General features: G+C 69.1%; 53 protein-coding genes (1 of these 53 running past the window's edge). 38 read left to right on the top strand and 15 right to left on the bottom strand.

The window, feature by feature from the left end:
- The 4 genes from ACFWHU_RS18450 to ACFWHU_RS18435 form a co-directional block, all read left to right on the top strand.
- A protein-coding gene (locus tag ACFWHU_RS18450) for a hypothetical protein (RefSeq protein ID WP_387225642.1) crosses the window boundary here: on the top strand, positions 1–1,408 show its 3' portion. The gene continues 239 nt to the left of window position 1, outside the view; 1,408 of the gene's 1,647 nt are visible here — the last part of the coding sequence; its start codon lies off the left edge, out of view; it ends in the stop codon at positions 1,406–1,408.
- Positions 1,409–1,601: 193 nt separating this feature from the next.
- Positions 1,602–2,228, top strand: coding sequence for a hypothetical protein (locus tag ACFWHU_RS18445; RefSeq protein WP_387225640.1), 627 nt, complete (start codon positions 1,602–1,604; stop codon positions 2,226–2,228).
- Positions 2,229–2,402: 174 nt separating this feature from the next.
- Positions 2,403–3,641: a PP2C family protein-serine/threonine phosphatase gene (locus tag ACFWHU_RS18440; RefSeq protein ID WP_385792205.1), complete on the top strand. Its 1,239-nt coding sequence runs from the start codon at positions 2,403–2,405 to the stop codon at positions 3,639–3,641.
- 118 nt (positions 3,642–3,759) lie between these two features.
- Positions 3,760–4,344: a TerD family protein gene (locus tag ACFWHU_RS18435; protein WP_385792206.1), complete on the top strand. Its 585-nt coding sequence runs from the start codon at positions 3,760–3,762 to the stop codon at positions 4,342–4,344.
- 46 nt (positions 4,345–4,390) lie between these two features.
- Here the strand turns inward: ACFWHU_RS18435 and ACFWHU_RS18430 are convergent, their stop codons facing one another.
- Positions 4,391–5,128, bottom strand: coding sequence for an SDR family oxidoreductase (locus ACFWHU_RS18430; protein ID WP_387225637.1), 738 nt, complete (start codon positions 5,126–5,128; stop codon positions 4,391–4,393).
- Between the two features lie 13 nt (positions 5,129–5,141).
- Between ACFWHU_RS18430 and ACFWHU_RS18425 the strand changes: the two genes are divergently transcribed.
- Both ACFWHU_RS18425 and ACFWHU_RS18420 read left to right on the top strand, forming a co-directional pair.
- Entirely contained in the window at positions 5,142–5,267 is a 126-nt protein-coding gene (locus ACFWHU_RS18425; protein ID WP_385792208.1) for a hypothetical protein, read from the top strand.
- A gap of 9 nt (positions 5,268–5,276) precedes the next feature.
- A complete protein-coding gene (locus tag ACFWHU_RS18420) occupies positions 5,277–6,119 on the top strand; it encodes a helix-turn-helix transcriptional regulator (RefSeq protein WP_387225635.1) in 843 nt (280 codons plus the stop codon).
- A 17-nt stretch (positions 6,120–6,136) separates the two neighbouring features.
- Here the strand turns inward: ACFWHU_RS18420 and ACFWHU_RS18415 are convergent, their stop codons facing one another.
- The gene (locus tag ACFWHU_RS18415; protein WP_387225633.1) at positions 6,137–7,426 is read right to left on the bottom strand and encodes an MFS transporter; all 1,290 of its coding nucleotides are present in this window, start codon (positions 7,424–7,426) and stop codon (positions 6,137–6,139) included.
- 232 nt (positions 7,427–7,658) lie between these two features.
- Here ACFWHU_RS18415 and ACFWHU_RS18410 point away from each other — a divergent pair, with 232 nt between their 5' ends.
- From ACFWHU_RS18410 to ACFWHU_RS18345, 14 genes are all read left to right on the top strand, one after another.
- Positions 7,659–8,396 (top strand): methyltransferase, encoded by a 738-nt coding sequence (locus ACFWHU_RS18410; protein ID WP_387225631.1) that lies wholly within the window; start codon positions 7,659–7,661, stop codon positions 8,394–8,396.
- A complete protein-coding gene (locus ACFWHU_RS18405) occupies positions 8,393–9,247 on the top strand; it encodes a Rossmann-like domain-containing protein (RefSeq protein WP_387225629.1) in 855 nt (284 codons plus the stop codon). The genes ACFWHU_RS18410 and ACFWHU_RS18405 overlap by 4 nt, the downstream gene beginning before the upstream one ends.
- Positions 9,244–10,395 (top strand): GHMP kinase, encoded by a 1,152-nt coding sequence (locus tag ACFWHU_RS18400; RefSeq protein ID WP_387225627.1) that lies wholly within the window; start codon positions 9,244–9,246, stop codon positions 10,393–10,395. Before ACFWHU_RS18405 ends, ACFWHU_RS18400 begins: the two co-directional genes overlap by 4 nt.
- The gene (locus ACFWHU_RS18395) at positions 10,316–11,344 is read left to right on the top strand and encodes a pyridoxal-phosphate dependent enzyme (protein WP_387225625.1); all 1,029 of its coding nucleotides are present in this window, start codon (positions 10,316–10,318) and stop codon (positions 11,342–11,344) included. Before ACFWHU_RS18400 ends, ACFWHU_RS18395 begins: the two co-directional genes overlap by 80 nt.
- A gap of 161 nt (positions 11,345–11,505) precedes the next feature.
- Positions 11,506–12,519, top strand: a complete 1,014-nt coding sequence (locus ACFWHU_RS18390) for a FecCD family ABC transporter permease (RefSeq protein WP_387225703.1) — start codon at positions 11,506–11,508, stop codon at positions 12,517–12,519.
- A 1-nt stretch (position 12,520) separates the two neighbouring features.
- Positions 12,521–13,294: an ABC transporter ATP-binding protein gene (locus ACFWHU_RS18385; protein ID WP_385792215.1), complete on the top strand. Its 774-nt coding sequence runs from the start codon at positions 12,521–12,523 to the stop codon at positions 13,292–13,294.
- A 66-nt stretch (positions 13,295–13,360) separates the two neighbouring features.
- Positions 13,361–14,362 (top strand): ABC transporter substrate-binding protein, encoded by a 1,002-nt coding sequence (locus tag ACFWHU_RS18380; RefSeq protein WP_385792216.1) that lies wholly within the window; start codon positions 13,361–13,363, stop codon positions 14,360–14,362.
- 207 nt (positions 14,363–14,569) lie between these two features.
- Positions 14,570–16,129 carry a cryptochrome/photolyase family protein gene (locus ACFWHU_RS18375; protein WP_387225622.1) on the top strand — a complete coding sequence of 520 codons (1,560 nt, stop codon included), beginning with the start codon at positions 14,570–14,572 and terminating at the stop codon, positions 16,127–16,129.
- A 229-nt stretch (positions 16,130–16,358) separates the two neighbouring features.
- Positions 16,359–16,955, top strand: a complete 597-nt coding sequence (locus ACFWHU_RS18370; RefSeq protein ID WP_385792218.1) for a hypothetical protein — start codon at positions 16,359–16,361, stop codon at positions 16,953–16,955.
- A gap of 371 nt (positions 16,956–17,326) precedes the next feature.
- Positions 17,327–18,271 (top strand): DUF5996 family protein, encoded by a 945-nt coding sequence (locus ACFWHU_RS18365; protein ID WP_387225620.1) that lies wholly within the window; start codon positions 17,327–17,329, stop codon positions 18,269–18,271.
- A 112-nt stretch (positions 18,272–18,383) separates the two neighbouring features.
- Positions 18,384–18,848, top strand: a complete 465-nt coding sequence (locus ACFWHU_RS18360; protein WP_385792220.1) for a VOC family protein — start codon at positions 18,384–18,386, stop codon at positions 18,846–18,848.
- 192 nt (positions 18,849–19,040) lie between these two features.
- A complete protein-coding gene (locus tag ACFWHU_RS18355; RefSeq protein WP_385792221.1) occupies positions 19,041–19,289 on the top strand; it encodes an SCO4226 family nickel-binding protein in 249 nt (82 codons plus the stop codon).
- A 187-nt stretch (positions 19,290–19,476) separates the two neighbouring features.
- Positions 19,477–20,259 (top strand): polysaccharide deacetylase family protein, encoded by a 783-nt coding sequence (locus tag ACFWHU_RS18350; protein WP_387225618.1) that lies wholly within the window; start codon positions 19,477–19,479, stop codon positions 20,257–20,259.
- Between the two features lie 142 nt (positions 20,260–20,401).
- Positions 20,402–21,034: a DUF2461 family protein gene (locus ACFWHU_RS18345; protein ID WP_385792224.1), complete on the top strand. Its 633-nt coding sequence runs from the start codon at positions 20,402–20,404 to the stop codon at positions 21,032–21,034.
- A 59-nt stretch (positions 21,035–21,093) separates the two neighbouring features.
- Here the strand turns inward: ACFWHU_RS18345 and ACFWHU_RS18340 are convergent, their stop codons facing one another.
- Positions 21,094–21,660 (bottom strand): dihydrofolate reductase family protein, encoded by a 567-nt coding sequence (locus tag ACFWHU_RS18340; protein WP_385792225.1) that lies wholly within the window; start codon positions 21,658–21,660, stop codon positions 21,094–21,096.
- A 151-nt stretch (positions 21,661–21,811) separates the two neighbouring features.
- On the opposite strand from ACFWHU_RS18340, the gene ACFWHU_RS18335 reads away from it, so the two are divergent.
- Entirely contained in the window at positions 21,812–22,246 is a 435-nt protein-coding gene (locus ACFWHU_RS18335; RefSeq protein ID WP_387225615.1) for an NUDIX domain-containing protein, read from the top strand.
- Here ACFWHU_RS18335 and ACFWHU_RS18330 read toward each other — a convergent pair.
- Complete coding sequence (locus tag ACFWHU_RS18330; protein WP_387225613.1) at positions 22,232–22,903, bottom strand: hypothetical protein; 672 nt, start codon at positions 22,901–22,903, stop codon at positions 22,232–22,234. The genes ACFWHU_RS18335 and ACFWHU_RS18330 overlap by 15 nt on opposite strands.
- Positions 22,904–22,998: 95 nt before the next feature.
- Positions 22,999–23,319 (bottom strand): GYD domain-containing protein, encoded by a 321-nt coding sequence (locus ACFWHU_RS18325; RefSeq protein ID WP_387225611.1) that lies wholly within the window; start codon positions 23,317–23,319, stop codon positions 22,999–23,001.
- Positions 23,320–23,538: 219 nt separating this feature from the next.
- Between ACFWHU_RS18325 and ACFWHU_RS18320 the strand changes: the two genes are divergently transcribed.
- Both ACFWHU_RS18320 and ACFWHU_RS18315 read left to right on the top strand, forming a co-directional pair.
- A complete protein-coding gene (locus ACFWHU_RS18320) occupies positions 23,539–25,161 on the top strand; it encodes a serine/threonine-protein kinase (RefSeq protein ID WP_387225609.1) in 1,623 nt (540 codons plus the stop codon).
- Positions 25,162–25,368: 207 nt separating this feature from the next.
- On the top strand, positions 25,369–26,226 hold the full coding sequence (locus ACFWHU_RS18315; RefSeq protein WP_387225607.1) for a class I SAM-dependent methyltransferase: 858 nt from the start codon (positions 25,369–25,371) through the stop codon (positions 26,224–26,226).
- A gap of 65 nt (positions 26,227–26,291) precedes the next feature.
- Here the strand turns inward: ACFWHU_RS18315 and ACFWHU_RS18310 are convergent, their stop codons facing one another.
- Positions 26,292–27,089 (bottom strand): DUF6193 family natural product biosynthesis protein, encoded by a 798-nt coding sequence (locus ACFWHU_RS18310; protein WP_387225605.1) that lies wholly within the window; start codon positions 27,087–27,089, stop codon positions 26,292–26,294.
- A gap of 356 nt (positions 27,090–27,445) precedes the next feature.
- On the opposite strand from ACFWHU_RS18310, the gene ACFWHU_RS18305 reads away from it, so the two are divergent.
- The 4 genes from ACFWHU_RS18305 (at position 27,446) to aroQ (ending at position 30,659) form a co-directional block, all read left to right on the top strand.
- Complete coding sequence (locus tag ACFWHU_RS18305) at positions 27,446–27,907, top strand: GntR family transcriptional regulator (protein ID WP_385792236.1); 462 nt, start codon at positions 27,446–27,448, stop codon at positions 27,905–27,907.
- Positions 27,904–28,869 (top strand): ABC transporter ATP-binding protein, encoded by a 966-nt coding sequence (locus ACFWHU_RS18300; protein ID WP_387225603.1) that lies wholly within the window; start codon positions 27,904–27,906, stop codon positions 28,867–28,869. The genes ACFWHU_RS18305 and ACFWHU_RS18300 overlap by 4 nt, the downstream gene beginning before the upstream one ends.
- Positions 28,866–29,888, top strand: coding sequence for an ABC transporter permease (locus tag ACFWHU_RS18295; RefSeq protein ID WP_385792238.1), 1,023 nt, complete (start codon positions 28,866–28,868; stop codon positions 29,886–29,888). Before ACFWHU_RS18300 ends, ACFWHU_RS18295 begins: the two co-directional genes overlap by 4 nt.
- A gap of 135 nt (positions 29,889–30,023) precedes the next feature.
- A complete protein-coding gene (aroQ, locus tag ACFWHU_RS18290; RefSeq protein WP_387225601.1) occupies positions 30,024–30,659 on the top strand; it encodes a gamma subclass chorismate mutase AroQ in 636 nt (211 codons plus the stop codon).
- 372 nt (positions 30,660–31,031) lie between these two features.
- Here aroQ and ACFWHU_RS18285 read toward each other — a convergent pair whose 3' ends face one another.
- The 3 genes from ACFWHU_RS18285 to ACFWHU_RS18275 all read right to left on the bottom strand — a co-directional run bounded on the left by ACFWHU_RS18285 (position 31,032) and on the right by ACFWHU_RS18275 (position 34,924).
- Positions 31,032–31,868 carry a PIG-L family deacetylase gene (locus ACFWHU_RS18285; RefSeq protein ID WP_387225599.1) on the bottom strand — a complete coding sequence of 279 codons (837 nt, stop codon included), beginning with the start codon at positions 31,866–31,868 and terminating at the stop codon, positions 31,032–31,034.
- A 386-nt stretch (positions 31,869–32,254) separates the two neighbouring features.
- Positions 32,255–33,193: a CPBP family intramembrane glutamic endopeptidase gene (locus ACFWHU_RS18280; protein ID WP_387225597.1), complete on the bottom strand. Its 939-nt coding sequence runs from the start codon at positions 33,191–33,193 to the stop codon at positions 32,255–32,257.
- A 285-nt stretch (positions 33,194–33,478) separates the two neighbouring features.
- Entirely contained in the window at positions 33,479–34,924 is a 1,446-nt protein-coding gene (locus ACFWHU_RS18275; protein WP_387225595.1) for an FG-GAP-like repeat-containing protein, read from the bottom strand.
- A gap of 501 nt (positions 34,925–35,425) precedes the next feature.
- On the opposite strand from ACFWHU_RS18275, the gene ACFWHU_RS18270 reads away from it, so the two are divergent.
- A complete protein-coding gene (locus tag ACFWHU_RS18270; protein WP_387225593.1) occupies positions 35,426–35,866 on the top strand; it encodes a VOC family protein in 441 nt (146 codons plus the stop codon).
- A 100-nt stretch (positions 35,867–35,966) separates the two neighbouring features.
- Here ACFWHU_RS18270 and ACFWHU_RS18265 read toward each other — a convergent pair whose 3' ends face one another.
- The gene (locus tag ACFWHU_RS18265; RefSeq protein WP_385792244.1) at positions 35,967–36,776 is read right to left on the bottom strand and encodes an SAM-dependent methyltransferase; all 810 of its coding nucleotides are present in this window, start codon (positions 36,774–36,776) and stop codon (positions 35,967–35,969) included.
- Between the two features lie 164 nt (positions 36,777–36,940).
- Entirely contained in the window at positions 36,941–38,593 is a 1,653-nt protein-coding gene (locus tag ACFWHU_RS18260) for a SpoIIE family protein phosphatase (RefSeq protein ID WP_387225591.1), read from the bottom strand.
- Positions 38,594–39,058: 465 nt separating this feature from the next.
- On the opposite strand from ACFWHU_RS18260, the gene ACFWHU_RS18255 reads away from it, so the two are divergent.
- From ACFWHU_RS18255 to ACFWHU_RS18230, 6 genes are all read left to right on the top strand, one after another.
- Entirely contained in the window at positions 39,059–42,253 is a 3,195-nt protein-coding gene (locus tag ACFWHU_RS18255) for a family 78 glycoside hydrolase catalytic domain (RefSeq protein ID WP_387225589.1), read from the top strand.
- A gap of 259 nt (positions 42,254–42,512) precedes the next feature.
- Entirely contained in the window at positions 42,513–43,931 is a 1,419-nt protein-coding gene (locus ACFWHU_RS18250; RefSeq protein WP_385792247.1) for a DEAD/DEAH box helicase, read from the top strand.
- Positions 43,932–43,984: 53 nt separating this feature from the next.
- Positions 43,985–44,323 carry a thioredoxin family protein gene (locus ACFWHU_RS18245; RefSeq protein ID WP_387225587.1) on the top strand — a complete coding sequence of 113 codons (339 nt, stop codon included), beginning with the start codon at positions 43,985–43,987 and terminating at the stop codon, positions 44,321–44,323.
- Positions 44,324–45,501: 1,178 nt separating this feature from the next.
- Positions 45,502–45,978 carry a hypothetical protein gene (locus tag ACFWHU_RS18240; RefSeq protein WP_387225585.1) on the top strand — a complete coding sequence of 159 codons (477 nt, stop codon included), beginning with the start codon at positions 45,502–45,504 and terminating at the stop codon, positions 45,976–45,978.
- A 302-nt stretch (positions 45,979–46,280) separates the two neighbouring features.
- Entirely contained in the window at positions 46,281–46,475 is a 195-nt protein-coding gene (locus ACFWHU_RS18235; RefSeq protein ID WP_387225583.1) for a hypothetical protein, read from the top strand.
- The gene (locus ACFWHU_RS18230) at positions 46,468–47,031 is read left to right on the top strand and encodes an RNA polymerase sigma factor (RefSeq protein ID WP_387225581.1); all 564 of its coding nucleotides are present in this window, start codon (positions 46,468–46,470) and stop codon (positions 47,029–47,031) included. Before ACFWHU_RS18235 ends, ACFWHU_RS18230 begins: the two co-directional genes overlap by 8 nt.
- A gap of 874 nt (positions 47,032–47,905) precedes the next feature.
- Here ACFWHU_RS18230 and ACFWHU_RS18225 read toward each other — a convergent pair.
- A complete protein-coding gene (locus tag ACFWHU_RS18225; protein ID WP_387225579.1) occupies positions 47,906–48,106 on the bottom strand; it encodes a hypothetical protein in 201 nt (66 codons plus the stop codon).
- A gap of 322 nt (positions 48,107–48,428) precedes the next feature.
- Between ACFWHU_RS18225 and ACFWHU_RS18220 the strand changes: the two genes are divergently transcribed.
- Entirely contained in the window at positions 48,429–48,893 is a 465-nt protein-coding gene (locus tag ACFWHU_RS18220) for a hypothetical protein (RefSeq protein ID WP_387225577.1), read from the top strand.
- A 107-nt stretch (positions 48,894–49,000) separates the two neighbouring features.
- Here ACFWHU_RS18220 and ACFWHU_RS18215 read toward each other — a convergent pair whose 3' ends face one another.
- Positions 49,001–50,713, bottom strand: coding sequence for an ISL3 family transposase (locus ACFWHU_RS18215; protein ID WP_387225575.1), 1,713 nt, complete (start codon positions 50,711–50,713; stop codon positions 49,001–49,003).
- Between the two features lie 196 nt (positions 50,714–50,909).
- Positions 50,910–51,953, bottom strand: coding sequence for a saccharopine dehydrogenase family protein (locus ACFWHU_RS18210; RefSeq protein ID WP_387225573.1), 1,044 nt, complete (start codon positions 51,951–51,953; stop codon positions 50,910–50,912).
- Between the two features lie 127 nt (positions 51,954–52,080).
- On the opposite strand from ACFWHU_RS18210, the gene ACFWHU_RS18205 reads away from it, so the two are divergent.
- Together ACFWHU_RS18205 and ACFWHU_RS18200 are read left to right on the top strand one after the other, a co-directional pair.
- Positions 52,081–53,016, top strand: a complete 936-nt coding sequence (locus ACFWHU_RS18205) for a helix-turn-helix domain-containing protein (RefSeq protein WP_385792251.1) — start codon at positions 52,081–52,083, stop codon at positions 53,014–53,016.
- A gap of 194 nt (positions 53,017–53,210) precedes the next feature.
- Positions 53,211–53,777, top strand: a complete 567-nt coding sequence (locus ACFWHU_RS18200; protein WP_387225571.1) for a hypothetical protein — start codon at positions 53,211–53,213, stop codon at positions 53,775–53,777.
- A 916-nt stretch (positions 53,778–54,693) separates the two neighbouring features.
- Here the strand turns inward: ACFWHU_RS18200 and ACFWHU_RS18195 are convergent.
- Complete coding sequence (locus tag ACFWHU_RS18195; protein WP_359806873.1) at positions 54,694–54,885, bottom strand: hypothetical protein; 192 nt, start codon at positions 54,883–54,885, stop codon at positions 54,694–54,696.
- 121 nt (positions 54,886–55,006) lie between these two features.
- Between ACFWHU_RS18195 and ACFWHU_RS18190 the strand changes: the two genes are divergently transcribed.
- A partial coding sequence (locus ACFWHU_RS18190; protein WP_387225569.1) for a helix-turn-helix domain-containing protein occupies positions 55,007–56,816 on the top strand: 1,810 nt, incomplete at its 3' end.

Raw genomic sequence — 56,816 nt, 5'->3', positions numbered from 1 at the left:
CGGAGACGACGGCGGGCCCCTGCCCCCACCGCCACCGGGCGATCCGTTCCAGCCCGCGAAGTGCCTGCTCTCCCAGGATCAGACCAAGGAAACGGTCGTGGTCCAGATCCTCTTCATCAAGATCAGCAGCTCCGAGCAGATCAAGCTCCAGCAGTGGTCGGACGGCACGGTCACCCTGGAGCGCGTGACCGAGTCCGGAGGCGGTGTGACCGCCAGCATCTCGGCCGGTATTCCCGGGCTGAAGGAGTGGGGCGGCAGTGCCTCGCTGAGCGGCAGTTACATGAAGGGCAGCGGCAGCGGCGGTCAGTGGCTGTTCAACGGCAACAAGACCGGCGACTCGCAGAAGGACCTCGAGCTGAACCTGGAGGACGCCAAGCAGTTCACCGAGTACCTGAAGGCCCAGGGCAAGTGCAACTCGCGCCCGGCCGGGCCCCGTTCCTCCGAACTCGGCATGATCTGCGGCTACCACGCCGACAAGAAGAAGCCCGATCTGCCGCCGGAGAAGGCCCCGGACGTCGACATCACCAAGACCAGCACCGAGGCGTCGGGCAGCGTCAGCTTCGGCAAGGGGTTCACGAAGGGCAAGGGCGGCAAGGACAAGGACGGCAAGCCGACCGACCTCGGCAACATCTCGGGCGAGTTCGGTTCCGGCACGATGACCGAGGACGTCGTGGTCATGCGCGCCAACACCGGTCCCGACGCCGGGAAGATCACCTTCGTCTACACCTTCAGCGTCGACGCCAAGGGCGGTGAACTCGCCCAGGGCAAGGCCACCCGCATGCAGCAGGTCTCCGTGACCTACGACGCCGCGACGTACGACCAGGAAGAAGAGGACGGCAAGGAGCACCGGCCGGAGAAGCTGGTGATCACGACCAGTCAGGAGAACGGTGAGGGCGCCGGTGTGCAGGTGGGTGCCGGTGCCAATGTTCCCGGTACGCCGGTGACGATCGACGTCGGTGGTGGTGGCGGCAACATCCAGTCGCAGATCCACACCGAGTCGGCCGAGGTCGTCCTCGACAACGACGGCGACAGCAAGACGGTCGAGGACTGGCTGCGCGGCCGGGGCGACTCCCCTGCCAGTGACGTCCTGCCCAGCCCCTCGGACGCGGCGGAAGTCCCCGGCAGCGACGCCGGACCGCTGCAGCGCCTGCTCCACGACAAGGGCAAGCTCTCCCGGCTCGACTACAACGCCAACACCGACTGGTGGAACGCCTCCCTCGGCATCGGCTTCGGCATCTCCGCCGGCCAGGTCACGGCAGGGTTCAAGCTCTTCGGCATCGACATCACGCACGAGGAGAAGAACCAGACGATCACCGGCAACCCGTCGTACGCCACCGGTCCCAAGAACGGCGGGGCCCGCCCCTGGGTCGAGTGGACGAACTGCACCAAGACCAAGCCGATCGCGTAGCGGGCCCCCGGTACGTACCGACCGTTCCGCCGACCGTTCCACTCCCCGCTTATGACGGCACGTCAGCGGGGGTGGAACGGTTCCGGGCGTTCCGCACCGGTCGTGGTGTCTTGCCTGGTCAGGCCGGGTCCGCCAATGCTGGTGATCGTTCAGCCGACCACGATCACCAGTACTGCCGACGGGGAGCCCGATCATGACGACCAGGACCAGGACCATCAGAACGAACGCGATCCGCACCGCCGTGGTGACCGCCGCGGTGACGGGTCTGACCCTCGCCTCTCTCGCCACCGCCACCGCGGCCGGCCCGGCGCCGAAGTTCCTCTCCGCGGGGCAGATGCCCGCCGCCAGTACCCCGTGGGTCGCCGACGCGGTACAGCAGGGCCTGCCGGAGTACGGCTCCGTATGCACCGAGGGAGTCGCCCCCGCGGCGGGCACCTCCTACCGGGACTTCCGTACCGACCTGGACACCAACGGCCGCCAGACCACCACCGTCGCCGCCACCGAGGCGAAGGCGAAGGCGCTGGCGACCAAGCTGAAGCAGCGGATCGCCGGCTGCCTCGACCGGCTCGCGGTGGAGTACCCGGGCACGATCGGCGAGGCGTTCTACCACGGCGGGATCGCCGTCGAGGAGGGCGCCGACGTCTACAACGTCGACACCTCCCACCCCGAGATCGGCATCGCCGACGCCCACCTGATCTCCGTGGGCCGCGACGGCCGCACCGTCACCGTCCTGGAGGTCGGCCACCTCGGCTGGACCCTCTCGGAGGAGGTCGGCCCGTTCCGTAACAGCACCCGCACCGCCGTCGCCAAGCTCTACTGATCACCCGGCGTGGTCACCTGCTGACCTCCGACCTGCTGACCTGCTGACCTGTCGGCCTGTCGGCCTGTCGGCTCACCGGCCATATCCGCGCCTCGCCCGGCGCGGATGTGGCCGGACGCCGTGGGCCTTAGTTTGGAAAGGGGCAGAGGAGCAGCAGGCAGGTCAGGAGCGATCATGCCGGACATCGATTACACCGTTCTGTTCGCCGCGTCGCCCAGCCCCTACCTGGTGCTCGACCCGCAGCTGGTGATCATCGACGTCAATGACGCCTATCTGCGGGCGACGGCCCTGCGCCGGGAGCAGCTCCTCGGGCGGTACATCTTCGACGCGTTCCCCGACAACCCCCAGGACCCCGACGCGGACGGCGTCAGGAACCTCTCCGCCTCGTTCGCCCGGGTCCTGAAGACCGGCGAGCCCGACACCATGGCGTTGCAGCGCTACGACATCCCGGACCAGCGCCGGGCGGGCCGGTTCACGGAGCACTGGTGGTCCCCGGTGAACACCCCGGTCATCGACTCCGAAGGCAGGGTGACGTGCATCATCCACCGCGCCGAGGACGTCACCGCCTTCGTGCGCTCCCGCCGCTTCCGCAACCAGGGCGGCGGGGAGCTGACCTCGCGCGAGGAGGGCATGGAGGCCGAGCTCTACGCCCGCGCCCGTGAGCTCCAGCGGCTGAACGAGGAGCTGCGGCTCGCCCACGGCCGGGAGCGTCAGGTCGCGGTCACGCTCCAGGAGGCGATGCTGCACTCGCCGGACCTGGCCAGGCACCCGAACATCGCCGTGCGCTACCTTCCGGCCATCGGCTCGCTCAACGTGTGCGGGGACTGGTACGACACGGTCGACCTCTCCGACTCCCGGTTCGCCGTCGCCGTGGGCGACGTGGTCGGCCACGGACTCCAGGCCGCCACCGTCATGGGCATGCTCCGCAGCGCGCTCTCGGCCGTCAGCCGTACCGTTCCCGGCCCGGCCCAGGCCCTGGAGATCCTCGGCCTGTACGCCCGCTCGCTCGACGGCGCCCTGGCGACCACCGCCGTCACGGCCATAGTGGACGCCCGCAGCCACCTCATCATGTACAGCAGCGCGGGCCACCCACCGCCGGTCCTGCTGCACCGGAACGGCAGCGCCGAGCTGCTCGACAAGGCCACCGACCCGCCCCTCGGAGCCCGCATCGAGCACGTACTCCGCCCCCAGGCGAGCGTCACCTACGAGGTCGGCGACACCCTCGTCCTCTACACCGACGGTCTGATCGAGCGCCGGGGCGAGGACATCGACACCGGCCTCACCCGCCTCACCGATGCACTCGGAACCTGCGCGGACTTCAGCCCGGAGACCCTGGCCGACACGCTCCTGGAACGCCTCCACCTCACCGCGGGCTCCAGCGACGACATCGCCCTGGTCGTCATCCGCCTGTAGATCCCGTTCGTGGGGCGCCGCGCTCGCGGAGACGGCCTCGCGCCCTGCTTGACCGGGGGTCGAGGGCACCAGGCACACTTCAGGTATCGCACTATTCCGGCCATCAGAAGGATTAGGCATGATCACGCTGACGAAGGAAGACGGTCCCGCCGACCTGGACGGGGTGACGCATCTGTCCATCGGAGTGTCCTGGGACCCGACCGTGGGAAGCAGCGGGGGTGTCCTGGGCAAGCTCCGGCAGAAGGCCGGCACCGACCTCGACCTGATCGCCATCGCGGTGCAGGGCGCGGACCCGGTACGGCTGGCGGGGCTGGACTCCCTGGACCCGCTGGGGAACGGTTCGCTGCTGCACAGCGGCGACAACCAGACGGGGAAGGGGGACGGTGACGACGAGACCGTCACCGTCGAGTTCTCCCGTGTGCCGACCAACATCACGTCGATCGTGTTCATAGCCGCCGCGTACAAGAAGCGCAGCTCCTTCCAGAGCGCGCGCAACATCAGCTTCAAGGTGTACGACGCGACGGGCGGCAGCATCCAGCAGGTAGCCGACATCTGGCCGAGCCTGCTCAGCAACGACAACGGGTGCGTCGTGGCCAAGGCGGTGCGCGAAGGTGCGAGCTGGAAGCTTCAGGTGATCAACGAGACGGGCAAGATCAAGCAGGGCGACGAGCAGGCCCTGATGCGTTTCGCCGTCAGCAAGTAGCGGGCCCCGGCCGTCGAGGCGGACGTCCTCCGGTTCCTCCGCGGCGTCACTGGGCGCTCGCGGCGGGCCGGACGACGATCTCGTTCACGTCGACATCGGCCGGCTGGGAGACGGCGTACGCGATGGCCTCCGCGATGGCCGACGCGGGCAGCGCCACGGCGCGGTAGCTCTTCATCGCCAGCCTGGCCTCCGGGTCGGAGATGGTCTCGGCGAGTTCGGACTCGGTCACGCCCGGGGAGACGAGGGTGACCCGGATGTCCCCTGCGGACTCCTGGCGCAGCCCTTCGGAGATCGCGCGGACGGCGAACTTGGTCGCGCAGTAGACGGCGGCGGTGGGCGAGACCTCGTAGGCGCCCACGGAGGCGATGTTCACGAAGTGCCCGCCGCCCTGTGCGCGCATCGCGGGCAGCGCCGCGGCGATGCCGTGCAGCACTCCCCGCACATTCACATCGATCATGCGGTCCCACTCGTCGGTCCTGAGCGCCTCCAGCGGGGACAGTGGCATCACGCCCGCGTTGTTGACGAGGGCGTCGAGCCGGCCGTACTCGCTCAGCGCCGTATCGACGAACGCGCGCATGCTCGCCGCGTCGGTGACGTCCAGCTCCCGGAACGCGGTGGTGCCGCCCGCCGCGGTGATCTCCTCGGCCAGTCGCTCCAGCCTGCCGGTGCGGCGCGCGCCGAGCAGGACCCGGTGCCCGTCCGCCGCCAGCCTGCGTGCGGTCGCCTCCCCGATGCCGCTGCTCGCACCGGTGACGGCCACGTTCTTGATGTCGGTCCGCGTCATGACGGTTCTCCTGATGAGTGAGGGGGTGTCTGTGGCGTTCGGCTCACGTTTCGGAGTCTGGGCGGCGGCGCGGCGACCGGCCAGGACAGCCTGTGCCGGGGTACGGCGCACCCTGGTACGCCGTATCGGCGCGATCTAGCCTCGAAGGGTGACCAGCAACGAACTCGGAGACTTCCTCCGCGCCCACCGCGCACGGCTGCGCCCCGCCGACGTAGGACTCGCCTCCTACGGCCGGCGCCGGGTGACAGGGCTGCGGCGGGAGGAGGTCGCCGTTCTCGCGGGCATGAACACCGACTACTACGCCCGTCTGGAACAGGGCCGCGAGCGCAGCCCCTCGCCGCAGATCCTCGACGCGATCAGCGGCGCCCTGCGCATGGATCACGAGGCGTACGAGCATCTGTACCGGCTGGCTGACACCGTGCCGGCCGGTCACCGGACCCAGCCGAGACAGACGGTCGGCCCGACGCTGATCCGGTTGCTGGACGGGTACACGAACACCCCGGCGTTCGTCCTCAACCCGGCGCTGGACCTCCTGGCGGCCAACAGCCTTGCCGACGCGCTCTTCTCCCCGTTCGCGGCGGCGGACAACCTCGCCCGGATGACCTTCCTCGACCCGGCGGGGCGCGGCTTCTACCCGCAGCGGCAGCGGGTGGCCGAGGCGGTCGTCGCGAGCCTGCGCCAGGCCACCGGCCTCGAACCGCACTACCCACGCCTGTACGAGCTGGTGGGCGCCCTGACCGGGGCGAGCGAGGAGTTCGCCGCGCTCTGGTCCTCGCACACCGTCTACGGAAAGACCCGGGACGCCAAGGAACTCGTCCACCCGGACGTCGGACCGCTGTCACTCACCTACGAGTCCTTCGACGTACGCGGAGCACCCGGCCAGCAGGCCGTGATCTACCACGCGGAACCGGGCAGTCCCAGTGCTCAGGCACTCGCCCTGCTCGGCAGCCTCGACGCCACCCGCCGCCGGGGAGCGACACCGGAGCCGTAGCCCACGGCCCGCGGCGTTCACGCCGCCGGGTTCGCGTCCGGCGCCGTTCGACGGGAGAAGTGGCGTGCGCTGGGGACGAGGGCGGCGGCGGCCGGGGCCGCGAAGCAGATCAGCGCGCAGACGGCGAGTACGGCGCGGGGGCCGAAGGTGTCGATCGCCGGGGCGATGAGCGCGAGGCCGACCGGCGCGAGACCGTACGACAGCATGAAGTCGAGGGAGGAGACGCGGGCGAGTTTGTCGGGTGCGACCTCGCGCTGGGTGGCGGTGAACCAGGGGACGTTGAAGAGTTCGATGCCGACTCCGGCGACGGCGTACGCGGCGACGACGACCGCGGGGTGCACCGGGAAGAGCAGGCTCAGCGGTGCGAAGCCGTAGGCGGCAAGACCGGCGAGGGCGGCCCAGCCCTGGGACGGCGGGCGCCAGCGGGCGATGAGCAGTGCGGCGGCGAGGGCGCCGGCGGTGTACGCGGTGGTGGCCGCCGCGAGGACCACGCCGGTGTCGTACCGGTCCCTGCTGACCAGGGGCAGCGCGACACCGGTCGCGGAGTAGCCCGTGGCTATGACGGCGGTCAGCGCGGCGAGCGTGGCGATGAACCAGGGGTGCCTGCGTGCCTCACGTACCCCGTCCGCGAACTCCGCCAGGAACGAGGGACGTTCGGGTGAGGGCACGGCGGCGGGTGCGCGGTCGGGTGCGCGGTCGGATGTGCCGCGACCGGGGGTGAGCGCGGCGACGAGCCAGAGCGCCCCGATGCCCAGCAGCAGTGTCCCGGTGCCGAGGGCGACCGCGAGCAGCGCGGTGAGGGCCGGCCCCGCGAGGGTGCTGACGCGGACGGAGAGCGTCATGGCCGCGTTGGCCTGCTGCCTGCGCCCGGTGTCGACGACTTCCGCCGTGAGCGCCTGGAACGCGGGCCGGCAGGCGCCCTGCCCGGCCCCGGCGAGTGCGGCGGCGAGCGCCATCAGGGAAAGCGAGCGCCCCAGTCCGGCGGCCAGCAGTGGTGCGGAGGCCGCGGCCGCCATTCCTGACCACAGGACGACTCCGCGCCGGGAGTGCCGGTCCGCCAGCACCCCGCCCACGGGGACCGCCGCGAGGAATCCGACGGTGCGGGCGGCCAGGAGCAGGCCGAGCGCGGCGGGGGACAGCGTCCGGTCGAGCACTGCGAGGCCGAGCACGAACGGCAGGGCCCAGGTGGCGAGCCCCGACGCGGTGGCGCCCGACCACAGCCGCAGGAAGGCGGTGTCCCGCAGCACCGAACGCGCGGGCGGCGGGGCGGACTTGGCGATTTCTGTCGTGCGGGGTGCGGTCGGCACGGTGTGACGCTCCTGACATCGGGGGCCGGCTGATACGGCTCCGCCACCGTCAAGTGCCCGTGGGACGGGGCGTCGTGACGTGTGGGACGGCGGCGGAGTACGGAACGGCGTGGCCGCCCGCGGCTGCTCAAGGGTAGCAAGATGAAAATGATTATCGTTATAGTTCGGTCTGGCTCGCTCCTCCCTGCCAGGGGCACGGCCATATCTGTCCCCTCTCGCACCGGAGGACCTGATGGACCCGACAGCGACCGGACCCGCTCTGCTGGAACAGCTCCCACCGCCTCTCCCCGCGGCGCGGATCATCGCGCTCAACCGGCCGAAGGCCGATCCGCACACCACCCGCGCCTACACCTGGGAGGGCTGGGACTTCGAGGCACCACGGGGCGTCTTCCTGCCGGGCGCGACCAGCAGGATGATCCACGAGCGGCTGCTCGACGGCCGGATCGAGGTACGCGGCCGCCGATACGGCGCCATGGGCGCCGGGTTGGGGGTCGAGGCCGTCGCCGCAGGTGTCCGCGGGGCCCGCGAGATCTACGCGATGGACATCCACGCCGAGAGCGTGGAGACCGCCGCCCGCCACTACCGGCGGCTCGTCGGCGCCCGCGAGGGCACCGACTTCGTCCCCGTGGTGGGCGACATGTTCGACGGCCTGGCGCCGGATGTGCGGCTGGACGTCATCACGTTCAACCCGCCCGCGGTCAGCCAGCGGGTCAGCGACGACCCGGCCGTCGTGCGCAACGTCTGTGCGGGCGCACCCCTCGTGGCGCGGTTCTTCACCCGGATCCGCGAACGGGATCTGCTCGCCGACGGCGGTGAGATCTACCTCGTCGCCTCCAACACCGCCGACCTGCGCACGATCGTGCGCGACGCCCTGGAACAGGGGTTCACCGCGGAGATCGACCATCTGCACGACTGGCAGGACGGCGTCCTGACCTTCCTGTTCCGGCTGACCCGGGGAGCCCGGTCATGACCGCGCGTACTTCCGCCGCCGCCCGTCCGGCCCGCCCCCGCACCGTCGACGGTCTGATGTCCGACGTCCTGGCGGGAGCGCATGGCCCGGACCCGGCCGGACTCACGGCCACCAGCGCGTTCTGGGTCCACCACGGCACACGCCTCGCCGGCGGCGACACCACCTACCTCAACCAGTACGTACTCATCAGGCTCGGCGGATCCTTCGGAGCCTGCGCCTTCGAAGCCGGTGAAGTCGACCCCGCCGTCTGCCGGGAGGCGTCCGGGATGCCCCTGGACGTACTGCTGCGGGAGGCTCCCCGGCCGATCCGGATCGCCGCCCTCGACGCGTACCTCACCGAGGCCGAGCCGCACTCCCGGACGGAGCGCGCCGAGCGGGTGGCCCTGCCCGCCGGGACCCCGGAGACCCGGGCGAAGGCCCGTGACGCGGCCGTGGCCGGTCTGCTGGACATCGCGCCCGGTGCGAAGGTCGGGCTCATCGGCGTGGTCAACCCGCTGGTCGCCGCGATCCGCGAGCGCGGCGGAAGCCCGCTGCTCTGCGACTTCAATCTGCGTACGACCCAGTGGGGAGACCCCGTGAGCGACAGCGCGGAGACGGTGCTGGGCGACTCCGACGCCGTCATCGCCACCGGAATGACCCTCAGCAACGGCTCGTTCGACACCGTCCTCGCCCGTTGCCGCGAACGCGCGGTGCCGCTGATCGTCTACGCCCAGACGGGCAGCGCGGTGGCACGGGCCTTTCTGGGATCGGGCGTGAGCGCCCTGTCCGCCGAGCCGTTCCCGTTCTCCCAGTTCAGCGCGGAGCCGACGACGCTGTACCGCTACCGCGCGCCTGCCGGGGGCGGCGCGTGACGGCCGGAGCGGGCGGCACCGGGTCCGGCACGCCGGGCGGGCCCGGTACGCCCGGTGCATCCGGTACGTCTGGCGCGTCCGTCATCTCCGGTACGGGGTACGCCAGTTGCCACCACGGCGAGATCCTGCAAGGCGTCTTCCTCGACGGACGCGGCCGACGGTGCGCCGCTCTGGTCACCCTGCCGCTGACCGGTCTCGGCACCCGCGCCGAGGCCGTACTGCGACCGGGCACCCCGCCCGGAAGCCACTCGGTCGACCCGCCCGACCGGACGAAGGCGCTGCGCGCCGCGACCCTCGCCCTGCGGGAATGCCGCGCCCGTCGCCCCCAAGTCGCCTTCGGTGGGGTGGAGTTGCGGCTCAGCGGCGATGTCCCGCTGGGACTGGGCATGGGGTCGTCCAGCAGCGATGTCATCGCCGCGGTACGCGCGGTCGCCGACGCCTGCGGCCTGCGGCTGCCGTCGCGGACCGTCGCCCGTATCGCGGTACGGGCCGAGCGGGCGTCCGACCCGCTGATGCTCGACGGCCGGCCACTGCTGTTCGCACAGCGCGAGGGCCGGGTCCTCGAAGTCCTCGGCGACGCGCTGCCGCCCGCCGTGGTGGTCGGCTGCGCCCTGGGCGCGGGGCGGCCCGTGGACACCCTGTCCCTCCCGGCCCCCGCCCGCGGCGACGACGACGTGCGCGCCTACGAGCGGCTGCGCTCATTGCTGCGGCGGGCGGTCGCCGAAGGCGACACCCGGCTGCTGGGGCACGTCAGTACCGAGAGCGCCCGGCGCGCCCAACGGGTGCTGCGCCACCCGGAGTTCGACCGCCTGACGCGTGTCGCCGAGCGGACGGGGGCGGTGGGCGTGCAGATCGCGCACAGCGGCAGCGTGGCCGGGCTGCTCTTCGACCCCGCGGCCACGGACCTGGCGGCCCGCCTCCGCCGCTGCGCTGCCGCCCTGGACCGCGACGGCATTCCCGTGACCCGGACTTTCACGACCCGTACGCCGGCCGAGCCGGCCGAGCCGGCCGAACCCCGCACACCCCGCACACCTTTCACGTCGTTCACGACCAGCGAGGAGTCCCGCCATGGACGAGCACATCGCCGACGCGATCGGACGGCCCGACCTGATACGCCTGGACGAAGGGCTCATCTGTCTGCGCTTTGAGTCCATGAAGGCGGTCTCCGCCACGGCGGCGGTACGGCACCTGCTCGACACCGGCGCCGTACGGCCCGGCGACACCCTGCTGGACAGCTCCAGCGGCATCTACGCGTACGCACTCGCCCTGGCCTGCCATCGCTACGGCATGCGCTGCCACATCGTCGGCTCCACGACCGTTGACCACACCCTGCGCACGCAACTCGCCGTGCTCGGCGCGGAGTTCGAGCAGATGGACCCCAGCGACGACCTGAAGCTCGACCAGAAGCGCCGGGTCGCCCGCATTCACGAGATCCTCGCCCGGCACCCCGATTACCACTGGATGCGCCAGTACCACGACGACATCCACTACCTCGGCTACCGGGCCGTCGCCGACCGTGTCCACGAGGAGACCGGCACCGGCCCGCTCACCGTGGTCGGCGGAGTCGGATCCGGCGCCTCGACCGGGGCACTCGCCCGCAGGCTGCGCGAACACTCACCCGGCGTCGGCCTCATCGGCGTGCAGCCGTTCGGCAGCGTCACCTTCGGCAGCGAGCACGTGCCCGACCGCGACATCATCATCGCCGGAATCGGCAGTTCCATCCCCTTCGCCAATGTCGACCACACCCTGTACGACACCCTGCACTGGCTGGGCTTCGGCACCGCCCTCGCCGGCAGCGTCGACCTGCTGCGCCGACACGCCGTCTTCGCCGGACTCTCCACCGGGGCCGCCTACCTCACCGCCCGGTGGGAGCGGGACCGCGATCCGGGCCGGACCTTCCTCTTCATCGCCGCCGACACCGGCCACCGCTACACCGACTCGGTCTTCGCCCGCCACCGCACGGCGCAGCCGGCCGACGCTCTCGCCCCGCGCACCGTGTCCACGCTCGACGATCTCGCCCACCCCTGGTCCCGGATGAACTGGAACCGCGCGCCTGCCCCCGCGCCCGTGGCCACGCGTGAACGGCGGACCCGTTGACACCCCGTCACACCACGCCAACTCCCGTACCCACAGACACGTTCACGCCGGTGGAAGTCCCGGAGGCGGGCACTTCCGCGATCCCGGCCCCCGCGACTCCGACTCCCGAGAAGCCCGCCGCCGTCGCGGGGCGGCTCCACCGTCCGGCGGCCGTCGCGGCCATGTGCGCGGCCCTCGCCGTACTGCTGTCGGGCTCCGTACTCCTCGCCATCAGCCTGGGCCCGGCGCCGGTCCCGCCCGCCGACACCGCTCGCTTCCTGTGGGCGGCGCTCGCCGGAGGCCGCGTGGAGGCGGCCGACATCACGACGTACCAGATCATCTGGGAGATCCGCACCCCGCGCGTACTGCTCGCCGCCCTGGTGGGCGCCGGGCTGAGCGCCGTCGGTGTCGCCGTCCAGGCGATGGTCCGCAACGCGCTCGCCGACCCGTTCGTCCTCGGCGTCTCCTCCGGAGCCTCCGTCGGCGCCGTCGGTGTCACGGTCACCGGGGGGCTCGCCGGGCTGGGTCTCCACGCGGTGTCGACCGGGGCGTTCGCGGGCGCGCTGTTCGCCTCCCTCCTCGTGTACGTCGCCTCCTCGCGCGGCGGCGCCCTGTCACCGCTGCGGCTCGTACTGACCGGCGTCTGCGTCTCGTTCGGACTCCAGGCCGTGATGAGCGTGATCATCTACCTCGCGCCGAACGGCGAGGCGACCAGCACCGTCCTGTACTGGACGATGGGCAGCTTCGGCGCGGCGAGCTGGGCCGCCCTGCCGGTCGTGACCGTGACCGTCCTGCTCGGCATCGCGGTGCTGCACCGGCAGAGCCGTTCCCTGGACGTCCTGGCACTCGGCGACGAGACCGCGGTCAGCCTCGGCATCAGCCCCGACCGGCACCGGCGGTTCCTGCTCGTCCTCGCCTCCCTGCTGACCGGGGTCATGGTCGCCGTCAGCGGCGCGATCAGCTTCGTCGGACTGGTCATGCCCCACCTCGTACGCCTGGTGGCCGGCGCCGGACACGCACGGGTCCTGGCTCTCGCGCCCCTGGCCGGGGCGGTCTTCATGGTGTGGGCCGACCTGATCGCCCGCGCCCTCGCCGCCCCGCGCGAACTGCCGCTCGGCGTCATCACCGCGCTCGTCGGAGTACCGGTCTTCATCACCCTGATGCGCCGCAAGAGCTACCTCTTCGGAGGCCGCTGACATGGAACTCTCCCTCGACGGCGTGACGTTCGCGCTCGACGGCAGGACCCTGGTGCGGGACCTGTCACTGCACGTCGGCACCGGCCAGGTGATCGGTCTCGTCGGCCCCAACGGCAGCGGCAAGTCCACCGCTCTGCGATGCGTCTACCGCGCGCTGAGACCCACCGGCGGAACGGTGCTCGTCGACCGGCGCGACCTCTCCTCGCTGACCTTGCGGGAGAGCGCGCGGGCCCTCGCCGCCATGACCCAGGACAGCTCCGTCGACCTCGACTTCACCGTCGAGGAGGTCGTCGCGCTGGGCCGGGCCCCGCATCTGCGCGGCAACCAGAACCTGAGCGAACGGGAACGGGACCTGGTGACCGGCACCATGGCCCGCCTCGACATCGGCCATCTCGCCCATCGCGGGATCCTGACCCTCTCCGGCGGCGAACGCCAGCGCGTCCTGGTGGCCCGCGCCCTGGTCCAGGAGCCCAGGATCCTGGTCCTGGACGAGCCCACCAACCATCTCGACATCCGCCACCAGATCGAACTGCTCTCCCTGCTGCGCGGATCGGGCCTGACCGTCCTGGTCGTCCTGCACGACCTCAACCTCGCGGCAGCCGCCTGCGACCGGCTCGCCGTCCTCTCCCAAGGGCGCCTCGTCGCCTCGGGCACCCCCGAGGAGGTCCTCACCGCCGAACTCCTGCGGGAGGTGTTCGGCGTCCGGGCCGATGTCGTACGCCACCCGCACACCGGCGATCCCCAACTGCTGTACGTACTCCCAACTCGCCCCTGAACAGTGCCCATGAACAGCGCCCGTCAACAGAACTCATCAACGGCACTCATGAACAGAGAGAGACCCATGTCCCCACGTCCCGCGCTACGCCGCCCCGCCCTGCTGGGCTCGGCCCTGACCTTCGCCGTCCTGCTGAGCGGCTGCGGCGCCGACATCGAGACCGACACCAAGGCCGACGCCGAGGTCAAGGTGCGCCGGTGCGGCGAAGCCGTCCCGTACACCGTCCCGAAGAAGGCCGTCGCCTACGAAGGCGGCAGCGCCGACAAGCTGTTCAGCCTCGGCCTCACCGACCACGTACTCGGTTACGTCATGCCCCCGGCCAACCCGCCGGTGAGCGAATCCCCTTGGGCCGCCGAGTACGACAAGGTCAAGATGCTCAGCGACGACCTGCTCAACAAGGAACTCGTCGTCTCCCACAAGTCGGACTTCGTCGTCGCCGGCTGGAACTCCGGCTTCAGCGACCGGCGCGGCATCACACCCGAGATCCTCGACAGACTCGGCATCCAGAGCTTCATGCACACCGAGAGCTGCTACAACTACCCCGGCTTTCCTGAGAAGACGGCCCCCTTCGACGGCCTCTACACCGACCTCGAACGGCTCGGCAGCATCTTCCGCGTGGAGGACAGGGCGACCGAGGTCGTCGACGCCCTCAAAGAGCGCGTGAACAAGGTCAGTGCTGCCGCGCCGAAGACCGACCCCCTGCCGGTGTTCCTCTACGACTCCGGCACGGACCAGCCGTTCACGGCCGGCAGTCAGGTCCCGCCCAACGACATCATCAAGACCGCCGGGGCCCGGAACATCTTCGACGGCCTCGACGAGCGCTGGACCCAGGTGAACTGGGAAGCCGTCACACGGGCGGCACCCGAGGTGATCATCATCCTCGACTACGGCGACCAGCCGGCGAAGGAGAAGATCGACTTCCTGAGGAAGTCACCTCGCACCAGCGAACTTCCGGCCGTGCGGAAGAACCAGTTCTTCGTCCTCGACTACAACGAGGGGATCAGCGGCCCCCGGAACATCGACGGCCTGGAGAAGTTCGCGTCCTACCTCAGCTCACTGAATCGCTGACTCCGCTCCGAGCCGACGGCCGGGGGCGGGCGGGGACGCCGCGAGGGTCCGACGGAGTGTCGGCGTACGGGTGCGGGTGGAGGCTGACAGCATCGGTCGGGCGGGAGATCCGGTGATCCCCGCGAGCACCGCCCCAGTGCGTGGGCCACCTCTCCGGCACCAAGGTCCTGTCCCCGCGCGGGGCAGCGACTGCGAGAGGCGAAACCCATGGCGCCACGCCCCCACTGGCTGTTCGGGGACCAACTCGGTCCGCATTTCGTCAATCCACGTCACGGCGGCCCCGACGCCCGGGCACCGGTGATCATGATCGAGTCGCGGTCGGTGCTGCGCCGGCGCCGTTTCCACCGGGCCAAAGCCCATCTGGTGCTCTCGGCGATGCGGCACCGTGCCGCCGAACTCGGGGACCGGGTCACGTATGTCCAGGCCGAGACGTACGCCGAGGGCCTGGAGAAGGCCCTCGGCCACCCGTCCTCCCGGTCGTCCCGCCGGCCGGCCGCTCATGACGGGGACGCGGGTGACCGGCTGACTGTCTGTCACCCAACCTCGCGCCGGGCGCTGGACTTCGTCCACGCGCTCAAGGGCGTTGAGGTCCTGCCGGCGAAGGGCTTCATGGTGAGCCATGACGACTTCGCGGGGTGGGCCGGGCGCGGCGGCGGACAAGCTCTGCGGCTGGAAGGCTTCTACCGCTGGATGCGCGGACAGCACGACCTGCTCATGGACGGCGACGAGCCCGCCGGCGGGCGGTGGAATCTCGACCACGACAACCGAGAACCCCCGCCGCGCGGGCAGGAGACGCTCGACGTCAGGGGCCCCTGGCGACCGCGCGAGGACGCCATCGACGAGGAGGTCCGCCACGACCTCGACCGCTGGGAACGCGACGGCGCCGTCTCCTTCGTGGGCCGCGACGGCCCCAGGCGCTTCCCCGCCACCCGGCGCGAAGCGCTGTCCGCGCTGCGGCACTTCGTCACTCACCGGCTGCCGGACTTCGGCAGCCACGAGGACGCCATGCTCGCGGCCGACCCCGTGATGAGCCACAGCCTGCTGTCCGCGCCCCTGAACCTCGGGCTCCTCGATCCGGCCGAATGCGTGGAACGCGCCGAGCGGGCCTACCGCGCCGGCGACGCGCCCCTCAACAGCGTCGAGGGTTTCGTACGGCAGATCGCCGGCTGGCGCGAGTACGTCTGGCATCTCTACTGGCACTTCGGCGAGGACTACCGCCACCGCAACGCGCTGCGCCACAACACCCCGTTGCCGGACTGGTTCCTCGACCTGGACGCCGACGCGGTCACCGCCAACTGCCTGTCCACCGTGCTCGCCCAGGTGCGGGACACCGGCTGGACCCACCACATCCCCCGCCTGATGGTGCTCGGCAGCCGCGCCCTCCAGGACGGCTGGGACCCGGCGGCCGTCACCGACTGGTTCCACCGCTGCTTCGTCGACGGCTACGACTGGGTGATGCTCCCCAACGTCGTCGGCATGTCCCAGTACGCCGACGGCGGCCTCATGACCACCAAGCCCTACACCTCCGGCGGCGCCTACATCCACAGGATGAGCGATCTCTGCGGCCCCTGCGCCTACCGCCCCACCGACCGTACCGGCGACCGCGCCTGCCCCTACACCGCCGGCTACTGGGCCTTCCTGCACCGCCACCGCGACCGGTTGGCCGCCAACCACCGCATGGCCCGCGCGGTCAAGGGCCTCGACCGCCTCAAGGACCTGCCGGAACTCCTCGACACGACCGCACGACGCGGCGACACCCCACCCTGACCGGTCCCCGACCTGTCCGTGGGCATTCGACTAAGTCCGTTCCAATTTCACTTCCCGACTGAATTAGTAACAGAGAACTCCGCCGAATCGGGCTACCGGAATAAATTACCCACCGAGGGCTGACCAGCGCTGTCGCGACCCTCAAGTGCCCGGTAACGGGAACTGGTTGACCGTTCTCGTGATAGAGTCTTATTGAATTCACAGGACGCCACGAAAAAAGGGGAATGGCGTGAATACCGAGAAGGTTACGGCTCGACGTCTTACGGCCGAAGAAGTTTCGGAGTTGGGCCTCCAGGACGGCATCTTCGTCTCGGCAGAGATGGATGGCCTTCCTCTCGACTGCTACGCCCCGGCTTTCCTCACGGAGCCGGGTAAGAATTTCGAGGGAGGGTCCTTCACCGCGAGGACGGCCTTCGGCCAGGAAATCCACGTCCTCCCGGACAATGCCGAAGAGCGCGGCATCTGGATTGCCGACAAGGCGGGGGAGGAAATCGAGGTCCTCCAGGGCGCCGGCGTCCTCCTGAATCTCGCCCTCTTCGTGCCCAACGGAAACCTGGAATCCCTGGATTCGCTCTACGCCGCCGCCCGGGACGCCTTCGGCGCGGGAATCGTCCAGCGCTGGAACGAAGAAGTCGTCGCGGTACCGGACGTCAAGGTCGACCTGTTCGAGGAGCCGGCCCGCGGCCGCAAGAACGCGAGCAGCCAGCGCGACCGCCGCGCCCTGGACATCTACCCGACCCGAGTGCGATTCCTGGAGCCCAGCGAAGGCTGGAAGTTCATCGTCGAACCGCACAAGGAGGTCGTCGATGACACCCCGACGATCTGACCTGACACCAGGCTAGAACCCACGCCGGCAGCGCAAGCTGCCGCCGGCTCGACCAGACGCTCGGCTGGGGAACCCCAGCCGAGCGTTTTCGCGTGAACGGCGCGGGATTCCGGGTGCCTGTACTGCCTCATCGACGCGACGATCCTTTCCTCACACGCGGTCCTCAGCAGGCCCGCGTGCGAGTGCGGCGGTGACGGTGAGGGCGGTGCACAACGACGGCCCGCACGCCCCCCACCCCGCCGGAGTTGCGGGGGAGCGGAAGGCTGCGCAAGGTGGACGAGACGGGGGTGCCGCCGCGGCGAACGGCCCCGGCTTGAGCCGACGGCGTACGCGGGGAGTTGTCCGACGCTGCCGAGCAGAGGACCACGATCATGGGAACCACGGAAACCTCCCGCACCCGTTCGGCGTGGCCGCGGTTGCGCGTCGACGATTGGGCCGAGACCCGCGAAACGCTGCACATGTGGGTCCAGATCGTGGGCAAGGTCCGGCTGGCACACGCCCCGCTGCTCAACCACTGGTGGCAGGTGGCCCTTTACGTGACTCCCCGAGGGCTGACCACCTCCGCCGTTCCCTACGGCGTCGGAGCCTTCGACATCGAGTTCGACTTCGTCGACCACACGCTGCGTCTGCGCACCAGCGACGGCGGTTCCCGCGCCATCCCCCTGAAGTCCATGCCGGTGGCCGACTTCCACGCCCTTGTCGGGCAGGCGCTGGATGAGTTGGGCGTACCCACGACCATCCAGGACCATCCGAACGAGGTCGAGCCGGCGGTCCCGTTCTCCAAGGACTACCAGCACCACACCTACGACCCGCGTGCGGCGCATCTGTTCTGGCGCCAACTCCTCCAGGCCAACCGTGCGTTGGGCGAATTCCGTGGACAGTTCGTTGGCAAGGTGAGCCCGGTGCACTTCTTCTGGGGTGCCATGGACCTGGCGTGCACCCGCTTCTCCGGACGCGGCGCCCCCACCCATCCCGGAGGCGCCCCGAACTGCGGTGACTGGGTCATGGTGGAGGGCTACTCGCACGAGCTGAGCAGTTGCGGGTTCTGGCCCGGCGGCGGGGACGAAGGGGCCTTCTACTCGTACGCCTACCCCGAGCCGGCCGGGTTCGCCGACAGCCCGGTCACCCCGTCGGATGCCTTCTACAGCAGGCAGAACGGGCAGTTCCTGCTCCCGTACGAGGCGGTACGCACCGCCGACGACCCGGACCGCGCACTCGCCGGCTTCCTGCGCAGCACGTACGTGGCAGCCGCGGACGGGGCCGGCTGGGACCGGGCGTCACTGGAGACGGACCCGGAGCGCTGGACGGACCGGTGAGCGTCCGCGGCAGAGCAACGGCCGAGCAACCGGGCCAGAGGAACAGCGTTCGAGCTGGGGCGGAGGAACCGCGGCCGAGCGGACAACGCACCCGAGCGGAAGGACGACTCTCATGACTCCCCGTGACGACTGGCCGACGCCCGCGCAGGGCCTGGTGCTGACCCACTTCCTGACCGTGCGGGACGTCGCGATCTCCCGTCGCTTCTACGCCGACGTGTTCGGCGGGCAGGTGGTGCTGGAGGAGAACCCCTGCATCGTGAAGATCGCCAACGGCTGGATCATCATGAACCCGGGCGGCGGCCCCACACCCGACAAGCCCGACGTCGTCCTCACCGCCCCCGAACCCGGTGACCCCGTGTCCTCCTTCCTCAACGTGCGCGTCGCCGACATCGCGGCCTTCTACGAGCAGGCGGTCGCCAAGGGCGCGCGATTCCTCACGGAGCCGCTCGACCGCAAGGCCGAACTCCGCTGCTACATCAGGGACCCGGACGGCTACCTGATCGAAGTCGGTCAGGCCACCGGCATGCTGGAGGGCACCTTCGCGGATCGCACCGACCCGCCGGGAAGCAGGACGTGACGTCCCTGGAGGCGGCCGGAGCCCGGACACGATCGGGCACCGGGTGAATCCTCTGCGTGGCCGGTCCGGGTACCTGTCGGCCAGAATTCGCCCCCACGGCCGTACAAGCGCACGATGGAAGTGGCGCCTCCGGCAAGGGCACGTCGCAATTCTGGACGCCGGGGCGTGAACGCAGGAAGGAGGTGCGACGGCATGACCCAGTTCATGGACGTCCACCACGGTATGAAGGGCATCACCGCGGACCAGTTGAGGCAGGCCCATTCGGCCGACGTCGCCATCGAGACAGAAGAAGGCGTCCACTTCGAGAGGGTCTGGGCCGACCCGCAGTCCGGCACGGTCTACTGCCTCTCCAACGCCCCCTCGGCCGAAGCGGTCCAACGCATCCACGGCCGAACGGGCCACAAGGCCGACGAGATCCACTCGGTCCCCCTGAGCGTGTAAAAGTATCCCCCCACCCCTCCGCCCCCCCCACAGCGTCTGCCGCCCTCGGGGGGTCCCGGAACTCCCGCGTTTGTCGCCGGCCCCCTGCGGATTCGTCCGTGATCGGTAACAGAGGGATCTTGCAGGGGCGTTCGCATGTCTCCATGGGTGCACGGCATCGGCGGAGACAGCGAAGGGGTGGGCGGACATGGCAAGGCACAAGGGAAGGGGATGGCACGGCCGGCTTCTCGCGGCGGCGCTCGGGGTGACGGCGGTGGCCGCGGCCACCTCGATGTGGAGCGCGCAGGCCAACCCCACGGGAGGGCGGCAGGCGCAGGCACCCGTCTCGGTGCCGGACGACCCGAGCGAGGACCGGAAAGTGGCCAAGGTCGCGGCGGACATCGCGCACGCCTCGGACCGCGGCCCCCAGGGCGTCAACATCACCATCGACGACGGACCGGACCCGGTCTGGACGCCCCAGGTGCTGCAACTGCTCAAGGACAGCGGTACGAAGGCCACGTTCTGCATGGTGGGCACACAGGCCCAGGCGCACCCGGACCTGGTCAAGGACGTCGTGGCGGCCGGGCACCGACTGTGCAACCACACGGTCTCGCACGACACCACCATGGACACCAAGTCCGAGGCGTACCAGTCCAAGCAGATCCTGGACGCCGAACGCATGATCACCAAGGCCTCAGGTGGCGTCCGGCCGGAGTACTACCGTGCTCCTGGTGGTGCTTTCACCCCGTACAGCCGGGAACTCGCCGCGTCCCGGGGGATGCGGCCGCTGGGCTGGAACGTCGACTCCAAGGACTTCGAACGCCCCGGCGCGGACACGATGGTCGCCACCGTCAAGAGGGAGATCCCCAACGGCCCGACAGTCCTCTTCCACGACGCGGGAGGCGACCGCTCCCAGACGGTGGCAGCTCTGCGCGAGGTGCTGCCCTGGCTGCGCGAACAGGGATACTCGTTCGGCTTCCCGGTCCGGTGAGCGGGTCCGCCCGCCGATGACGGGTGCAAGCCTGAACACCCATCCGTCATTTGGGCCGGTAGTCCCAGAAGCAGTGGGCACACGCGCCGCGACGCCCGTCTCACTCTCCGCGCGCGGATCATGAGTGAGCTACCATCCGCGCATGCCAGGACAGTTCACCGGCTGGCCGGAGCAGGCCATGGACGTGTTGTGGCAGCTCCAGGGCGAACCGGCCCACGCGACCCGCGAGCGCTGCCGCGCGGACCGCGAACGCCTGGTCCGGCAGCCGATGATCGCCCTTCTCAACGAGGTCGCGGACACCGACCCCCGGTACGAGGACTTCTCCGTCTGGCACTACCGCACCGACTCCTGGTGGTGGCAGCACCAGGGCGCGGTGATCCGGCTCGGCCGCAAGATCGAGATCGGTCTGCGGTTCTCCCTGGACGGCCTGCGGATCCAGGGCGCCTGGTGGTACCCCGATCCCGGCCAGGTGGACATGTTCCGCAAAGCCGTGGCCTCCGAGGGGAGCGGCCGCGAACTGTCCGCCATCGTCGATGACGTGCGGAGGAAGGGCTACGACATCTCCGGGGACGTGATGAAACGCCCCCCGCGCGGCTATCCGCCGGACCACCCCCGTACGAACCTGCTGCGCCACCGTTCGCTGATCGCCGCCCGTCCCCTCGGCTGCGAGGAGTGGCTGCACACCCCCGAGGCGGTCGACCGGGTCCTCTCGGCCGCCGCCGACCTGGACACCCTGCTGATGTGGCTGGTCCGCCACGTGAAGCGCGCCGCCTGACATCGCGAGGGCGCCGCGCGGCACGGGAGGAACCACACCCATGCCGCCGGCGCCCGCGCTCAGCGCCTCGTCTCGTACCTGCTCAGGACCACGCCGCCGGGAAACGTCCGCGTCTCAACCAGGTTCAGGTTCACCCAGCTGTCCAGCGCGGTGAAGAACGGCGTGCCGCCGCCCACCAGGACCGGCACGGTGGCCAGCATGTACTCGTCGATCAGCCCGGCCCGCATGGCCGCCCCGGCGAGCGTCGCGCCACCGATGTCCATCGGGCCGCCGTCCTCGGCCTTGAGCCGGGTGATCTCGGCGACCGCGTCACCGGTGACCAGGCGGGTGTTCCAGTCGACCTTGTCGATCGTCGAGGAGAACACCACCTTCGACATGTCCCGCCAGCGGCGCGCGAACTCGATCTCCGCCGGGGTGGCGCCCGGCTGCTGGTCGCCGGTCGGCCAGTGAGAGCTCATCGTCTGCCACAGCTTGCGCCCGTACAGCGTCACGTCGGTCGCCGGCAACTGGTCGGACCAGAACTGGAACAGCTCGTCGCTCGGCGGTCCGCCCCAGCCGATGTCGTCGCCGGGCGCGGCGATGTAGCCGTCCAGGGACACGTTCATGCCGTACATCAGTTTCCGCATGGCGCCAGCCTTCCGTGAGTCGGTCTCACGCGTACAGACCGGCGCGCCGCGGGAAACTCATCGGTGCGCTACAGCTCGGCGCCCGAATCCCTCCGGTACCAAGCGGGCAATGAGCGTTCCTCGCGAGATCGAACGAGCTATCTTCGCGAGCATGAAGACCCGGCGCAACGTCCGCGCGGTTCTGCTCGATGGCGATCACCTGGTATTTCTGCGTCGGGGATGGCCAGGTGGCTCTTCATACTTCACGACCGTCGGCGGAGGCGTCGAACCGGACGACGCGGATCTTGAAGCCGCCCTACGCCGCGAGGTGATGGAGGAGATCGGTGCCACGATCGGACCTGTCACCGAGTTCCTGACGCTGACCGAACCAGGCGAGAGAGTCACCGTCGTACAGCACTACTTCCGTGCCGACGTGTTGGACATGGATCCGGACCGCCGCAACGGCCCTGAGATGGTTGATCCCGATGTAGGCGACTTCTCGCCGGTCCGAGTCGCCCTGGACGCATCGGCCTTGGCAGCGCTGGAACTTCAACCGAACGAACTCGCTGCTTACTTGTGCGAGTACGTCAGATCATTGAGCGCCTGAACGACGGTCACGGCCCTGTGGAGTGAAGGTGAGGCTGTCGGCGAAGTCGCCGTCGCCGTCGCCGTCGCCGCATCGCACGGCGAGCAGCAGCGGTTCCTCGTGGCCCGGCCGGTCCTGGAGTCCGGGGTCGGTGCCGTTCCACAGGTGGAAGGCCACCATCGGCTGGGCGAGATCGTCGGTCAGGTAGCCGAGCGTCTTGCCGTAGCGCGGATTGTTGCCCCCGATCTGGATCGACGGTGGGCCGAAGGCCGCGGTCACGTCCGCCCACGACCGGTCGTGCTCGGCCCACGGGCCGACTTCGTCACGCAGTACGGCGTATGTCTGAGCGTCCAGCACACGGTCGGGCTTCAACCAGCCTTCCGCGCGGGCGAACTCGGCGTAGACGGAGGACGCGCCGAGGCTGTGCTCGGACGGAAAGTAGGAAGCGAACGCCCCCTCGACCCCCGTCGAACTCCACAGCCCCCGCCGCCTCCAGCGATCCCGCTGCTCCTCCCACACCTCGAACCTCTGCTCCAGGACGAGGAGGTGGCCGATCAGGAACCACATGCTCATGTCCAGCTTGCCGTACATGCCCACCCTGCGGAGCGCGAGGTTCAGTTCGTCCACGAGATAGCTGTGCATGTCCTCGGATGACGCGAGCGTCCGATCGGTGATCACCCGGACAGTGTCACGCAGGCCGTCGAGGACTGTCGCGGGAATCCGGACGACAAGTCCGGGAGAGCTCCGAAGCCGATTGGGCTGACCGCCTCGCTTTACGGGCCGGGGGCGCGGAAGTTCACCTGTCGGCGGGCCGCCTCGTCGATGTCTGCGATGGTGAGGAGTGGGGTCGCCCGGGTACGGAGGGCGCCGCTGGCCTTGACGGTGAGACTGACGGCGGCCATGGAGACCGGGTCGGGGAAATCGATGATGAGCACGATGTCGTCCTCCCCGAAGGCGAAGTACATGGCCTCGACCTTCCCGCCGAGTCCGGTGACGACCTGATCGACGGCGGCGCGTCGCCCACTCGCGCCTTCGTCGAGCAGACCCTTCGTGCCCTCGGGTGTGTAGGTGGCTTGGATGAGGAATTTCGGCATAGGGACGCTCCGTGCCCATCGATTGTCCGGTACGGAGAATGGACTTCCCGTGTCACGTCTGCCCTCACTTACCGAACGACTGGATTCACCCGGTAGGAGCTATTCCATTTTCCGCCGACCACAGCGAATTGAGGCCTGATCACCCTGCCCACAGCGACAGGATCCTGCCCCATAGGCTGCTGCCATTGGCCACTGCGTCAGAGCGGGGGGAGCGGGCCGATGAACGATGCGACGGATACCTTCAAGCCACTTCAGGCGACCGACCCGTCCGTGGTGGCGGGCTACCGGCTCGCCGCCCGGCTGGGCGCGGGCGGCATGGGCCGGGTCTACCTCTCGCACACCCGGGGCGGCCGGCCCGTGGCGATCAAGGTTGTCCGGCCGGAGCTGGCGGACGACCCGGACTTCCAGCGGCGGTTCGGCCGGGAGATCAGGGCGGCCCAGCGGGTCCGCGGGGCGTACACCGCCGAGTTGATCGACGCCGACGCAGAGGGCGTACCACCCTGGCTGGCCACGTTGTACGTGCCGGGCCCGTCCCTCGCGGAGGCCGTGGCCCGGCGCGGCCCGCTGTCGGTGACCGCCGTGCTGTGGCTGATGGCGGGGATGGCCGAGGCGTTGCAGGCCATCCATGCCGAGGGCATCGTGCACCGGGACCTGAAGCCGTCGAACGTGCTGCTGGCCGCCGACGGGCCGCGCGTCATCGACTTCGGCATAGCACTGGCCGCCGACGGAACCTCGTACACGGCGACGGGACACACCGTCGGCACGCCCGCGTACATGGCTCCGGAGCAGGCGTCCGGAGAAGAGGCGACGGCGGCGACCGACGTCTTCGCCCTAGCCCAGACGGCGGCGTTCGCGGCGCTGGGCAGGCCGCTCTACGGCGATGGCCCGGGTGTCTACGTGCTGTACAGGATCGTGCACTCAGGACCCGACCTGGACCTGTTGCCCAAGCCCTTGCGTCCGCTGTTCGCCCGGTGCCTGGCCGCCGATCCGGCGGAGCGGGCGACTCCGGCAGAGGTCGTGGAGTGGTGTCGGCAGCGGTTGGGAGCGGACGCCGACGCGGGCGGGGCGCCGGCCGTGTGGCGGGAGATCAGCGGGCCGGAGGTCGTGGTTCCGCCACCGGTGCCCGATCCCACCCCGCCGCAGCCGCAGCCGCTGATCGGGTGGCTGCCGCCGACGCGGGCGGAGGGGAAGGCTCGCAGGCGGCGCACCCCACTGATCATGGCCGTCGGTTTGGCGGGGAGCGCGCTGCTGGTAACGGCCCTGACCTGGCTGGGCATGGACGGCAAGGGCTGGGGTGATTTCCGGGACCCCGGCGGTTCGTCGGCGTCCGACACGGGACCGTCCGGACAGTCGTCAGCTTCCCCGCGGGGGTCGTCGTCGGACTCCTCGGACGAGACGGCTCAGGGCGCCGGTGAACAGGCGGCCGGGACTTCGCCGTCTTCCGCACCCTCGCCCCGGGAGCCGCGGCCCGAGCCGTACCCCCTGGTGATGCTGGACGCGAAGAACTCGGTGAATCTCAAGAACCCGGACGAGGAAGCGAAGGGCCGCACGGGGGACATCCGTTTCGGCTGCCCGTCGGTCGGTTGCGAACTGAGGAGCGACACGAGCGTGTTCCTCCAGCTGTACGGCAAGCCGGGCGGCACCCTCGACGAGTGCCGTCGGCTGCTCAAGCACGGAAAGAGCCACCGCCTCCCGCTCGCCGGCGCGGCGAACGGCAGCGAAATCTGCATCAAGGGCCCCTCGGGCGACATCGCCCTGTTCGTGATTTCGACGAAGTCGACCGCGATGCCGGACATCGCCTTCCTCCAGGGCGCCCTGACGATCTGGCGAGGAGCGGCCTAGATGCTCGATCGATGCCTTGAACCCGCACTCCGAGCTCGGGAATCGACGGCGCCCAGGAACACCGCAGGGACCTGGCGGAGTCCCCGCCGGAAACAGTGTCGCCGGACCAAGTGCGAGGCGTACTCCGCGACGGCACGATAGAGCCCTGAGACATCGACACCCACAAGACCGACGATCATGTTGAAATCGGTATCGAGAGAGGATCTGATGACCGTGGCGTCCGACCGGCGGGGAACCCAGACGCGGCCGAGCTCCGAGCCGGCCGCGGAAGAGCACGGCACCAGAGATGCCGAACTGTTCGACTACGACGCGGAGTTGCGGCTGCACAACGAACACTTCCGCGCCGCTGCCCGCGTCGGCTCGCGCGACCGCGTGCTCGACATCGGCTGTGGCACGGGCCGGACCACGCGCGAGGCCGCCCGCGCCGCCGTCACGGGAAGCGCGCTGGGCGTCGACATCTCCGCGCCGATGCTCGAACGGGCCCGTCAGCTCAGTGACGAACAGGGACCGCTCAACGTCACCTACCAACAGGTGGATGCCCAGGTCCACCGCTTCCCGCCCATGCATTTCGACCTCTGTATCAGCAGGTTCGGAACGATGTTCTTCGCCGACCCGGTCGCCGCGTTCACCAATATCGGGCGCGCTCTGCGCCCCGAAGCACGCCTGGTGCTGCTGGTCTGGCAAGACCGCGACCGCAATGAATGGGCGACCGAGATCCGCCGGAGTCTCACCGCCGCAACAGCCGCACCCACTCCCCCCACCTCCGGCCCTAACGCGTTCTCACTCGCCGACCCGACCGTCACGGAAGGCATCCTGTCGGCGGCAGGCTTCACGGACGTCAGCTTCACCGACGTGCACGAACCCGTCTACTACGGCCCGGACAGCGCCACCGCCATGGACAACGTGCTCCGTCTACTGAAATTCCAAGACCTGCTCACCGACCTCGACGCCGCGACGGCCGACCAAGCACGCACCCGGCTACGCGCCACCCTCGACGCCCATGACACCGACAACGGCGTGTACTTCGACTCACGCGCCTGGATCGTCACAGCCCACCGCCTCTGACCACCACGCCCGAACAGGAAGCCCTGCAGCCGGCGACCGGCATCCCGGCGATCGGGCCGTTGGCGTCAGCCGTCGATGTCGCCGACCACTGGGGTCTTGATGGGCGGCGGTTGCGGCCAGCCTCCTTCGATGGCCGGGCCACAACCCGGAGGAACGTTCGCCGCCACCAGAGCTGCGGCCTCGCGAGCGCCGAGGCGGGATCCGAGCACACGTGAGGGAACGTGCGGCGACCACAGCGAGCGGAGGAGAACCACGTTCCACAGTCCGTCTCCACTTGGTACCACGCGTGGAACCTGCTCGTAGAAGGGATCAGCTGTACTGCTGAGGAGGCTGAACTCCCCGTGCGACGGAAACGGGAAGAGTACGCGCAGGGCCGGCTGCGCATACAGGGCCTCGGCCAGTTCGGCATCGCCCAGCCTGATCACCGGCGAGCGCTCCAGGGTCAGCCGCCATGCGGTCGAGACGACCCTCCCCGGCGGCGCCGCTTCCAGTGGGGTCGCCGCGAGCAGTGTCCACTCGCGCCGCAGTTGACCGATCGATGCCCCCTCACGCCAGGCGTGCAGAATGGCGTCGACCACCGCGAGGTCGCCGGAGCTGCCGAAGGCTCCCCAAGGCCATCCGGAGTCCGCGGAGATCTCGATGCGGAACTCGCGTTCGTCGGCGTTGGTCGCGTATACAGCGAACCGCGCCTCTCCACGTGCGCAGCATGCGGCGACCGCGGGATCGTACCCCTCGACGGGATCCAGCGGTTCGGCACGGTGCCCGCGCCGAACCGCCTCGCGGGCCAGCGCTTCCTTCAGGCCACCAGGCGTATCCAGCTCCGGATAGAGCTCGGGCAGCACTTCGCTTGAGCGTTCGGGCATGTGCGTACCTTAGGCAGTGATAACGAGGCCAGGTGGGCAGATGTGGCCACTGACCTGCGAGAAACGTCTTCAAGTAGGCGTTCGCGCCGACCCTGGTGAACGCCGCCGCCGGCCGCTGTTCACCGCCCCAACGGCCCCGGTGGCCCGCAGGCGCGGTCACCGACGTCCGGGAGACCTGGCGGACGACGACCGCCACTTCACCGGCCCTGCACCGCACCCGCGTTGCGGCACGCCACCACTCCCGACGCCAACTACCGCATGACACACGGCGCGTGGTCCCGCCAGGGCTCGATTGACACCGGATCACTCACTCAGCATCATTGAGCTATTCAACTAGCAGAGTGGTGGTGTTGTGGATGCAGTACCGGATAGAGAGACGCCGGGGAGTCGCGGCCTACCAGCAGATCATCGAGCAGACCAAGCGGGCGCTGCGAACAGGTGCGTTGAAGGTCGGGGACCGGTTGCCGACCGCCCGAGAGGCGGCCGAGGCCTGTGCGGTGAACCCGAACACGACGCTCAAGGCGTACCGGGAGCTGGAGCGCGAAGGGATCGTGGAGCTGCGTCAGGGGCTCGGAACCTTCATCACACGCGCCCCCGAGCGGCACATGGCGGAAGCCGGATCGCCGCTCCACGCGGAGCTGTCCGCCTGGACGGAGCGGGCGCTGCTGGCGGGCCTGAACCACGACGACGTGCGCGAACTGGTCGAACTGGCGCTGGAGGAGCACGAGGGCGCGGGGGCGGCCCGCATCCGGCGCGGCACAGAAGAACGACAGACGGAAGCACGACAGACGGAAGAACGAAAGGGCGACCACAGGTGAGCAGGGGCATACGGGGCGAGTCCGCCCACGACGCGCAGACCGCGCTTGAGGTGCGGGGTCTGGGGCGGCGGTACGGCAGGCGTTGGGTGCTGCGCGACGCGACGTTCCGGCTTCCCGCCGGTCGGGTGTGCGGACTTGTCGGGCCGAACGGTGCGGGAAAGACCACGATGCTGGAGATCGTGGCGGGATTGAGGCAAGCCACGGCCGGGGAGGCGACGGTGTTCGGCGAACCCGCCGGAGGGGCATGGGCGCGCCGGCGCGTCGCGTTCCTCCCGCAGGAGAAGCCGCTGTTCCCGCGCTTCACCGTGGCCGAGACTCTGCGGCTCGGCCGGGAGTTGAACCCGGAGTGGGACCAGCGGCTCGCCGAGGATTTCCTGCGCTCGGGGTCCGTGCCGCTCGACGCCAAGGTGGGACGGCTCTCCGGGGGCCAGCGCACCCGGGTAGCTCTCTCGGTGGCCCTGGGGAAACGGCCCGCTCTGATTCTGCTGGACGAGCCGCTGGCCGATCTGGATCCGCTGGTACGCCAGCAGACGGTGGCCGCCCTTCTGGGAGAGGTGGCGGAGAGAGGGATCACCGTGCTGATGTCCAGCCACTTGGTGGCCGAACTGGACACGCTGTGCGACTACTTGCTCCTGGTGTCCGAGGGCGGCTTGCGGCTGGCCGGAGACGTGGACGAGATCATCAGTGTTCACCGGTTGCTGTCCGCGCCCCATGACCGGGTGACGGTGGGGCCGGGCGGACTGCCCGCGGGGCTTGATCGGCACACGGTCGTCGAGACCCACAGCGACAAGCAGCACACCAAAGCACTGATCCGCCCCAGCGGCCCCGTCAGCGACATATGGGAGTCCTGCGCGCCGACCCTGGAAGAGGTGGTGCTGGCCTATCTGCGGCAGGGCGAGTCCGCGCCGTTGATCAGCCCGAACTCCCATGTCCCGGGCACTGGTTCGGAGGTGGCGGCATGAGTGCGACGACGCAGACCCTCCCGCAGGCCGACGGGGACCGCGGCAGTGGGCAGCACCGGGACGCGGGCCGTCGGTTCGGGCTGAGGGGCATGCCGTGGCTGGTGTGGCGCCAACACCGGGTGACGCTACTGACGATGCTTGCCGTCGCGGCGGCCATGACAGCGGTCCTGATGTGGCTGAGCGCGAACGTCAACGACGCGATGGCGGCCGTCGAGGCCGGCAATCCCTCACCCGGCGAGAGCGACACGGTCGACAGCGCGTACAGGCGGATCGAGCTCTTCGGCCTGGCCCTGGCGTGTCTGCCGGTGCTCATCGGGGTGTTCGTGGGCGCTCCGCTGTTCGCAGGAGACCTGGAGAGCGGGACCGCCAAGTTCGTCGGGCTTCAGTCCCGGAGCAGGGGAAGCTGGGTGGCGGCCAAACTGGGCCTCGCCGCCGCGTTCTCGGCCGCGGCGGCGCTCGCCACCGGACTCGCCATGCGGAGCCTGTGGTCACCGCTGGCGGAACACCGCGCCATCGACGCCGATTTCACCAGTGCCGCGGGCTTCGACACCACCGGACCGGTGGCGGTGGCGCTGGCTCTGCTCGGACTGCTGATCGGTGCCGCCGCCGGGTTGCTGCTGCGGCGCACGCTGCCCGCGATGGTGGCCACCTTCGGTGTCCTGCTGGTACTGAAGACGGCGTGGTCGTTCCTGCGGATGTCGTTCGCGAGCACGGTGACGAAGACCACCGGCGGAGGACGGTTCACCCAGGACGACGCCCCGTTGATTCCCGACAGTGCCCTGGAGGTCGACGTCTCCTACCTCGGCGCCGACGGCTCTCTCCACGGCTGGGGATCGTGCGCACAGGAGGCCGACAACGCGGCCTGCCTGCGCGAGACGGGAATTGTCGGCTGGTCGGTGGAGTACCTGCCGTACTCCCACATCGGTGCCATGCAGTGGGCCGCGACCGGCGCACTGTGCGCCCTGCTCGCGCTGACCGCCGCCGTGACGGTGTACGCGGCCCGGCGCATCCTGCGCTGAGGCGCGCCCTCCACTGGGACAACGTCCTACTTCAGAGTCAACTCGCCCATGCCCGGCAGAAGTTCACCGGGTCGGCCCATGTCGAGCATGTGCGCCCACGCGTTGAGCCCATCCCCTACGAAAAGGACAGGCCCTGTGCGAACCCGACGTACGCGATCCGTGTTGGTCGCCGCGTGTGCCGCGCTGCTGCTCTCCGGTGCCGGTGCCGGTGCCGGTGCCATGCCCGCCGTCGCCCAGCCGCAGTCTGCGGCGCCCGCGGCGCCCGCGCTTTCCGCCGCTTATGGACTCACCCCGCTCACCAACCTGTTCGCCGAGCGACTGCTGATCGCCGACAAGGTGGCCGCCGCCAAGTACGGCACCGACCGGCCGATCGACGACCCCGCGCGGGAGCAGAAGATCCTCGATGACGTCGGCACCCGGGCCGTCGGGCTCGGGCTGGATCCTGACGCGGTGGTCGCGGTCTTCAGGGACCAGATCGAGGCGAACAAGCTGGTGCAGCGCGGGCTGTACACGCGCTGGGACGCGCATCCCGAAGAGCGGCCCACTCAGCGGCCGGACCTCGATAAGGAGGTCCGGCCGGCACTCGACCGCATCACCACGCAGTTGCTCAACACGCTGGTGGAGACGGAGGGCGTGCGCTTGTCGCCGTCGTGCGAGCCGCGGTTGTACGGCGCGGCGGCCTGGTCGGCGTTCGGCCATGAGCTGGACGTCCTGCATCTGAAGGGGATGGAGCGGGCGTTGCCCTCGGCGTGCGCACGTATGAACGATTGAGCAACTCCCGCAGTTCGGCGCGGCAGGCAAGCCGACGAGGGTCGCCGAGTACGCGCGCCCCGGCATCGCGCAAGAACGCAAGAACGCAAGAACGCAAGAACGCGCACTGCACGGCAACGTACCCGACGACAACGGCGCTTCGGCTGTCTGAGAGAAGGGGGGAGAGGGGCCGGGGACGGCGAGCGTGGAGGCACCGGTCAGATGCCATGAGCACGTCCCCGCCAGACGCGTGGTCTGTGCCGACCCGGCCCCCTCACGTCGCTTCTGAAACAGGTACTGGTCCACCTGGACGCGGTCGCTTCTCGGACTGAGACGGGGAGGGTGGGTCCGCTGAGGCCGATGAGCTTTCCCGGGCCCCGGTCGGAAGGTCGGTCAGCGCAGTCCGGCGAAGAGATCGTTCTCCGGTACGGCCGCGTCGGTGGTGTCTTTGACGCGTACGAAGGTCTCCGTGCCCATCAACTCGCCGAACCTCTCCTTGCCCATCTTGAGGAAGAAGATGTTCTCGCCCTGACTGGCGTGCGCGGCCAGCGCGTCGAACTTCTGACCGCTGAACGCGGTGGTGTCCACCCACGTGGTGATCTCGTCGTCGGGGAGGCCGATCTCGGCCATCGCGGCGGCCTCGGCAGGATCCGGCTCCGGGGCGTCCTCCTCCTGAAACTCGCGCATGGTCTCCCCGAACCGCTGCATCATCGAGCGGGGCATCGTCGTCCAGTACACCTTCGGTGTCAGCGCGGTCAGCTCCAGCGCCGCCATCGTGATGCGGTGGGCCTGGATGTGGTCGGGGTGGCCGTAGAAGCCGTTCTCGTCGTAGGTGACGACCACATCGGGCCGGTAGTGCCGCATGAGTTCCGCGAGCCGGGCGGCGCCTTCCTCCACGGGGGTCTGCCAGAAGGATCCGGGAGCGTCGTTGCTCGGCCAGCCCGCCATCCCGGAGTCGGCATAGTCCAGCATCTCCAGATCGCTGATCTTCAGGACGTCACAGCTCTCCTTGAGTTCTTGACGGCGCATCGAGGCGACGGCCGCCGGATCGTGCCCGGGATCGCCCGGCTTGACACCCCCTGGTCCGTCACCGCAGCCGCCGTCGGTACACGTCACGAGAACGGTGCGGATGCCTTCCGCCGCGTACCGCGCGAGGACTCCTCCGGTTCCGGTGGCCTCGTCGTCGGGGTGGGCGTGTACTGCCATGAGCGTCAAGGGCCGGTCAGTCACGAAAAGTCCTTCTGTAGAGATGCGTCTTGGTCCGAGTGCGCGGCGGGCGTACCGCGATCCTGGGGGCCGGATCCAGGCGGGGCGGACGGCTTTGCGGTCTCCGTGTTTCCCGCCGTACGGCACCGGCCCCTCGATCGATGCAACCGCGTCGGCCGGACCGGCTGTTCCCGGCGCGGCCACTCGGTCTTCCAGGCGTCGGCGTTTCCACGCTGACGAGGTACGGCCGGCCGGCCGTGTCAGGGCCGGTCGGATCGACCGCTTCTGACCTTGGTGCACCGCACGGAAGAATGTACGCACGCTGGAGCGCGCCTAACGCAATCACAGAGCCGCCCTGCGCCGAGAGATTCTCACGGAGCGCCACGGTCACCAGTACCGGGCCGCGAAGGCTACGGGGTGGGGGAAGAGCTGACCGCCGGAGGGGGAGTGACACCGCCCGGTACCGGCTCCGTGGCCGGCACGGACGGTTCGGCCGTGAAGCCCAGACGGCCCCGGGTGGCGGCCAGCACGATGAGCGCCGCCGTGACGGCGGCCATCAGGAACGCCTGGGAGCCCTGCTCGTCCGTCAGCTTCGGGAACATGTCGGCCCAGGCCATGGAGAAGAAGTTGTTGACGCTGGTGTGCAGCAGCATGACCAGCGGCATGCTCTCGCCCGAGCGGTTGAACACCCACGTCATGACGGCGCTGAAGGCGAGCGCGGTGACCATGAACTTCACCACGTCCATCGGGTCATGGCCCCGCCCGCCGCCCCAGTCGGTCAGGAACAGCGGCAGGTGCCACGCGCCCCACAGGACGCCGACGACGAGGGTCGCGACCAGCGGGCCGTAGCGGTTCTGCATCCGGGGCATGGCGAACTCGCGCCAGCCGGGCTCCTCCGCGAGGCCGGTCGTGATCATCTGGATCAGCAGGCCGGGCAGGTACATGGCGAACACCATGGCGCCCGGGAGTGTGGGTTCGGTGTCCGTCAGTGCGACGGAGGCGAGGGTCAGCGCGGCGGGGACCGAGACCATCACCAGCAGATACCACTGCCAGCCGACCCCGAGCCTGGTCATCCGGGCCCGCCAGTTCCGCAGCCCCTGACGGCCCTCGGTCAGGGAGGTGATCAGCAGGGCCGAGCAGATCGGGCCGAGGTAGGCGCCCGGCAGGACGCCCAGGACCTGGCCCGAGCCGCCGGAGCCGAAGTCGTGGTGCCAGACACCCAGCCCGTTCTCCGACAGGATGTACGGCGTCCAGGCCAGCCAGCTCAGTGCGTACGCGAGGAAGAAGAACCAGGTCAGCGGGGCGCGTTGGAAGGCGCCTCGGATGCCTGAGGTGGTCTGGACGCTCACCGCGTGTCCTCTCGGATGGGGCTGGTGTGGTGCGTCCAGCACACCAGCCCCGGGGCCGCGGATCATTCCCGTGGGCACCCCGAAAAGGGGGTACAGCAGGCTGTACTCGGACCGGGCGCCGGGTGTCCTGTCGGCCCGGCAGCGAGTCGGCAATGCCCTCCGGGAGATCCCGAAAACGAACTGAGACGGACAACGGCGAAGGCCCCCGCTGCGAACAGCGGGGGCCTTCGACATCGTGCTCCGCCCGGGGCTCCGAACACGATCCGCCGGGAACGACCTCGGCGGCTATCCGGCGAGGACGTCGCCGAAGTACGACAGACCGGAGGGCCCGCCGACCGAGGCGGCGCCGAAGCTCGTGGAACCGGTCGCGGTGATACCGCTCGTACCGGACTTGAAGAGCCAGACCGAACCCGCGCCCTCGTTCTCGGCGAAGGCGCCGGCCACCAGCTCCGCGCGGCCGTCATTGTTGCTGTCCGTGAGTTCGACGGAGGCGCCGAACTGATCCTCGGCCTCGGCGGCGCCGGGCACGCCCGCCGTGTCCTGCGTGAAGCTCTTGGAGCCGGTGCCGGTCAGCCCCTTGGCGGAGCCTCGCAGCACGGTGACCGTGCCCGTGGCCCGCTTGCTCCCCGTGACCTCGTTCGGCGCGCCGATCGCGACGTCCGCGTAGCCGTCGCGGTTGGTGTCACCCGCGGCCAGGCTCCAGCCGAAGCGGTCACCCTTCTTGGCGGTGCCGGGAACGCCGGTGGTGTCCTGGGTGATACGGACCGGCGTACGGGTGGACAGCCCGGCGGCGCTGCCGTACGTCACGGTGATCGCGCCTCCGAGACCGCCGTTCGGTTCGTCGGCGGACTTCTCCATGAAGTTGCCGGTGACGATGTCGCCGTAACCGTCCTTGTCGACATCGGAGATGACGGCCTCGTAGCCCCCGGCGACCTTGCTCGACGACTTGAGACCGCTCTGGCCCCCCTTGTAGAGGACGCTGCGGGTCCGGTACGCGTCGCCGCTCTCCTCCTGTCCCATGACCAGGAGGTCGGTCGCGCCGTCGCCGTTGACATTCCCCGCGACGATCCTGTCGGCGTTGATGCCGGTCTGGCTGTACGTGTCGATACCGACGAGACCCGCCGCCTTGCCGGTCCGGGAGACAGGGCCCTTGAATATGTTCAGCTCGGGTGCGGCGATATTGACGGCGGCCAGGTCGGTGCGTCCGTCCCCGTCGAAGTCACCGGAAGCGAGGCCCCAGCCGAGTTCGTTCCGGTACTTGGGCAGCGGCGCCGAGATGTCGACGGCGGACTTCAGCCCGCTCGCGCCGCCCCAGACGACGGTGATGACGCCGAAGGAGTCGGTGTCGCCGATCCGCTCGGCGTGCACGCCGACCACCAGGTCGGTGTACCCGTCCCCGTCGAGGTCACCGGTGGTGAGGCGGTCGCCGAAGTTGTCACCCTTCTCCGGCGTTCCCGGAATACCGGTGGTGGCCTGGCTGATGATGGTGCGCTTGGACTTGTCGAGCCCGTTCTTGGTGCCGTAGACGACGGCCACGTACCCGGCCCCCGTCTTTCCACTGATCTTCCCGAGGGGCGCGGCGATCGCGAGATCGCGGTAACCGTCGCCGTTGAAGTCGCCCTGCATCCCGGACGGCGCGGCGACGGCACTCCCCCCGGCGGCGAGCAGCAGCCCGCTGACGAGGGCGGCCGAGGCGGTGGTCGCGAGGACGGTGCGAAGGTTCTGCTGCATGCGTGTCTTTTTCTCCTACGGCACGCCGGACGCCGTGACGGCTGTCCGAGTCGGTATTCCGAGCCGGCGACATGCGGGGGCCAGATCCTGCGAAGGCCTCCGACCCGCACACACGCATCGCTCGGTGCAGGTGTGACCGCTGAAGGACCCCGGGGGTTGTACGGGCCCACGGAACGGCCTCGAAGCCCTGCCCCTCACCCCGGACGAGGGGCCCGAGCCCGAAGGAACCGGCTCCCCGAGAGCTCCCGGATCAGGCCCGCGCCCCGGCACCGACGCCCGGGTGGCCGCCGTCCACGGCAGCGAGCACGACGATGGAGCGCCGCTTCGCGGTACGCGACGTGATCGCGCGGGAACTCCACCCGCCAAGGTTGCCCCGGCACGCCGCGACCGTTCGTCTTTTCCGAGTTCGGCCGTCCGAGGATGTCGAGAACGTGCCACCGGCTCCGTCCCAGGGACATCAGCGGCCACCACCGGCCGTACGAGGAAGAAGGAGAAACCAGCATGGCGATTCAGCGGATGGACAACGTCGGCATCGTCGTCGAGGACATGGACGCCGCCGTCGCGTTCTTCGTGGAACTCGGTATGGAGCTGGAGGGCAGGGCGGAGGTCGCGGGCCTCGTCGCCGACCAGTGCGTCGGACTCGACGGCGTCCACTGCGACATCGCGATGCTCCGGACCCCGGACGGTCACAGCCGGCTCGAGCTGGCGAAGTACCGCAGCCCCGCGGTGATCAGCGCCGGGCCGCGCAACCGGCCGCACAACATCCTGGGCACGCACCGCGTCATGTTCGCCGTCGACGACATCGAGGACACCGTTGCCCGCCTGCGCCCACACGGCGCCGAACTCGTCGGCGAGATCGCCCGGTTCGAGGACAGCTATCTGCTCTGCTACGTCCGCGGCCCGGAGGGCATCATGGTCGGACTGGCCGAGCAACTGCGCTGAGAAGGAGGAACCGAACCATGCCGCCGAACGAGATCGCCGAGGTTCTGAACCGCCCGTCAGCCAGGAGCCGCTGGCCGGTGACGTCCCGGCGCGGGTCGCTTCAGGGCTTTCTGGCGACCGCCCCGTACATGGCGATGTCGCGGCCGTCGATGCCGGCCTGTTCAGGGCCGGGGTGCCAGGTGTGTACCTGGGTGACTCCTGGCTCCTGTAGTTCCAGTCCCTCGAAGAACGATGTGGCCGTGGGGAGATCGCGTAGCGCCATGGGCATGTTCTGCTGCCGGTATTCCTCTGCCACCCGGTTGACTTCCTCGGGCGCGAAGTCGGCGGTGCCGATGGTCATCGCCAGGTAGCTGCCGGACGGCAGCGGTTCCAGGAGCCGTTTGATCAGGCGCCGGTCGTCCGGCGGCAGGATGAAGTGCAGGATGCCGATCACCATCAGGCCGACGGGCCGGTTCAGATCGATCAGGTCACGGAACTCGGGGCTGTCCAGAATGGTCTCGGGGTGGTGCATGTCGGCGTCCACATATGCCGTAGCCCCTTCGGCGGAGCTCTGCAGCAGGGCTCGGGCGTGGGCGAGGACGACAGGGTCGTTGTCGACGTAGACCACATGTGATTCCGGCGCCACCTCCTGCACGACCTCATGCAGGTTGGGCGAGGTCGGCAGACCGGTCCCGACGTCGAGGAACTGGCGGATGCCTCGCTCCTCGGCGAGGAAGCGGCCGGCGCGGTGCATGAATCGGCGGTTCTCCATCATGTGGACGGGCAGGGCGGGCCAGTGCCGGCACATGGCGTCGCCCGCTTCGACATCAACGGGGTAGTGATCCCTGCCGCCCAGAATGTAGTCGTACACCCGCGCGGAGTGGGCGCGCGAGGTGGCAAGTCCGCTCTGTCGATCGTGCGGAGCATTCATGCGGCGCCTCTTTCGGTCGAGGACGGCTCACTAACGGTATGAACGTGATGTTCCGGGCGCAAGCGAAACAGTGGGATGAGGATGCGTTCGGCAAGCCGGCGAAGCCGACCGACCGCTCCGCGTTTCCCCGGAACCGTGGGGAAGGCCCTCGGCAGGGCGGGGTGTCACCGCTCCCTCCGGACTTGCAGGGCGATGACGGCGATGTCGTCCCAGCGGTTCTGGACGGGCGGCAGGAGCCCTCGGATCAGGGTCAGCTGGGATACCCCCTTTCGGACCAGTACGTCGGTGTGCTCACGCAGGCGCCGGAGACCGTCACCGATGTCCGTGCCCGGCACCTCCACGAGTCCGTCGGTGTAGAGCACCAAGGTGTCGCCCTCCCGGATGACCGCGTGGAGGTCGGTACGGGGGAGGGCCTCGCCGACGCACAGGGGCGGGTCCGACGACGTGAGGTCGTGCAGGTACCGCGATGGCGCGTCGGCCGGGATCAGCAGGGGTGGCGGGTGGCCGGCGTTGGACAGAGAGATGTGCCAGGCATTGTCCGCCTGCCGGTGCAGGACCGCGTGAACCGCCGTGACCATCGACGGGCTGTCGAGCGCCTGCACGATGCGGTCGAGCCGGCTCAGGGTTGCCGCCGGGCTGGCGGCCGGGCCGCTGTCGTAGGCGAGTCCCCTCAGCATGCTGTTGACACGGCCCATCGCGGTGGCCGCGTCCACGTCGTGACCCGCGATGTCGCCGATGGACAGGGCGAGCGAGTCGGCCGAGAGTCTGACGGCGTCGTACCAGTCGCCGCCGACCTCGGCGGCCGAGTCGGCCGGATGGTAGAGCGCCGTGATGACGAGACCTTCGACGGACGGCGGGACGGCCAGGAAGGACTGCTGAAGTACGAGGGCCGTGTCGCGGATGCTCTGCAGTTCCATCGTCCGGCGCAGGGGCCCGCTCATCTGCTGGAAGACGTCCTGCAGCAGGTACAGGTCGGCCTCGTCCGAGGGTGGGTTGCCCCGGCAGGTCGCTGTGGTCGCCAGCGCGACAGTCCGGTCGTCCACCACGACGGGCAGCAGGGCCACGCTCGTCGCTTCGGCCTCCCGCAGCCACCGGACGGAGATCTTGGAAAGACTGTCTTCGGGCGGCCCTCCGGGCGGGAAGGCCAGCAGTACCGCCTCCTGGCTCTCGATGGCCTCTTGTGCGGCCCGCCCCAGCAAGAAGTCCGCGTCCAACGGATGGATGGGAGGCAGTCCGGGGGCCAGCCCCACCCGCTCTGCCGACGCCGCGGCCGGTACGCCCTCGGAAGCCCGGAAAGCGGCTTCGGCGTCGCCCCGTACGTGGAAGACAGCGACGGCGTCGGCAAGTTCGGGCACGACCGCTGCCGCAGTGGTCAGAAAAGCCTCGGACAGGTTGTGCGCGGCCGGTACCGGTGCCATACGGGCCAGCAGCTTCTCCCGCATGCGGGAGCGCCAGTCGTCCTCGGCATCGGTGGCGGTGCCGACCCACTCCAGCTCCCTGCCCCGGTCCAGGACAGGTGCAGCGATGATCTTGATGTGGCGGAAACGGTCGGGGGCACCCTCAAGCCGTACTCGTACGATCGTGTCGAGGGGGGACCGCTGCTGAGTGGCCTTGCGCCACGCCCGCTGGAACCAGTCCCGGTCCTTCGGATGCACCGCATCCATCCATGAGCTCTCACCGTCGGGGTGCCACAGCCTCTCCGGCATCCCGCTGCCCATCAACAGAGTGACGACCCCGTCGGCCGACAACACCCAGACCGACTGCGGCACGGCGCCCAGGAGCGCTTCGTACCGTCTGAGTAGACGTCCTTCATTCACCGCCCCCTCCCCCGCGGCAGGGCCGAAGACCGCACGGAGCCGCCATGATCGGCGGCTTTTCGGCCCGGACCCGCCGGACAGGACCCGTCGCCGACACGGCTGCCCCCGTCACCGCCTCCTGACAGCCGTCCAGGCCCGGCTCCGCGCCGAACACCAGCGGATCATCGCCTCTCATGCTTCGATCATCCCCCGCATGCGGGACAACAGCACGCCCTGGCCTTTCGCGGCCAGGCACGGACGGCCGCTGCCCGCGCCGACCTTGGCCGGTGCGGTGCCACTGGCTGAGGTGATTCCGATCCCGGTGCTCCACCTGGCCGGCCGCGCGGAGCGAGAGCTCAGCCCCGCCGTATATATCGTTTCACTTCTACCCCGGTCGTTTCTTTCGTCCAATCTGTTGACCCGCTTTCTGGACAGCGCCTAGCCTCCGAGCACCCGAATGAAACCTTTCATCCACTGGGGCTGCCCATGTCCGGACACCCGACGCGCAGAACCGCCTTGCAGCTGGGGGCCGCCGCGTCCGCCTCTGTCGTGTTCACCGGACCCCCGGCGTCCGCCGCCGCGCAGGGCAAAGGCAAGGGCGCGCCCCCTGCGCCCACCGGTCTGCTGACCGACCTGCTGCCGCAGGCTCTGGGTACCACCGCCGGACAACGGCCCCGGTTCAGCTGGCAGGTCCCCGACCTCGGCCCCCGTACCCGCCAGCGCGCCTACCAGCTGGAGGTCGCCACCACCCCGGCCGGTTTCAAGAACCACCGACTGGTCTGGAGCAGCGGCAGGGTGGCCGCTGCCGAGTCCACCGCCGTGGCCTACGGCGGTCCGGCGCTGAAACCGCGTACCGCCTACTGGTGGCGGGTCCGCAACTGGGCGGACAAGCCGTCGTCGTGGTCGGAGCCCGTGCTGATGGCGACCGCGGTGGAGGACGAGTGGCAGGCCGAGCCGATCTGGGCCCCGAGCGGGCCCACGATGACGGACGGCGCCTTCGCCGCTCGCCTCAAGATCACCGCGGTGGCCGCCGGTCTGTGGTTCCGGGCCACCGACACCGCCAACAACTACATGTGGCAACTGCGCGCCGGCGTTACCGCCGGAGTGCTGCGCAAGCACGTGTGCGTCAACGGTACGTACAGCGTCCTGGGCGAGGTGACTCTGCCCTTCCCGGTCGCGACCGGTGAGTGGGTGGACCTCTCGGTCACCATGACCGGCTCCGCCTTCACCACCAGCGTCAACGGCACCGTCGTCGACACCACCACCCACACCCGCTACACGGCGGGCAACATCGGCCTGCGCAACGGCCGCACCGAGTCGCAGGTGTACGACAGCGTCCGCTTCACCGCGGCCGACGGCACCGTGCTGCTCCAGGACGACTTCGCCTCCGACAAGGGCACGTTCTCCGCGGGCACCGTCGCGAACGGTGTCCTCACCTTCCCCACCGACGCCTCCTCGCTCTCCTCCTACGGCGCCGACAACACCTGGGCGCTGCTGCGGCACGAGTACGACCTGGCGGCCGGCAAGAAGGTCGCCGCCGCCGTGCTGCACGTTGCCGCCACCTCCGCCAACCCGGCCAGGCAGTACGTGGCCAAGGTGTGGAGCAACGCCAGTCTGGTCGGCTACGCCTCCGTACGCTCCGGTTCCGGGGTCGCGTACCAGTCCTTCGACATCACCGACACCCTGCGCGCCGGCGAGGCCAACGCTCTGGCCGCGCTGTGTCACACCCCCTCGGAGCGAAAGTTCCTGGCCCAGCTGGAGATCACCTACACCGACGGCAGCCGGGCCACCATCGGCTCGGGCGGTGATTGGAGAGCCCGCGGCCAGAACGGTCTGCTCCCGGCCGGGGGCAGCGCGGGCAGCAACTTCTTCACCGCGCCCCAGGAGTACTGGGATCTGCGCAACGAGCCCGTCGGCTGGACCGAGCCCGGATTCGACGACGCCGACTGGCTCACCCCCGCCTCCCGCTCCGCCATCGACGGCCTGGTCCCGGCGCTCGTCGAGCCCGTACGGTTGCACGACGTCATCCCGGCCTCGGTGACCGAGGTGGCCGACGGCCGCTGGCTGGTGGACCTCGGCCGGGAGATCGTCGGCGGGCTGGCCCTGGAGGTCACCGGGAACGCGGGCGACACCGTGGAGGTGCGCCTCGGCGAGGAACTCAACGCCGATGACACCGTGAAATATCAGTTGCGGGCCACCAACCGCTACCGCGAGGTCTGGACTCTGCGCGACGGTGCCCAGCGCTTCGAGCACTGGGGCTACCGCGGCTTCCGCTGGGCCGAGCTGCGCACCTCCGTCGACCTGTCCCGGGCGACCGTCAGGGGCCGCGCCTGGAAGCTCGACTGGGACGACTCCGACTCCCGCTTCAGCAGCTCGGACCCCGATCTGGACCAGGTCTGGGACCTGTGCCGCTACTCCGTCGAGGCGACCCGCGGCGACCTCTACCAGGACACCCCGACCCGCGAGCGGGGCCCCTACGAGGGCGACGCGCTGATCAACCAGCTCTCCGAGTACGGCGTGCAGCGCTCGTACGCGCTCGCCCGGTGGTCCAACGACTACCTGGTCCGCCGGGGCACCTGGCCCACCGAGTACCGGCTGATGTGCGCGATCTCCGCCTGGGAGGACTATCTCGCCACCGGCGACGACCGGCAGCTCGCCAAGGACTATGCCCTGCTCGCCGCCAAGAACCTCACTTCCTATCTGGGTTCCGACGGTCTGGTTCACAAGTCGCCCGGCAACTCCAGCCAGGATCTTGGCGACCTGGTCGACTGGCCCGTCACCAGCCGGGACGGCTACGTCTTCACCAGCGTCAACACCGTCGTCAACGCCTTCCAGTACGCGGCCTTCGACGCTCTCGCCAAGTGCGCCGCCGCCCTCGGCAAGAGCGATGAGAAGGCGTTGATGCGGGAGCGGGCCGACACCCTCGCCGCCGCCATGCGCGACACCCTGCTCGACACCTCGGCGGGCCTGTTCCGCGATGGCGCGGGCACCACCCACAGTGCCCAGCACGCCACCGCCTTCCCGGTCGCGCTCGGTGTCGCCGCCGCCCTCGACGGCGAGGTGCTGACCAGGATGGGCGACACTCTCGCCGCAGGCGGTATGAAGATGAGCGTGTACGGGGCGCAGTTCCTTCTCGACGCGTTGTTCCGGCTCGGCCGCGCCGACGCCGCGCTCGCGTTGCTCACCTCCAGGGCCACCAACTCCTGGCTGCACATGATCGACGACCTGAAGGCCACCATCGTCACGGAGGCGTGGGACCCGTCGCTGAAGCCGAACATGACCTTCTCCCACGCCTGGGCCTCCGCCCCCGCCAACGCCGTGGCCCGGCACATACTGGGCGTCCAGGTCACGGAAGCGGGCGCGGCCCGATTCCGCGTCCGGCCCAGGACGGGGAAGCTGACCGAGGTCGAAGGAACGGTCCCGTCCCTGCGCGGCCCGGTCGCGGTCTCCCTGCACCGTTCCAAGGGCACGCACTCCCTCAAGGTGACCGTGCCGCCCAACAGCCGGGCGGTGGTGGAACTGGAGATCGGCGACGCCGACCCGGCGGCGTACCGGGTGGCCATGTCGTCCGCGGACGCGCGCGGAGGCACCAAGATGACGTCGTTCAACGACCTGACCGGCACCGTGCTGCGGGTGGGCCCGGTCGGCTCCGGCACCACGGTGATCTCGCTGCGTGCGTAGGCGATGCGCGCTGCCGCTCCGTCGCGGGGAGCGGCGGCTGAAGCCACGATCTGACGCGTTGTAAAACTGCTTACAGGGGCCCTGGGGCCTGGCGTGTGGATCTTGCCGGTCACCCGTCCCGGGGGTCTGGCCGGGCTGCGGGACGGTCGGTGCGAGGCCCGCGCTGGTAAGGTCGGGTCACGCTTGCAGAGAGCCTGGGCCCGTGCCGGACAAGGCACGGGCCCAGGTCCGTTCAGGGCGCCGAAACGAGGAACCCCCAATGAAGGCGAAGCAATCGGCCTCCGGTCGCTCCGGACCCGGCAGGCCCGACCAGGGGAGGGCCCCGCGGGGCGAGCTCTCGGTGCCGGGGACAGTGACGCCCGGCCTCCCGCCGGCCGGCTCCTTCGCGGAGCTGGAACTGCCGGTCGAGCTGATGGGAGTGCTGGCGGGGCTCGGGATACGGGAGCCGTTCCCGATCCAGGCGGCCACCCTGCCGAGCGCGCTGGCCGGCCGTGATGTCCTCGGGCGCGCGCGGACCGGCTCGGGAAAGACCCTCGCCTTCGGGCTTGCGCTCCTCGCACGTACGGCGGGCCGGCGCGCCGAACCGAAGCGCCCTCTCGCGCTGGTCCTGGTGCCGACAAGGGAACTCGCGCAGCAGGTGAGCGAGGCGCTGGCTCCGTACGCGGAGGCGCTCGGGCTACGCTCGGTGACTGTCGTCGGCGGGCTGGCGATCGGCCGGCAGGTGGCGGCACTCCGGGCGGGTGCCGAGGTCGTGGTGGCGACGCCGGGACGGCTGGCCGATCTCGTCGCCCGGCGGGACTGTCACCTGGACCGGGTGCGGATCGCGGTGCTGGACGAGGCGGACCAGATGTGCGACATGGGTTTCCTGCCGCAGGTCTCGGAGGCCCTGGACCGGACGCCCCCGGGCGGGCAGCGGATGCTGTTCTCCGCGACGCTCGACCGCAACGTCGATCAACTGGTCAGGCAGTATCTGAGTGAGCCGGTGCTCGCCGCGGTCGATCGGGCGGAGGGCTCGGTCGCGACGATGGAGCACCACGTACTGAACGTCCATCCCGCCGACAAGTACGTGACAGCCACCGAGATCGCGGCTCGGGACGGGCGGGTGCTGATGTTCCTGGACACCAAGCACGGTGTGGACCAGTTCACCCGCCACTTGCGGAGCAGCGGCATAAAGGCGGGTGCTCTGCACAGCGGGAAGTCGCAGCCGCAGCGCACGCACACGCTGGCCCAGTTCAAGGACGGGGAGATCACGGTGCTGGTGGCCACCAACGTGGCTGCCCGTGGCATCGACGTCGAGAACCTGGACCTCGTCGTCAACGTGGATCCGCCCTCCGACCCCAAGGACTACCTCCACCGCGGCGGGCGCACCGCGCGTGCCGGGGAGTCCGGCAGCGTGGTCACGCTGGTCACGCCCGGCCAGCGCCGGGACGTGAACCGGATGATGTCGGATGCCGGGATCCGGCCCACGGTCGCCCAGGTTCGCTCCGGCGAGGAGAGGCTGACCAGCATCACGGGCGCGAAGCGCCCGCCGGTGCAGGACGGGGCGAAGACCGCCAACGCGGCGTTCCGGGGTCTGGGCACCCGCGCGGGCCGCCCGCCGAAGGAATCCCGCAAGGCCGCGGAGGCGCGCACGATGGCGGAGGCCCGCAAGGCCGCCCGAGCGCGCAGGGCCCACTGACGGGCGGTACGGCCGTAGCGGTCGGGAGACACAAGGAGCGTCAAGGAGTGCCGATGGCGAACAGGGTCCAACGGCCCCATGAGGAAGCCGAGTTCGAGTTCATCCTGGCGAGGGCGGATGTGCCGGTGCTCGCGTACTTCTACGGGGTGTGGCCCAAGGCCGCGGCAGCATGCAAGGAAATGGATGCCCTGGTGGGGGAGGTGGCCGACATCCACCAGGGCCGACTGATCGTCGTGCGGGCCGACATCGCAAGGTGCCCCGGCCCCGTCCGGCGGTACGGCGTCACCGGCGCGCCCTTCTTCGTGCTGATCGATCGGGGCGAGCCGATGGCGGACAGGAGCGGTCCGATGTCCAGAACAGCACTCGGGGAGTTCCTGGACGCCCACCTGTGAGCAGACCGCACACGGGCCGGCGAGGTTGTGCCCGCAGCGCCCGACCGGGGCACCATCGTGGCCGCAGATGTACAATTCTTCACCGAAACCGGCGAGTGCCCTGGTGAGAGCTCCTGGTGCTCGCGCAAGGCGGCTACCTGTAGTGGCTGGAAGTCTGCTCATCGAACGACGAGATCGAAGCGGACCTGGGCGCCGCGCGTCGGTGGATGAACCACCCCCGTGATCAGGAAAGCGGGCGTCCAGCTCTGTCGATCTCAGGATTCAAGAATGCGCCCGAACGGAAACTCGGCAGGTCTCCCAGACTCCCGTCGTTGCACCGATTGACCGCCAGATGTGGTGCACAAGTGGTGCGAAGTCTTCGAATTGGGCTAGACAACAAACAACCCCTGGGCTGCTGACCTGGGGGTTCGTCATGGAGCGGGTGACGAGAATCGAACTCGTGCTCTGAGCTTGGGAATCCACGGTGCTCTGGAGCACCACAAGGCTCTGGCCAGGTGTTACTTGGGTGTACGAGCTGTGCTGGCTCTGGTTGGACCGACCGCTTCTGACCTTGGTGTGCCGCCCTGAAGGGCTGGCACGGGGCTGGGTTTGCGACGGCGCAATTTGCGGAGGCGGTTCGGCTAGTCGCGTCAGCATGGCAATGCGCTTCATGCTCAAGATCATGGGGACGGTGTGCTCTCGCGAATGATCCGGAGCACTGCCTCCACTCGCGCTTGCCTCAGCACGACTTCGAACTGTTCATCCGGAGTCTGCCCCGGTTCGTCACTGTCCGGACTTGGCCAGAGCGATTCCATGGCGTGCCTCCGGACCGGCAGGCTGCTGTTCTGCGTCAGCGAGCGTTTGAACCCGTTTGCTTGGCCAAATAGGCATGCTTGCCCCCGTTCCAGGCGGGTCTTCAGGCTTTCGGCATGGTTTATCGATGTCGTGCGCAGAAGCCGGACCGCACGTTGTGCAGGAACCGAGTGAGCCGCCCGGACACCCGCTGTTATCTCCATGTGGGCAAGCCGGCGGGCCGCGTTCCTACGCCTCGAAGCCGACCTGTCAAGCGCGCTCAGGCGCCGCGGCGAGTACCGCGTCGTCCGGCATCTCGGGTCGCCATCCCGACCCCACGTGCCTCCCGACCGCCAACGCGGCCCGCGCGGGAGCGTCTGAGGGTTGAGGGGCCGGCAAGGGCGGCCTTGGAGGTAATAGAGCGCGGTGGCACCGCTGTCATCGCTGAGCGCGCGGTCGCTTACGCCTCGGGCGACTCTTGGAACAGGCTGGTCAAGCGCCACAGCAGGAGGGGCTGTGACGATCTCGCCCTGCTGGCTCGCAGCATCCTGCAGGGGAAGGACCAGTTGCACGATGTCGTCGGCCGTGCCGCAGGCGGTCTCTTCGCGCTGCTGGGGCGCCCCAGGATCGAGCGGGTCTTCGCACAAGAACTGGCGCGGAGGATCCCGCTACCCGTCGACGCCCAACTCTCCGCAGCGGCACGAGGCTTGCAGATCGCCGGCATCTACGTCTGTGTCGTCGGCAACCGGAGCCTGACTGACTGCGCCTGCCTGCGGGACGTACTCATTGTCGACGGCCAGGAACACCTGCAGCAACTCGTCCAAGGTGCCCTGGAGGACTGGCAGTGGCTCCCCCGGCGAATGACCGGTGGCATCACAGAGTGAGCACGGTGGCCACGTGGTCCTCTCCCGCAGAAGCGGCAACTGCGTCGTTCTCAACCTCCGACTCGGGTGTGTCACGCGCCTGAGCCTGTCTCTTGCCGACTATCTGCCCGGGCTTCTGGCGGACGGCGCATAGCTCTCCGGACGCAGCGGCGGCTATCTCATAATCGCTTGGTGCAGGCTCTCAGGAGCCGGTGTGACGTGAGCCACATAAAGAGATCTTCGGCCTCGCGGCTCTCCAATGGCGTGCGGTCGCAGTCCCTCCAATGGGACCGCTGGGTTGGCCGCAGACTGAGGAGGATTCAGTGGCACCCGTTGATTTCATGGGCGCAGGCTTGTTCGTCGGCACCGCCGTTCTGGCTCAGGGCGTCAGGATCTGGTTGGAGAGCGTGGCATATCGAAACAAGGCTCAGGGCAAGGCGGAGATCATGCGTGCGCGCGGCGAGGCCGACAGCCGGAAGTCGACGGACCAGGGAAAGCGGACCGGAAGCGGTGAGTGAGGACAAGCAGGCTGACACCCTGTCCACAGTTGCCATGGGAGCCATCGAGGCCGCGTTCCTGGAGGGGCGCGGCCAGATGGTCGGTCGGGCGCGCAAGTTGCTGCGGGAGGCGGAGATTCCCGAGTCGGTGACCAGTGCGGAGGACATCGTCCAGGAAGCGTTCTTGGAAGCGGTGAAGCGCGCCGAGGTTCTGCGGAACCCGCGCGCCTACCTGTTCAAGGTGATCAACACCAGTGTGAGCCGCCGCGTCGGAGTGCTGGCGAGGCAGCGAGAGTCGACCGCCTTGCTGCTCTGCGATCCAGCGGATCGCCATAACGACTTCGCGGAGTCGTCGGTCAGGCGACTGGCAGTCGCCGATGCGGTCGATATCCTGCCCGTCGCACAGCGCCATGCGTTTTATGCGAACAAAGTGCTGGGTTTCAATCAAAAGAGGCTGCTCAGCTCCTGGGTAAGAAGCCTGGAACCATTGGCGCGCAGGTCGCGAGCGCCGTTGCCGCAATCACAGCCCTGGTATCGGCCGCGGTCTGTGGCTGGTGGCTGGTGGAGTCGCTGGTAGGGGAGGGGCCGGCTGACACGGTTCCTCCGGAGGCCAGTTCGACTGCGGACATGGCATGGCGTGTCGTGGGGTTCGCGGTGTCGACAGCGGCCCTCCGCCTGCCGGTGTTGCGTCGGGGGTGGCGGTGGGGAGTCGAGTACGTGACGGGATCACGAGTGCGGGCGACGTCGCGAAGAGCGAGTCTGCGAGATCATAAAAAGCGGCAGTTCTGACGCTGACATCGGTCTCCACGGAGAGCAGTCCGGTGCTCGATGTGAGGAGCCTGCCGATGCGGTGGATCGTCCTGGGCCTCGGAGCGGTTGTCGCAGTGCGCGTTGTACGGATGTTGCTCCACCAGGTTCGAGAGCTGATGTTGGACTTCGGTGCCGTTGTCTCGGCCTGGCGCGAGACTGTGAGGACCATCAGGAGGCGATGCTGACGGCAGGGCGCGCCACGCCATCGTGCGGAGTGGTCATCCAGGTGACGTCTCGGTAGACCGTCCGTCTGCCTCGAATGCGGCGGATTGAGGCGCACCCTCTTTGCCGAAAGGGAGATGCCCAGTGCCGTGCCGGGCATGACAGCGACTCCGAGTGCGCGACGTCGCCCGTGATCGTGAACGCCTGTCCCCTCTGGGTAACATCCAAGCTTCTGCGGAGCGATTGCTCTGTCATGGCGCCAGGGTGACACCGCGTAGCACCAGGTGCTCCCTCCGGAGTCGAGGCACGGACAGGAACGTCAGGTATTGGCGGCTGGCGACGTCGGGGCCCGCTGTCAGACCCCTCAGTCAGACTCAGGTCACCGCCGGGGGGGGGAAAAAGATTCTCATCCACCTGCTGGAGGCCTCCCGCCAACGCGCAGCGGACGTGAGTGGCAGGTTGTCCGGCTGGTCCAGGACTCATTGGACTACGCCGAGGGGCGGATCCTCCAGCCGGACTTCAACGAGCGCCATCGCCTGTTCCAAGATGGTGTTCGTAGCAAGAGGTTGCAGAAGTTTGCGGGAAACGTACTCAGGATCGAGCTCAAATACCTCGCGGAAGCAGGTCGCGAGTTCGTCGACGAGCATCCCGATGCCGATACGGAGGATCTGATCGGGCACCTCTACTCGCTCGCGGAGGACCCGCGGTTTCTCGACGCGTCTGGATTTGTTCACGAGTTCGGGCTCTGGTCCACTTCGTGTGGCCCGATGACCCTCGGTTACGCCAATAGAACTCGTTTGCGTAGGAGTTCGAATCCTGCGCGGCCGAAGTACCTCATCGAGGGCCCGCGGCGGCCGTTCCTTGTGGGGCAAACGACCGACACACTCAGCGACCTGGCCGGGCTACTGTGCCCGTCGTACGGAGCCGACAGGGGCGTCCGGCATCAGATGCGAGGCGAGCGATCCTGCCGTCTCGGTGTCTGGAAACTCAGGAAGGGTTCTCATGGGGGTCAAGCGTGTGCGCCGGGTCGGCACCACCGGCGCGTTGGTCGCCGCGACGCTCGGCGCGTCGATCGTCCTCACTCCATCGTCGGCATCCGCATCAGGCACATGGCACTGCCACGGCACCCAGGTCAAGCGCTGCACCATGATCTGGTGGGACGCGGACGCGGACACCTTCCGGGCACGGGCGAAGATCACCGACGCCGACGGTGGCGGGAACTACGGGGTCAAGGTCAACAACGTGAGGCTCCAGCGCTACACGTCCTCCACTGGCTGGGTGACGGTGCGCCAAGCAGACGATAACGACGGTTGGCATGCCATCAGCGACCTGGCCGGCACCAGCACCATCGACCCGTGCGCCGGGCCACCGAATAGTTTCCGCGCCGTGGCGGCGTTCTACTGGAGGGGCGCGGGCTCCGGCTCGGAGACCTGGCATCCCAACTCGGCGACGAGCCGCGACTGCTGACCCACACCCGATGGTCCGTCCCGCACTCCTCGATGCGGGACGGACCATTTCGCTTGCGGTCGTCAGGGCCGCGGGCATGATCCGCGCGGTTGAGCCCCATCCGTTGCTCAGCTTCTTCGTCGTGGCTGCGTGGCTCTCAACGGGCTCTGGTGGCCCGATGACCCTCGGTCACGCCAATAGAACTCGTTTGCGTAGGAGTTCGAATCCTGCGCGGCCGAACATCTGGCGCTTGAGCATCTTGATCCTGTTGACGTGACCTCCACGACGCCGGAGTTCCAGGGGAGGGTGAGGCCGGCCGTGACGGCGTCGAGGTCGCGCAGGAGGTGCTGAGCGAAGTGGCGGAGGCTGGGCAGTTCGGCGGTGGCGCTGGCTGCTTCGATCCATTCGGGGAGTCGGTCACCTTGCAGGTGAGTGAGCATGTGGGCGAAGGAGCGCACGTGCTCGGCGAGTGCTGTCAGTTCGGGGCAGTTGGCCATGGCGGCTTTGAGGTGGAGCCGGTCGGCTTCGGGTAGAGCGTCGGGGTCGGTGAGGATCCAGCGTGTGACGGCGCGGGCCGATGGCGGCCGGGGGCCGACCGGTTGGGGCTTGCCGCGAAGAGTCCTGCCGACGTAGTCACGGACACTGGCGTAGCCGCGTGGATAGCCCTGTTCCTTGATCTCCTCCCACAGTTGCCAGGCGTTGGTGCAGCCTTCCTGCCAGCGCTGATCGAGGTAGGGCTTGTAGTCGTCGAGTCTGGTCGCACGGTTTTGCCACTGGCCGGTGAACATCTCCTCCGGGGTGGTGGCGCGGGAGAAGCGCAGGATGGTGTTGAGGGTCATGCCGAGCTGCCGGGCGACGGATCGCTTGCTGTGACCGGCGGCGAGGAGCGCATGGATGGTGGCGTGCTTGGCGCGGGTACGTTCGGCGAACCGGTGGCCTGTCGGCCAGGGCGACAACGCGACCGGCTCCGCCTCCTCCTGAGGTTCCTCCGACTGTGACGACGTGGGGCGCAAGCAGCCGCGGTGCCGGTAGACGGACTTCTCGGCGGCTTCGCCCAGGTTGTGCCAGAGATGCCATCGGTCGGCGACCTGGAGGGCCTGCGGGGTACCGCGGGTGGCTCCTTCGGCGAAGAAGGAAGCCCGGTCACGGCAGATGATCTCGATGCCGGGCCGCTCGGCGAGCCAGGCCGCGAGCGTGTCCGCCTTCCGGTCGGGAAGGAGGTCGATCGGACGACGTGTTTCGACGTCGACGAGCACAGTCCCGTAGATCCGTCCCTTGCGCTGGGCGTATTCGTCCACGCCGACCACTCGGGGGGCGGCGGTGGCGGGATCCGGAAGCGAGGCGATCAGCCTCAGCAGGGTGTTCCTGCTGACTGGGACCTTGAAAGCATCCGTCATGAGGGCGCCTGCCCGGCCTGCGAGCGCGAGACCGACCGACACCAGCGTCGATCGCAGCCGCTCGGTCTGTCGTCCGAACCGACGAGTGAGCCCGGGGACTTGCTCAGCGAAGGTCTTGCGCGTGCAGGAGCCCTCCGCGCAGACGAACCGCTGTACTCGTAACGACACCACGACATGCTTGCCCGCTGTCGGCAGATCACGAGGAAAACGCAGGTAGGAGCCGTGTATTCGCCCTGACCAGCATCCGCACTCCGGACAAGCCGCCCGTCCTGCGGTCGTACGAGCCTCGACCCGGACGACCGTGTCGGTCACGTCGACCGACTCCACCAACACGCCCTCGACCGAGGAGAACAGGAGCTCATCCAGTTGCGGCAGCACTTCGTTCACGGCGAAGGACTGTCGACCACACCACCGCCCAGCCGGGCGATTTTCGGGCGAACTCAACCGCCATCACACGAAGATCAACAGTCACCCTGCGTGCACGACCACACGAAGTGGACCAGAGCCCGAGTTCGGGCAGCGTTTGTTCAGGACTTCGGGCAGCACCCGTGAAGGTGAGGGAATCGAACGAGGACGCCGACGCCCATGTCGTCACGGCTCGCTGAGGGCGCGCGCCCGACAGCCGGGCGGATGGCTCGGGTCAGGCGTTCTGTTTCTGCGGGTGCAGGTCGAGTGTGATGTGCGGGTCGAGCGCGTGCAGGAAGTCGGGGGCGTCGAAGATCTCGCCGGCGGAGACGACGCCGACGGTCTTGGTGCGGCCGGTCAGGACGCGCTCGAGGGCCTCGGTGACGAGGGGCGCGGTGACGGCGTAGATGTCCTGGCCGCTGGCCGTGGCCCGGCGTTCGGCTCCGCCGGAGCGGACGACGACGTCGACGAGGAAGGTCTGGTTCGAGCGCCCGCTCTCGTCGGTGGCGGTCGGGGCCGGCGTGTGGGGGGCGGCGACGTCTCGGGCCGCCTCGACGGTCATGTAGGTGGTCACGTCGGGGATGTAGAGGTGCTGGGGGACGGTGACGACGTCCGCCATCGTGAACTCCCCGATCACCGGCCGGGGTCCTATCGGTTCCGGGAAGGTCCACTCCAGGGTGGGCGCGGCGTCGATGCGGTGCTCCCACTGTCCGCCGCTGTAGCGCAGGCGGTGGTCGCCTCGTCGCTCGCGGGAGACCGCGCCCGAGAGCCGGGTACCGGCGGTGGGGTGCCAGTTGCTGAGCGCATAGGCGATGTGTGCCTCGTCGGCCTCGGTCCAGTCGCCCATCGCCGCGGTGGCCAGTAGGTCGCCGAGGCCGCCGAAGAAGGCCATGGCCGGGACGATCACCGCTCCCGCGTCCCGGGCCCGCTCGCGGTAGTGGGCGAAGGTGTCGAGGTTTGCCTCGAGCTCGGCGGCCACATCCAGGTAGGGGATCCTCGCGCGGAGCGCGGCCTCGATCACGGGGCCGACGGTCGATGCGAAAGGGCCGGCGCAGTTGATGACCGCCCTCGTTCCCGCCAGGGCCCGGTCCAGCGAGGCCGGGTCGTCGACCGACGCCACCCGGGCCTCCAGCCCGTGCTCGTGGGCCAGTTCCTCCAAGGTCTGCGCATTGCGCCCGGACAGCACCGGGACGAATCCACGCGCGGCCAGTTCCGCGACCACGAACCGCCCGGTGTGACCGTATGCGCCGAACACCGTCACCAGCTGACGTGACACCATGAGACTGCTCCCTGCACTCGAACGCCCGCTGCGAGGTCCATCCGCTGCGGCCTGACACCCACATCCTGTCCGTCCGGCAGCACTCCGCGCGCGTGTCGGAAACGACATGCCGCGTACAGTTTCAGACATGTCCGCTGTTGCACTGGCCGTCACCGACGGCATGCTCCACTACGAACTGTCCGTGGCCGTCGAGGTCTTCGGAGCCGACCTGACCCACATCGTGGATCCCTGGTACGACTTCTCCCTCTGCGGGAGCGGTCCGGTGCACGTCGGCCGCTTCCGCCTGGAACCCGACCACGGACTCGACCACCTCGCGAAAGCGGACACAGTGATCGTCCCTGGCTGGGCCGACACCGACCGCGACCCGCCCGCCGAGCTGGTCGAGGCGGTGCGTGCGGCCCACGCGGCTGGTGCCCGTGTGGCCTCACTGTGCACGGGCGCCTTCGTCCTGGGCGCGGCAGGACTGCTCAACGGCAGGCGCGCCACCACACACTGGGCCCACACGCGGGAACTGGCCCGGCGCCACCCGTCGGCCACCGTCGATCCGGACGTCCTCTACGTCGACGACGGCGACGTCCTCACCTCCGCGGGCAAGGCCGCCGCCATGGACCTGTGCCTGCACCTGGTCCGCCTCGACCACGGCTCGGCCAACGCCAACAAGATCGCCCGACGCCTGGTCATCCCACCCCACCGCGACGGCGGCCAGGCCCAGTTCATCGCCACCCCCCTCCCCGCCCCAGGCAACCACCCCCTGGGCGAGCTCTTCCCCTGGGCGCTGGAGCGGCTGGACCAGCCGCTGACCGTGGAGGACCTGGCCCGCCGGGCCCGCATGAGCTCACGCCACCTCGGCCGCCACTTCAAGCACCTCACCGGCACCACGCCACTGCAATGGCTCCACACCCAGCGCATTCGCCACGCCCAGGAACTGCTGGAGACCACCGACGCCACCGTGGACACCATCGCCGCAGCCGCCGGCATGGGCACCGCCACCACCTTGCGCCGCCACTTCCACCGCAGCGTCGGCGTTCCACCCGACACCTACCGCCGCACCTTCCGTCCCTGACTGTAGGAGTAGTTCCAAGACCCCGGCGGCCAATCGAACAGTGCCAAAGGCACGGTGCCGTCCGCAGTGGTGAACAAACGTTGCCCAAACTCGTGAACATCGCCAACGCGCCCGAGGACCGTCCAGGGCGGTATCGCCTTCTCCGCGGGCGTGCGGAAACGGCAGTCTGGCTGCAACGCGTCCTTGAGGAGCGTGTGGATATCGAGGACCCAGCAGAAGCTGCTCGCCGAATTGCCACCTCGCCGGAGGCCATCGCTCTTCTTGCTGCCGGCACTGAGGGCCAAGTGGTTCTCCGCGCTGCGGAGTTACACCGGCGTTCGGCCGGCCTGGTGGCCTTTCTCGCCGCATACGACCCCGTGGGGCCAGAGGGGCAGGCAGGCATGCGTGGACCTGGACAACGTCGGTGTGGGTCGAAAGGCGGAGCGCTCGACGAGCGCGGCAAGCCCTTCCGTCGCTCGACCTTCGGCCGGAAGTGGCGCAAGGCCCGGAGCGCGGTCGGACTGGCAGACACCTTCCGGTTCTACGATCTTCGTCACACAGGGCACACCCTGACCACCCGATCGGGCGCGACGCTCAAAGACACGATGGTGCGTGCCGGCCAGTCCACGGAGAAGGCCGCGCTCATCTATCAACACTCGGACCCCGAGCGTCAACGCGAGGTCGCTTCCGGACTCGACTCCCTGGTCCAGGCCGAACGCCGGAAGGCTGCGGCCAAGGCCGATGAACAGGCATCGGGCACGGAACGGGCACGAGACGCCTAGACAGGTCTAGACAACAAACAAGGCCCAAGTCGCTGACTTGGGCCTTCGTCGTGGAGCGGGTGACGAGAATCGAACTCGCGCTCTGAGCTTGGGAATCACCCAGCATATGACCACCAAGGGGCGCTCTGACCAGCGGAAACTCTGTGCGGATGTGCTGTGGCCGATGGGCGGATGACGCCCGTAGTGACCCCTGTTTGCCCCTACGAATGGCACGTAGTGGCATGCGACATCTGGAACCGTCCGGGGTGGAGCAGCCTGTTGCGAGAGGCAAGCCACCGAGGCTGGCCCTCTGGTACTGATTTGCCCCGGCAACAGTTTGGGATGAGCGCAGTCAACTCGTGAGGCTTGTGAGCCCACCGTCCCACCGTCCCCAAGTCCGCGCGAATCTGGAACTACGACCAGGGCGGTCATGCGGGACAACCTATCCAGCTGCTACCTGGCGAAAGACCCCACTGCAGAACCAGTCATGGGCGGCGAGCGCTTCATACAGGGCTACCATCCAGGAGTTCTTGTTCAGGCGTGCACGTGAGTGTGCGAGTCCCTCTAGGTGAGCACGAACGTCTGCTGCTCCGCCAGCCTGGAAGGCTTCCTCGATCGACAGCTCGATGCCCGGTAGGTCGTCGGCGGCTTGATCTTCGAACAGGGGGGCCAGTTTGAAGATCTCGAAGTGGAATCTGACGCGCTCCGCGAGTCTCGCATGCCACGATGAGGGCGGATCCACATGGAACTCGATCAACCAGCTCGCAGGGCTTTCCAGAGGCTTTGCCCGGTAGACCTGGCCATCAGCCGTGCGGGTTATGAGCCGCGCCCTCAGCCATCGGTCGTCATCGACGGCATCGAATAGGGGTGGAGGGTCTGTTCCTCATAGCAGGTCGGTGCACGGTCCTTCTTGGCGAAGTTGCATCCTTCTGGCAATTCAAGCCAACAGTGCTGCGAGGGCTGCGGTCACAGTCGCGGCGAGAGTGAGGACTGTTGTAAAGGCTGCGGCGGCCCGGGTGAGTGCGGTGGGGTACGCGGCGCCCTCCATACGGGCAAGTTTGCCGGCGCCAGCGGCGGCCAGAAGTGCGACGACGATCACGAGCGCGGTGGTCAGAAGGACGACGGCCACGGGGACTCCCGGTAAGTGATGGGGTGTTGACGTGGTCGAAGGTCATGGAACCGGTGTTCGCCGGGGTTCGCCGGGACGAGAATGAACACCGGCGAACACATCGGGGCCTCGGGGAAGGTACATGGACGAGCAGAACGGCCACAGCCCGCAACTCACCAAATTGCGCGCGAGACTGGCCGACGGGCTGGCCCGGGCCCGGTTAGATAAGACCCAGTTGGCCCGGCGGGCGGGTCTGGGACGGACGACCGTCTCGGAGGCACTCTCTTCTAAGAAGCCGGTGCCGTCCGCGGAGACGGTGGCGGCGCTATCACGCGCGCTGAAGCTGCCCGAGGCGGAAATGCTTGCGTTGCAGCGCACCGCGGCGCAGCAGGTGGGCGTAGGTACGACAGAGGGGCCGGGACGCCCCATTGGAGAGTGGGCGCCGCATGACTTGGAGGTCCACCGGGCCGGCCCCGGCCCGACGGCTGCGGGCTCCGACATGTCCGCAGAGCGGGCTTGGCCCGCCTACGTGCGCCGCAAGCATGACCGGGTGCTGGACAAAGCGGTGGACGACACCATGGCCGGCCACAGCCGGATCATGGTGCTGGTGGGAGCCTCCTCGACGGGAAAGACACGGGCGTGCTGGGAGGCCGTCCAGCCCCTTGCTGACCAGGGGTGGCGGTTGTGGCATCCCTTCGACCCGACCAGGGCCCAGGCCGCGTTGGAGCAGCTGCACTGCGTCGGGCCCCGTACGGTCGTGTGGCTGAACGAGGCCCAGCATTACCTCGGGGACCGGGCAGTAGGTGAGCAGATCGCGGCAGCCGTGCACCGTCTGCTGGTCAGCCGGGAGCGCGGGCCCGTGCTGGTGCTGGGCACGCTCTGGCCCGAGTACGCCACGCAGTACACGGCTCTGCCTATACCGTCCGAGCCGGATCTGCACAGTCGAGCAAGAGAGTTACTCGCTGGCCACTTCTTGGCGGTACCCGATGCTTTTGACGGCCCTGCCCTGGCCACGGCCTGGGCCCTTGCCGAGGATGGCGACTGGCTGCTGGCCGACGCCCTTACTCGTGCACACGCCGACGGTCGGATCACCCAGGACCTGGCCGGTGCTCCCGAGCTCCTAAACCGCTACCGGCATGCCGGCCCAGCCGCCAAGGCAGTGCTGCAGGCCGCGATGGACGCGCGCCGCCTTGGCGTCGGCTTGCACCTCCCCCAGGCATTCCTCACTGATGCTGCCACTGACTACCTCAGCCAGAACGACTACGACCAGCTCACCGAGGGGTGGGCAGAACAGGCATACGCCGAACTCGCTAAGCCTGTCCACGGCAAACAAGCTCCCTTACGACAGACCTCCCGCCGCCCCGTGCGACGTCCACCCGCCCCTGACTCCGCCGCCATCAAGGACGCGGAGGCTGAGAGAGGACCTCAGTTCCGGCTCGCTGACTATCTTGAGCAACACGGCCGCACGAGCCGCCGTCGCCTGTGCCCACCTGCATCCTTCTGGCATGCCGCTCTCACCCATCTTGCTCACCCTGATGACTTGAACCGCGTCGCGGATGAAGCTGAGAAGCGCCTACGGCTGCAGTGGGCTCACCACTTGCGCCACAAAGCCGCCGCCCACGGAAGCCCTGTGGCCTTGGCCTTGCTAGCTGTGTTGCGTGCGGAGGCCGGGGACCCGGACGGTGCCGAAGTCTTAGGTCGGATGGCTGCCTGCCATGGCGACACGGATGTCTTGCGTCGATTGGCGATGATGCGGGAGGAAGCCGGGGACCGGGACGGTGCTGAAGCCCTGCTTCACCAAGCCGTTGACCTCGGCGACACTGACGCCCTGCTCGAACTCGTTGAGATGCGGAAGGAAGCCGGGGACCGGGACGGTGCCGAAGCCCTGCTTCACCGAGCCGTTGACCTCGGCGACACGGATGTCTTGCGTCGATTGGCGATGATGCGGGAGG

This window comes from Streptomyces sp. NPDC060366, assembly GCF_042725135.1.
Classification (GTDB): Bacteria; Actinomycetota; Actinomycetes; order Streptomycetales; family Streptomycetaceae; genus Streptomyces.
Note: the sequence above shows the minus strand (reverse complement) of the source record. Positions and strands in the feature narration are given on the sequence as shown.

What these genes read in the sequence shown, in the direction of transcription:
- ACFWHU_RS18365 (WP_387225620.1), top strand. Translation starts at nt 17,327, where the DNA reads ATGGGAACCACGGAAACCTCCCGCACCCGTTCGGCGTGGCCGCGGTTG.
- ACFWHU_RS18275 (WP_387225595.1), bottom strand. Translation starts at nt 34,924, where the DNA reads ATGCAGCAGAACCTTCGCACCGTCCTCGCGACCACCGCCTCGGCCGCC.
- ACFWHU_RS18345 (WP_385792224.1), top strand. Translation starts at nt 20,402, where the DNA reads ATGCCAGGACAGTTCACCGGCTGGCCGGAGCAGGCCATGGACGTGTTG.
- ACFWHU_RS18270 (WP_387225593.1), top strand. Translation starts at nt 35,426, where the DNA reads ATGGCGATTCAGCGGATGGACAACGTCGGCATCGTCGTCGAGGACATG.
- ACFWHU_RS18375 (WP_387225622.1), top strand. Translation starts at nt 14,570, where the DNA reads ATGGCGCCACGCCCCCACTGGCTGTTCGGGGACCAACTCGGTCCGCAT.
- ACFWHU_RS18385 (WP_385792215.1), top strand. Translation starts at nt 12,521, where the DNA reads ATGGAACTCTCCCTCGACGGCGTGACGTTCGCGCTCGACGGCAGGACC.
- ACFWHU_RS18395 (WP_387225625.1), top strand. Translation starts at nt 10,316, where the DNA reads ATGGACGAGCACATCGCCGACGCGATCGGACGGCCCGACCTGATACGC.
- ACFWHU_RS18435 (WP_385792206.1), top strand. Translation starts at nt 3,760, where the DNA reads ATGATCACGCTGACGAAGGAAGACGGTCCCGCCGACCTGGACGGGGTG.
- ACFWHU_RS18380 (WP_385792216.1), top strand. Translation starts at nt 13,361, where the DNA reads ATGTCCCCACGTCCCGCGCTACGCCGCCCCGCCCTGCTGGGCTCGGCC.
- ACFWHU_RS18335 (WP_387225615.1), top strand. Translation starts at nt 21,812, where the DNA reads ATGAAGACCCGGCGCAACGTCCGCGCGGTTCTGCTCGATGGCGATCAC.
- ACFWHU_RS18295 (WP_385792238.1), top strand. Translation starts at nt 28,866, where the DNA reads ATGAGTGCGACGACGCAGACCCTCCCGCAGGCCGACGGGGACCGCGGC.
- ACFWHU_RS18445 (WP_387225640.1), top strand. Translation starts at nt 1,602, where the DNA reads ATGACGACCAGGACCAGGACCATCAGAACGAACGCGATCCGCACCGCC.
- ACFWHU_RS18305 (WP_385792236.1), top strand. Translation starts at nt 27,446, where the DNA reads ATGCAGTACCGGATAGAGAGACGCCGGGGAGTCGCGGCCTACCAGCAG.
- ACFWHU_RS18220 (WP_387225577.1), top strand. Translation starts at nt 48,429, where the DNA reads ATGGGGGTCAAGCGTGTGCGCCGGGTCGGCACCACCGGCGCGTTGGTC.
- ACFWHU_RS18205 (WP_385792251.1), top strand. Translation starts at nt 52,081, where the DNA reads ATGTCCGCTGTTGCACTGGCCGTCACCGACGGCATGCTCCACTACGAA.
- ACFWHU_RS18440 (WP_385792205.1), top strand. Translation starts at nt 2,403, where the DNA reads ATGCCGGACATCGATTACACCGTTCTGTTCGCCGCGTCGCCCAGCCCC.
- ACFWHU_RS18245 (WP_387225587.1), top strand. Translation starts at nt 43,985, where the DNA reads ATGGCGAACAGGGTCCAACGGCCCCATGAGGAAGCCGAGTTCGAGTTC.
- ACFWHU_RS18325 (WP_387225611.1), bottom strand. Translation starts at nt 23,319, where the DNA reads ATGCCGAAATTCCTCATCCAAGCCACCTACACACCCGAGGGCACGAAG.
- ACFWHU_RS18390 (WP_387225703.1), top strand. Translation starts at nt 11,506, where the DNA reads ATGTGCGCGGCCCTCGCCGTACTGCTGTCGGGCTCCGTACTCCTCGCC.
- ACFWHU_RS18320 (WP_387225609.1), top strand. Translation starts at nt 23,539, where the DNA reads ATGAACGATGCGACGGATACCTTCAAGCCACTTCAGGCGACCGACCCG.
- ACFWHU_RS18265 (WP_385792244.1), bottom strand. Translation starts at nt 36,776, where the DNA reads ATGAATGCTCCGCACGATCGACAGAGCGGACTTGCCACCTCGCGCGCC.
- ACFWHU_RS18250 (WP_385792247.1), top strand. Translation starts at nt 42,513, where the DNA reads ATGAAGGCGAAGCAATCGGCCTCCGGTCGCTCCGGACCCGGCAGGCCC.
- ACFWHU_RS18360 (WP_385792220.1), top strand. Translation starts at nt 18,384, where the DNA reads ATGACTCCCCGTGACGACTGGCCGACGCCCGCGCAGGGCCTGGTGCTG.
- ACFWHU_RS18210 (WP_387225573.1), bottom strand. Translation starts at nt 51,953, where the DNA reads ATGGTGTCACGTCAGCTGGTGACGGTGTTCGGCGCATACGGTCACACC.
- ACFWHU_RS18425 (WP_385792208.1), top strand. Translation starts at nt 5,142, where the DNA reads ATGAGTGAGGGGGTGTCTGTGGCGTTCGGCTCACGTTTCGGAGTCTGG.
- ACFWHU_RS18405 (WP_387225629.1), top strand. Translation starts at nt 8,393, where the DNA reads ATGACCGCGCGTACTTCCGCCGCCGCCCGTCCGGCCCGCCCCCGCACC.
- ACFWHU_RS18310 (WP_387225605.1), bottom strand. Translation starts at nt 27,089, where the DNA reads ATGCCCGAACGCTCAAGCGAAGTGCTGCCCGAGCTCTATCCGGAGCTG.
- ACFWHU_RS18340 (WP_385792225.1), bottom strand. Translation starts at nt 21,660, where the DNA reads ATGCGGAAACTGATGTACGGCATGAACGTGTCCCTGGACGGCTACATC.
- ACFWHU_RS18255 (WP_387225589.1), top strand. Translation starts at nt 39,059, where the DNA reads ATGTCCGGACACCCGACGCGCAGAACCGCCTTGCAGCTGGGGGCCGCC.
- ACFWHU_RS18350 (WP_387225618.1), top strand. Translation starts at nt 19,477, where the DNA reads ATGGCAAGGCACAAGGGAAGGGGATGGCACGGCCGGCTTCTCGCGGCG.
- ACFWHU_RS18355 (WP_385792221.1), top strand. Translation starts at nt 19,041, where the DNA reads ATGACCCAGTTCATGGACGTCCACCACGGTATGAAGGGCATCACCGCG.
- ACFWHU_RS18410 (WP_387225631.1), top strand. Translation starts at nt 7,659, where the DNA reads ATGGACCCGACAGCGACCGGACCCGCTCTGCTGGAACAGCTCCCACCG.
- ACFWHU_RS18430 (WP_387225637.1), bottom strand. Translation starts at nt 5,128, where the DNA reads ATGACGCGGACCGACATCAAGAACGTGGCCGTCACCGGTGCGAGCAGC.
- ACFWHU_RS18315 (WP_387225607.1), top strand. Translation starts at nt 25,369, where the DNA reads ATGACCGTGGCGTCCGACCGGCGGGGAACCCAGACGCGGCCGAGCTCC.